The organism is Nocardioides panaciterrulae (assembly GCF_013409645.1).
GTDB classification, from domain to species: Bacteria; Actinomycetota; Actinomycetes; order Propionibacteriales; family Nocardioidaceae; genus Nocardioides; species Nocardioides panaciterrulae.
The window spans coordinates 1,894,114-1,950,528 of record NZ_JACCBG010000001.1 but is presented as its reverse complement, the minus strand read 5'-3'; the positions used below and the strand labels follow the sequence as shown (position 1 = coordinate 1,950,528).

General features: G+C 72.6%; 55 protein-coding genes (2 of these 55 cut by a window edge). 27 read left to right on the top strand and 28 right to left on the bottom strand.

All coding sequences use genetic code 11. The annotated features are described in order from the left end of the window. The 5 genes from BJZ21_RS09100 to BJZ21_RS09080 all read left to right on the top strand — a co-directional run. A protein-coding gene (locus BJZ21_RS09100) for a glycerophosphodiester phosphodiesterase (RefSeq protein WP_179663439.1) crosses the window boundary here: on the top strand, positions 1-367 show its 3' portion. Its footprint begins 287 nt before the window's first position; only the last 367 of its 654 coding nucleotides appear in the window; its start codon lies off the left edge, out of view; the stop codon is at positions 365-367. Positions 368-450: 83 nt separating this feature from the next. Then, entirely contained in the window at positions 451-2,811 is a 2,361-nt protein-coding gene (locus BJZ21_RS09095; RefSeq protein WP_179663438.1) for a xanthine dehydrogenase family protein molybdopterin-binding subunit, read from the top strand. A gap of 88 nt (positions 2,812-2,899) precedes the next feature. Further along, positions 2,900-3,856 carry an ABC transporter ATP-binding protein gene (locus BJZ21_RS09090; RefSeq protein ID WP_343052062.1) on the top strand — a complete coding sequence of 319 codons (957 nt, stop codon included), beginning with the start codon at positions 2,900-2,902 and terminating at the stop codon, positions 3,854-3,856. Then, positions 3,853-4,641: an ABC transporter permease gene (locus BJZ21_RS09085; RefSeq protein ID WP_343052061.1), complete on the top strand. Its 789-nt coding sequence runs from the start codon at positions 3,853-3,855 to the stop codon at positions 4,639-4,641. The genes BJZ21_RS09090 and BJZ21_RS09085 overlap by 4 nt, the downstream gene beginning before the upstream one ends. Then, positions 4,638-5,540 carry a COX15/CtaA family protein gene (locus tag BJZ21_RS09080; protein ID WP_179663437.1) on the top strand — a complete coding sequence of 301 codons (903 nt, stop codon included), beginning with the start codon at positions 4,638-4,640 and terminating at the stop codon, positions 5,538-5,540. The genes BJZ21_RS09085 and BJZ21_RS09080 overlap by 4 nt, the downstream gene beginning before the upstream one ends. A gap of 171 nt (positions 5,541-5,711) precedes the next feature. Here BJZ21_RS09080 and BJZ21_RS09075 read toward each other — a convergent pair whose 3' ends face one another. Then, a complete protein-coding gene (locus BJZ21_RS09075) occupies positions 5,712-6,656 on the bottom strand; it encodes a heme o synthase (protein WP_179663436.1) in 945 nt (314 codons plus the stop codon). Between the two features lie 154 nt (positions 6,657-6,810). Between BJZ21_RS09075 and tkt the strand changes: the two genes are divergently transcribed. The 6 genes from tkt to pgl all read left to right on the top strand — a co-directional run bounded on the left by tkt (position 6,811) and on the right by pgl (position 14,963). Further along, entirely contained in the window at positions 6,811-8,922 is a 2,112-nt protein-coding gene (gene tkt, locus BJZ21_RS09070) for a transketolase (RefSeq protein WP_343052060.1), read from the top strand. A 69-nt stretch (positions 8,923-8,991) separates the two neighbouring features. Beyond that, on the top strand, positions 8,992-10,107 hold the full coding sequence (gene tal / locus BJZ21_RS09065; RefSeq protein ID WP_179663435.1) for a transaldolase: 1,116 nt from the start codon (positions 8,992-8,994) through the stop codon (positions 10,105-10,107). Next, entirely contained in the window at positions 10,104-11,765 is a 1,662-nt protein-coding gene (locus BJZ21_RS09060) for a glucose-6-phosphate isomerase (RefSeq protein WP_179663434.1), read from the top strand. Before tal ends, BJZ21_RS09060 begins: the two co-directional genes overlap by 4 nt. Continuing rightward, the gene (zwf, locus tag BJZ21_RS09055; protein WP_179663433.1) at positions 11,762-13,285 is read left to right on the top strand and encodes a glucose-6-phosphate dehydrogenase; all 1,524 of its coding nucleotides are present in this window, start codon (positions 11,762-11,764) and stop codon (positions 13,283-13,285) included. Before BJZ21_RS09060 ends, zwf begins: the two co-directional genes overlap by 4 nt. Then, entirely contained in the window at positions 13,282-14,193 is a 912-nt protein-coding gene (locus BJZ21_RS09050; RefSeq protein WP_218851402.1) for a glucose-6-phosphate dehydrogenase assembly protein OpcA, read from the top strand. The genes zwf and BJZ21_RS09050 overlap by 4 nt, the downstream gene beginning before the upstream one ends. Then, complete coding sequence (gene pgl, locus BJZ21_RS09045) at positions 14,190-14,963, top strand: 6-phosphogluconolactonase (protein WP_179663432.1); 774 nt, start codon at positions 14,190-14,192, stop codon at positions 14,961-14,963. Before BJZ21_RS09050 ends, pgl begins: the two co-directional genes overlap by 4 nt. Positions 14,964-15,045: 82 nt before the next feature. On the opposite strand, the gene BJZ21_RS09040 is transcribed toward pgl, so the two are convergent. The 12 genes from BJZ21_RS09040 to uvrA form a co-directional block, all read right to left on the bottom strand. Then, complete coding sequence (locus BJZ21_RS09040; RefSeq protein ID WP_179663431.1) at positions 15,046-16,044, bottom strand: type IV toxin-antitoxin system AbiEi family antitoxin domain-containing protein; 999 nt, start codon at positions 16,042-16,044, stop codon at positions 15,046-15,048. 179 nt (positions 16,045-16,223) lie between these two features. Further along, on the bottom strand, positions 16,224-16,583 hold the full coding sequence (locus BJZ21_RS09035) for an RNA polymerase-binding protein RbpA (protein ID WP_179663430.1): 360 nt from the start codon (positions 16,581-16,583) through the stop codon (positions 16,224-16,226). 15 nt (positions 16,584-16,598) lie between these two features. Then, positions 16,599-16,835 carry a preprotein translocase subunit SecG gene (gene secG, locus BJZ21_RS09030; protein WP_179663429.1) on the bottom strand — a complete coding sequence of 79 codons (237 nt, stop codon included), beginning with the start codon at positions 16,833-16,835 and terminating at the stop codon, positions 16,599-16,601. 30 nt (positions 16,836-16,865) lie between these two features. Next, complete coding sequence (gene tpiA / locus BJZ21_RS09025) at positions 16,866-17,660, bottom strand: triose-phosphate isomerase (protein WP_179663428.1); 795 nt, start codon at positions 17,658-17,660, stop codon at positions 16,866-16,868. A 2-nt stretch (positions 17,661-17,662) separates the two neighbouring features. Continuing rightward, on the bottom strand, positions 17,663-18,877 hold the full coding sequence (locus tag BJZ21_RS09020) for a phosphoglycerate kinase (protein ID WP_179663427.1): 1,215 nt from the start codon (positions 18,875-18,877) through the stop codon (positions 17,663-17,665). Between the two features lie 4 nt (positions 18,878-18,881). Next, on the bottom strand, positions 18,882-19,880 hold the full coding sequence (gene gap / locus BJZ21_RS09015; RefSeq protein ID WP_179663426.1) for a type I glyceraldehyde-3-phosphate dehydrogenase: 999 nt from the start codon (positions 19,878-19,880) through the stop codon (positions 18,882-18,884). Between the two features lie 166 nt (positions 19,881-20,046). Beyond that, complete coding sequence (gene whiA / locus BJZ21_RS09010; protein ID WP_179663425.1) at positions 20,047-21,033, bottom strand: DNA-binding protein WhiA; 987 nt, start codon at positions 21,031-21,033, stop codon at positions 20,047-20,049. Between the two features lie 64 nt (positions 21,034-21,097). Then, positions 21,098-22,060: a gluconeogenesis factor YvcK family protein gene (locus tag BJZ21_RS09005; protein ID WP_179663424.1), complete on the bottom strand. Its 963-nt coding sequence runs from the start codon at positions 22,058-22,060 to the stop codon at positions 21,098-21,100. After that, complete coding sequence (gene rapZ / locus BJZ21_RS09000) at positions 22,060-22,935, bottom strand: RNase adapter RapZ (RefSeq protein ID WP_179663423.1); 876 nt, start codon at positions 22,933-22,935, stop codon at positions 22,060-22,062. Before rapZ ends, BJZ21_RS09005 begins: the two co-directional genes overlap by 1 nt. Next, positions 22,935-24,920, bottom strand: a complete 1,986-nt coding sequence (uvrC, locus tag BJZ21_RS08995; RefSeq protein WP_179665607.1) for an excinuclease ABC subunit UvrC — start codon at positions 24,918-24,920, stop codon at positions 22,935-22,937. The genes rapZ and uvrC overlap by 1 nt, the downstream gene beginning before the upstream one ends. Before the next feature lie 65 nt (positions 24,921-24,985). Further along, positions 24,986-25,456, bottom strand: coding sequence for a Rieske (2Fe-2S) protein (locus tag BJZ21_RS08990; protein ID WP_179663422.1), 471 nt, complete (start codon positions 25,454-25,456; stop codon positions 24,986-24,988). Next, positions 25,453-28,458: an excinuclease ABC subunit UvrA gene (gene uvrA / locus BJZ21_RS08985; RefSeq protein ID WP_179663421.1), complete on the bottom strand. Its 3,006-nt coding sequence runs from the start codon at positions 28,456-28,458 to the stop codon at positions 25,453-25,455. The genes BJZ21_RS08990 and uvrA overlap by 4 nt, the downstream gene beginning before the upstream one ends. A gap of 119 nt (positions 28,459-28,577) precedes the next feature. On the opposite strand from uvrA, the gene BJZ21_RS08980 reads away from it, so the two are divergent. The 3 genes from BJZ21_RS08980 to BJZ21_RS08970 all read left to right on the top strand — a co-directional run bounded on the left by BJZ21_RS08980 (position 28,578) and on the right by BJZ21_RS08970 (position 30,627). Continuing rightward, positions 28,578-29,297, top strand: a complete 720-nt coding sequence (locus BJZ21_RS08980) for a maleylpyruvate isomerase family mycothiol-dependent enzyme (RefSeq protein ID WP_179663420.1) — start codon at positions 28,578-28,580, stop codon at positions 29,295-29,297. Continuing rightward, a complete protein-coding gene (locus tag BJZ21_RS08975) occupies positions 29,291-29,962 on the top strand; it encodes an MBL fold metallo-hydrolase (protein WP_425490536.1) in 672 nt (223 codons plus the stop codon). The genes BJZ21_RS08980 and BJZ21_RS08975 overlap by 7 nt, the downstream gene beginning before the upstream one ends. 113 nt (positions 29,963-30,075) lie before the next feature. Then, positions 30,076-30,627 (top strand): hypothetical protein, encoded by a 552-nt coding sequence (locus BJZ21_RS08970; protein WP_179663418.1) that lies wholly within the window; start codon positions 30,076-30,078, stop codon positions 30,625-30,627. A 45-nt stretch (positions 30,628-30,672) separates the two neighbouring features. On the opposite strand, the gene BJZ21_RS08965 is transcribed toward BJZ21_RS08970, so the two are convergent. Further along, entirely contained in the window at positions 30,673-32,826 is a 2,154-nt protein-coding gene (locus BJZ21_RS08965; protein WP_179663417.1) for a DEAD/DEAH box helicase, read from the bottom strand. A gap of 257 nt (positions 32,827-33,083) precedes the next feature. On the opposite strand from BJZ21_RS08965, the gene map reads away from it, so the two are divergent. After that, positions 33,084-33,857, top strand: coding sequence for a type I methionyl aminopeptidase (gene map, locus BJZ21_RS08960; protein WP_179663416.1), 774 nt, complete (start codon positions 33,084-33,086; stop codon positions 33,855-33,857). Positions 33,858-33,896: 39 nt separating this feature from the next. Here map and BJZ21_RS08955 read toward each other — a convergent pair whose 3' ends face one another. Next, entirely contained in the window at positions 33,897-35,969 is a 2,073-nt protein-coding gene (locus tag BJZ21_RS08955; RefSeq protein ID WP_343052058.1) for a M4 family metallopeptidase, read from the bottom strand. 344 nt (positions 35,970-36,313) lie between these two features. On the opposite strand from BJZ21_RS08955, the gene BJZ21_RS08950 reads away from it, so the two are divergent. From BJZ21_RS08950 to BJZ21_RS08940, 3 genes are read left to right on the top strand one after another with little or no spacing between them, the layout of a single operon-like run. Beyond that, entirely contained in the window at positions 36,314-36,886 is a 573-nt protein-coding gene (locus tag BJZ21_RS08950) for a TetR/AcrR family transcriptional regulator (protein ID WP_179663415.1), read from the top strand. A gap of 4 nt (positions 36,887-36,890) precedes the next feature. Then, positions 36,891-37,814, top strand: coding sequence for an AMIN-like domain-containing (lipo)protein (locus BJZ21_RS08945; protein WP_179663414.1), 924 nt, complete (start codon positions 36,891-36,893; stop codon positions 37,812-37,814). A gap of 30 nt (positions 37,815-37,844) precedes the next feature. After that, positions 37,845-38,228 carry a cupin domain-containing protein gene (locus tag BJZ21_RS08940; RefSeq protein ID WP_179663413.1) on the top strand — a complete coding sequence of 128 codons (384 nt, stop codon included), beginning with the start codon at positions 37,845-37,847 and terminating at the stop codon, positions 38,226-38,228. Positions 38,229-38,238: 10 nt separating this feature from the next. Here BJZ21_RS08940 and BJZ21_RS08935 read toward each other — a convergent pair whose 3' ends face one another. The 4 genes from BJZ21_RS08935 to BJZ21_RS08920 are packed head-to-tail and all read right to left on the bottom strand — an operon-like array spanning position 38,239 to position 41,425. Further along, positions 38,239-38,844, bottom strand: a complete 606-nt coding sequence (locus BJZ21_RS08935) for a flavin reductase family protein (RefSeq protein ID WP_179663412.1) — start codon at positions 38,842-38,844, stop codon at positions 38,239-38,241. Between the two features lie 31 nt (positions 38,845-38,875). Next, positions 38,876-39,850, bottom strand: a complete 975-nt coding sequence (locus tag BJZ21_RS08930) for a magnesium transporter CorA family protein (RefSeq protein WP_179663411.1) — start codon at positions 39,848-39,850, stop codon at positions 38,876-38,878. 37 nt (positions 39,851-39,887) lie between these two features. Continuing rightward, positions 39,888-40,874, bottom strand: coding sequence for a hypothetical protein (locus BJZ21_RS08925; RefSeq protein WP_179663410.1), 987 nt, complete (start codon positions 40,872-40,874; stop codon positions 39,888-39,890). Between the two features lie 23 nt (positions 40,875-40,897). Further along, positions 40,898-41,425: a 2'-5' RNA ligase family protein gene (locus BJZ21_RS08920; RefSeq protein ID WP_179663409.1), complete on the bottom strand. Its 528-nt coding sequence runs from the start codon at positions 41,423-41,425 to the stop codon at positions 40,898-40,900. Between the two features lie 26 nt (positions 41,426-41,451). Here BJZ21_RS08920 and BJZ21_RS08915 point away from each other — a divergent pair, with 26 nt between their 5' ends. From BJZ21_RS08915 to BJZ21_RS08905, 3 genes are all read left to right on the top strand, one after another. After that, positions 41,452-42,189, top strand: a complete 738-nt coding sequence (locus BJZ21_RS08915; protein WP_179663408.1) for a dienelactone hydrolase family protein — start codon at positions 41,452-41,454, stop codon at positions 42,187-42,189. A 58-nt stretch (positions 42,190-42,247) separates the two neighbouring features. Then, a complete protein-coding gene (locus tag BJZ21_RS08910; protein ID WP_179663407.1) occupies positions 42,248-43,495 on the top strand; it encodes an alpha/beta hydrolase in 1,248 nt (415 codons plus the stop codon). 90 nt (positions 43,496-43,585) lie between these two features. Continuing rightward, positions 43,586-43,765, top strand: coding sequence for a hypothetical protein (locus tag BJZ21_RS08905; protein WP_179663406.1), 180 nt, complete (start codon positions 43,586-43,588; stop codon positions 43,763-43,765). A gap of 16 nt (positions 43,766-43,781) precedes the next feature. Here BJZ21_RS08905 and BJZ21_RS08900 read toward each other — a convergent pair whose 3' ends face one another. Together BJZ21_RS08900 and BJZ21_RS08895 are read right to left on the bottom strand one after the other, a co-directional pair. Further along, entirely contained in the window at positions 43,782-44,069 is a 288-nt protein-coding gene (locus BJZ21_RS08900; RefSeq protein WP_179663405.1) for a DUF1905 domain-containing protein, read from the bottom strand. Positions 44,070-44,073: 4 nt separating this feature from the next. Continuing rightward, positions 44,074-45,198 (bottom strand): DNA glycosylase AlkZ-like family protein, encoded by a 1,125-nt coding sequence (locus tag BJZ21_RS08895; RefSeq protein WP_179663404.1) that lies wholly within the window; start codon positions 45,196-45,198, stop codon positions 44,074-44,076. 63 nt (positions 45,199-45,261) lie between these two features. Here BJZ21_RS08895 and BJZ21_RS08890 point away from each other — a divergent pair, with 63 nt between their 5' ends. Beyond that, on the top strand, positions 45,262-45,924 hold the full coding sequence (locus BJZ21_RS08890; protein WP_343052057.1) for a class I SAM-dependent methyltransferase: 663 nt from the start codon (positions 45,262-45,264) through the stop codon (positions 45,922-45,924). On the opposite strand, the gene BJZ21_RS08885 is transcribed toward BJZ21_RS08890, so the two are convergent. The 3 genes from BJZ21_RS08885 to BJZ21_RS08875 are packed head-to-tail and all read right to left on the bottom strand — an operon-like array spanning position 45,917 to position 49,056. Further along, positions 45,917-47,038 carry a prenyltransferase/squalene oxidase repeat-containing protein gene (locus BJZ21_RS08885; RefSeq protein ID WP_179663403.1) on the bottom strand — a complete coding sequence of 374 codons (1,122 nt, stop codon included), beginning with the start codon at positions 47,036-47,038 and terminating at the stop codon, positions 45,917-45,919. The two genes, BJZ21_RS08890 and BJZ21_RS08885, sit on opposite strands and share 8 nt — an antisense overlap. Beyond that, complete coding sequence (locus tag BJZ21_RS08880) at positions 47,031-47,801, bottom strand: class I SAM-dependent methyltransferase (protein WP_179663402.1); 771 nt, start codon at positions 47,799-47,801, stop codon at positions 47,031-47,033. The genes BJZ21_RS08885 and BJZ21_RS08880 overlap by 8 nt, the downstream gene beginning before the upstream one ends. Further along, a complete protein-coding gene (locus tag BJZ21_RS08875; RefSeq protein ID WP_179663401.1) occupies positions 47,788-49,056 on the bottom strand; it encodes a glycosyltransferase family 4 protein in 1,269 nt (422 codons plus the stop codon). Before BJZ21_RS08875 ends, BJZ21_RS08880 begins: the two co-directional genes overlap by 14 nt. Positions 49,057-49,183: 127 nt before the next feature. Between BJZ21_RS08875 and BJZ21_RS08870 the strand changes: the two genes are divergently transcribed. After that, the gene (locus tag BJZ21_RS08870; RefSeq protein WP_179663400.1) at positions 49,184-49,801 is read left to right on the top strand and encodes a TetR family transcriptional regulator; all 618 of its coding nucleotides are present in this window, start codon (positions 49,184-49,186) and stop codon (positions 49,799-49,801) included. Positions 49,802-49,841: 40 nt separating this feature from the next. Here BJZ21_RS08870 and BJZ21_RS08865 read toward each other — a convergent pair whose 3' ends face one another. Then, a complete protein-coding gene (locus BJZ21_RS08865; RefSeq protein WP_179663399.1) occupies positions 49,842-51,194 on the bottom strand; it encodes an HNH endonuclease in 1,353 nt (450 codons plus the stop codon). A gap of 385 nt (positions 51,195-51,579) precedes the next feature. Between BJZ21_RS08865 and BJZ21_RS08860 the strand changes: the two genes are divergently transcribed. Beyond that, on the top strand, positions 51,580-51,816 hold the full coding sequence (locus BJZ21_RS08860; protein ID WP_179663398.1) for a hypothetical protein: 237 nt from the start codon (positions 51,580-51,582) through the stop codon (positions 51,814-51,816). A gap of 761 nt (positions 51,817-52,577) precedes the next feature. Here BJZ21_RS08860 and BJZ21_RS08855 read toward each other — a convergent pair. Both BJZ21_RS08855 and BJZ21_RS08850 read right to left on the bottom strand, forming a co-directional pair. Beyond that, a complete protein-coding gene (locus tag BJZ21_RS08855; protein WP_343052056.1) occupies positions 52,578-53,546 on the bottom strand; it encodes an NAD(P)/FAD-dependent oxidoreductase in 969 nt (322 codons plus the stop codon). 32 nt (positions 53,547-53,578) lie between these two features. After that, complete coding sequence (locus tag BJZ21_RS08850) at positions 53,579-53,944, bottom strand: MmcQ/YjbR family DNA-binding protein (RefSeq protein WP_343052055.1); 366 nt, start codon at positions 53,942-53,944, stop codon at positions 53,579-53,581. A gap of 56 nt (positions 53,945-54,000) precedes the next feature. Between BJZ21_RS08850 and BJZ21_RS08845 the strand changes: the two genes are divergently transcribed. Together BJZ21_RS08845 and BJZ21_RS08840 are read left to right on the top strand one after the other, a co-directional pair. Further along, positions 54,001-54,549, top strand: coding sequence for a DUF1707 SHOCT-like domain-containing protein (locus tag BJZ21_RS08845; RefSeq protein WP_343052054.1), 549 nt, complete (start codon positions 54,001-54,003; stop codon positions 54,547-54,549). After that, on the top strand, positions 54,550-55,224 hold the full coding sequence (locus BJZ21_RS08840) for an ion channel (protein ID WP_179663396.1): 675 nt from the start codon (positions 54,550-54,552) through the stop codon (positions 55,222-55,224). A 34-nt stretch (positions 55,225-55,258) separates the two neighbouring features. Here the strand turns inward: BJZ21_RS08840 and BJZ21_RS08835 are convergent, their stop codons facing one another. Beyond that, positions 55,259-55,981 (bottom strand): response regulator transcription factor, encoded by a 723-nt coding sequence (locus BJZ21_RS08835; protein WP_179663395.1) that lies wholly within the window; start codon positions 55,979-55,981, stop codon positions 55,259-55,261. 96 nt (positions 55,982-56,077) lie between these two features. Here BJZ21_RS08835 and BJZ21_RS08830 point away from each other — a divergent pair, with 96 nt between their 5' ends. Continuing rightward, on the top strand, positions 56,078-56,415 hold the 5' end (the start) of the coding sequence (locus tag BJZ21_RS08830) for a PP2C family protein-serine/threonine phosphatase (protein ID WP_179663394.1). The gene runs 868 nt beyond the window's last position; 338 of the gene's 1,206 nt are visible here — the first part of the coding sequence; its start codon is at positions 56,078-56,080; its stop codon lies beyond the right edge, outside the window.

The window sequence follows — 56,415 nt, the reverse complement described above, 5'->3', positions numbered from 1 at the left end:
CGTCGCCCGGCTGCTGCACGAGCTCGGCCACCGGCAGCCGCTGCTCGTCTGCGCCCGCTACTGGCCGGCCGTCGAGGTGCTGGCGACCCGCGACTACGTGCGGCCGGTGCTCTCGGCGCGCAACCGGGCCGAGCTCGGCCGGCTGCGCCAGCGGGTCGCCGCCGGACCTCCCGTCCACGGCGTCTCCGTGCACGCCACGCTGCTCGACGAGCCGCTGGTCGCCTCGCTGCGCGAGCACGTCGAGGTGGTGATGACCTGGCCGGTCAACGACGAGGCGACGCTCGATGCGGTGCTCGCGGTCGGCGCCAACGGGATCATCAGCGACGAGCCCGCCGTGCTCGCGACGCTGCTGGCCCGTCGCGAGTGACCTGTACCACGCGGGGGTAGCCTGCGGGCGGGCCCGGCGGCGTCGACGGGCCACCCGCTCGATGACACCGCGAGGAGTGGCGCATGCCGGGTTCGCTGCTGGGCAACATCGTCCCCCGGGTCGAGGACCCTGACCTGGTCCGGGGCCGGACCACGTTCGTCGACAACCAACGGCTCGAGGGCACCGCGCATGCGGTGTTCGTGCGCAGCCCGTTCGCCCACGCCCGGGTCACCGCCATCGACACCTCCGAGGCTGAGCGCGCCCCGGGGGTCCTCGGCGTCTTCACCGCCGCCTCCTTCGGAGACGACCCGGTGCCGGCGTTCGCCGAGGTCAACCCGAAGGTGCACCGCACCGCGCTGGCCACCGACAAGGTCCGGTTCGTGGGCGACCCGGTGGCCCTGGTGGTCGCCGAGACCCGGGCGCTGGCGGTGGACGCGGCCGAGCTCGTCGACGTCGACTACGACGACCTCCCGGCGGTCGCCGACATGGAGGCGGCGTTGGCCCCGGACGCCCCGCTGCAGTTCGAGGAGCTCGGCAGCAACATCGCGGCCAGCCGGGTCGACCAGAGCGGTGCCGACCCGCTGGCCGGCGCGGCCCACGTCGTACGCCTGCGGATCGAGAACCAGCGGATCGCCACCGCGCCGATGGAGGGGCACGCGGTGCTCGCCCGGCCGACGGCCGGGCCGGACGGCGAGGGCCTCACCGTCTGGCTGGCGACCCAGCAGCCCCACCTGTCCCGCGACCTGATCGCGCGCTTCACCGGGCTCGCGAAGGAGCAGGTCCGGGTGATCGCCCCGCACGTCGGCGGCGCGTTCGGCGGCAAGGCCGGCATCATCCCCGATCACGCCGCGGTGATCGCGGCGGCCCGCGCGCTCGGCCGTCCGGTGGCCTGGACCGAGACCCGCAGCGAGGCGATGCTGTCGATGCACGGCCGCGGCCAGGTGCAGTACGCCGAGCTGGGGCTGGACGCCGAGGGCCGGTTCACCGGGCTGCGGGCCCGGGTCGTCGGCGACTGCGGCGCCTACGCCGGGTTCGGCGGCGCGCTGGCACTCGGGCCGACGTACCTGATGAGCCAGGGTCCGTACGTCATCCCGGCGATCTCCTACGACGGCATCGCCGCACTGACCAACACCGCGCCCGTCGGCGCCTTCCGCGGCGCCGGCCGGCCCGAGGCCGCGGCGCTGCTGGAGCGGCTCGTGGACCTCGCCGCCGACGAGCTCGGTCTCGCGCCGGAGGAGATCCGGCGCCGCAACCTGATCCCGCCGGACGCGTTCCCCTACCGCACCCTGACCGGCGCGACCTACGACGTCGCCGACTTCGACCTGCCGCTGCGCGAGGCGCTGCGGATCGCCGACGTCGAGGCGGCCCGCGCCGAGCAGCGGCGGCGCCGGGACGCCGGCGAGGTGCGCCAGCTCGGCATCGGGATCGCGGTCTACGTCGAGATCACCGGCTTCGGGGGCTCGGAGTTCGGCTCCCTGCACGTCCACCAGGACGGCACGGCCACGCTGATGGCCGGCACCTCCGGGCACGGCCAGGGCCACGCGACGTCGTTCTCGATGATCGTGGCCGACAAGCTCGGGATCCCCATGGAGGACCTCACCTACATCCAGTCCGACACCGGGCTGGTCCGGTCCGGCGGCGGCACCGGCGGGTCGCGCTCGCTCCAGCTGGGCGGCAGCGCGGTCGGCCAGGCCGCCGACGAGGTGCTGGTCAAGGCCCTCGACGTGGCGGCCCGGATGCTCGAGGCCGACCCCGCCGACATCGAGCTGGTCGACGGCACGTTCGGCGTCCGCGGCGTGGTCGGCACCGGCGTCGGCTGGCGCGAGCTCGCCGCCTGGGCGCACGAGCACGACGGCGGCCTGGGCTCCGACACCGACTTCACCCAGCAGGGCGCGACGTTCCCGTTCGGCGCCCACGTCTCGATCGTCGAGGTCGACACCGACACCGGCCTGGTGACGCCGCTGCGGCACATCGCGGTGGACGACTGCGGCCGGGTGCTCAACCCGCTCGTGGTCGCCGGCCAGCAGCACGGCGGCGCCGTCCAGGGCATCTCCCAGGCGTTGTGGGAGCAGTTCGTCTACGACGCCGAGGGCACCCCGCTGACCTCGACGTTCGCCGACTACGCCATGCCGACCGCGGCGGACACGATCTCGCTGGAGGCCTCCAGCACCGAGACGCCGACGGACCTGAATCCGCTGGGCGCCAAGGGCATCGGCGAGTCCGCCACGATCGGCTCCACCCCGGCGGTGCAGAACGCGGTCGTCGACGCGCTGAGCCACCTCGGCGTGCGCCACGTCGACATGCCCTGCACCCCCGAACGGGTCTGGCGGGCGATCGCCGACGCGGCCGACGGCGGTCAGCAGCTGTGGCGCGAGCCGCCGGAGGCGTTCGGCCGGCTGCCCCGCGGCGGGGACGGCGAGCCGCCTGCGGCCGCCGAGATCTGACCCCGCGAGCTGAGACCCGCGCCACACCGCCCGTCCGCGCCACCGCCGCGGGCGGGGGCCGCAGACCCGGCGTCCCTAGACTTGCGGCGTGTCCACCGATGTGCCCGCCGTCGAGGTCGACGGCCTGGTGATGAGGTACGGCGACAAGGTCGCCGTGGACGGCCTCTCCCTCACGGTGGGACGGCAGACCATCACCGCGGTCCTCGGCCCCAACGGCGCCGGCAAGACCACCACGCTGGAGACCTGCGAGGGCTACCGCTCGCCGCAGGGCGGCAGCGTCCGGGTGCTCGGGCTGGACCCCAGGCGCCAGCGTCGCGACCTGCTCCCCCGCATCGGGGTGATGCTGCAGGGCGGCGGCGCGTGGAGCGGCGTGCGCGCGATGGAGATGCTGCGCCACGTGTCCCGCCTGCACGCGGACCCGCTCGACATCGACATGCTCGCCGAGCGGCTCGGGCTGGGTGACTGCGGGCGGACGCCGTACCGCCGCCTCTCCGGCGGTCAGCAGCAGCGCCTCGGCCTGGCGATGGCCGTGGTGGGCCGCCCCGAGATCATCTTCGTCGACGAGCCCACCGCGGGCATGGACCCGCAGGCGCGGCGGGCGACCTGGGAGCTGCTGGAGGAGGTGCGCGCCGACGGGGTGACCGTCGTGCTCACCACCCACTACATGGACGAGGCCGAGCGGCTCGCCGACCACATCCACATCATCGACCACGGGCGGCTGATCGCCTCCGGCACGCCGCTGGAGCTCACCCGTGGCGCGCGGGCCGGCGAGGACGGGCGGGCCGCGACGATCCGGCTCGTGGTCACCAGGCCGTTCCCGCCCGGCGCGCCGCAGTCACTGCGGCACACGCTCGGCCAGCACACCGAGGTGACCCAGCTCGACGAGCTCAGCCTGGTCGTCACCGGCCCGGCCGACGCCTCGACACTGGCCCGGGTCTCCGGCTGGTGCGAGGAGAACGACGTGCTGCCGGAGTCCCTGGCCCTCGGCCAGCGCAACCTCGAGGACGTCTTCCTCGAGCTGACCGGACGGGAGCTGGCGCCGTGAACGCCGACCGGACCACCCGCCCCACGGGCACCTTCGCGCCGCGCCCCGGGGCCGCGTCGTTCCCGCGCATGGTGCGCGCACAGGCCGCGATGGAGTCGCGGCTGATGCTGCGCAACGGCGAGCAGCTGCTACTGGCCGTGGTGATCCCGGTGATCGTGCTGATCGGCGGGGTCGAGGGCGCGCACCGGATCGGCTTCCACTTCTCCCACTCCGCCGTGGACGTGTTCACGCCCGGCGTGCTGGCGCTGGCGGTGATGTCGACCGCGTTCACCTCGTTGGCGATCGCCACCGGCTTCGAGCGCCGCTACGGCGTGATCAAGCGGCTCGGCTCCTCACCGCTGCCCCGCTCCGGCCTGCTCGCAGGCAAGGTCGGCGGGCTGCTGCTCGTGGAGGTGCTGCAGATCGTGGTCATCTCGGTCGTCGCGCTCGGTCTCGGGTGGGACCCCGACCCGTGGCTGCCGGGCGCGCTGCTGGCGATCGTGCTGGGCACGGCGGCGTTCGCCGCGCTGGGCCTCTTCGTCGCCGGCGTGCTGCGCGCCGAGGCCACGCTGGCCGCGGCCAACCTCATCTACCTGCTGCTGATGGCCGGGGGCGCGGTCGTGCTGCCGGCCTCGGCGTACGGCGCCTTCGGCGCGGTGGTCAGCTGGCTGCCCTCCGGGGCGCTCGGCGACGCGATGCGCGTCGCCCTCATCGACGGCACCACCGACTGGCACGCCATGCTCGTGCTGCTGGGCTGGGCCGTCGCCGGAACCGTGCTGACCGCGAGGACGTTCACGTGGGAATGACCACCACCGAGTCCGACCGCGCCACCGCGCCGACCCGCACCGGGCGCTGGCTGCGCCCGCTGGGCTGGGCCAGCCTGGTCGCCAACATCGTGCTGGTGGTCACCGGCGGCGCGGTGCGCCTCACCGGCTCCGGCCTCGGCTGCCCGACCTGGCCGCACTGCAACGGCGGCTCGTTCACGCCGCACGGTGCGTACAACGTGCACGCGGCGATCGAGTTCGGAAACCGGATGTTGACGTTCGTGCTCACCGCGGTCGCGATCGCGACGTTCCTGGCCGCCTGGCGCAGCGGTCGCCGCGACCTGCGGCGCCTGGCCCTGGTCATGGGGTTGGGCATCCCGGCCCAGGCGGTGATCGGGGGCATCACCGTGCTCACCGACCTCAACCCCTGGATCGTCTCGTTCCACCTGCTGTGCTCGATGGCAATCATCGGGGTCGCCGTGCTGTTCCTCCAGCGCCTCGACCGGCCGGCGCCCCTGGGTGGCGCCACCGGTGGTCCGGTCACCGGGCTCGCGTGGGCGACCTTCGCCGCGGCCTGGCTGGTGCTCTACGTCGGCACCGTGGTCACCGGCTCCGGGCCGCACGCCGGCGACGCCAGCTCCCCGCGCAACGGGCTCGACCCGCTCGAGCTCAGCCAGCTGCACGCCGACGTGGTCTTCCTGTTCGTCGGCCTGACCCTGGGCCTGCTCTTCGCCCTGCTGGCCACCCGGGCCCCCGCCGTCGCCGTACGCGCCGTCGTCGTTCTGCTCGTGATCGAGGTGGCCCAGGGCGCGGTCGGCTTCGTGCAGTACTTCACCGGCCTGCCGATCGTCCTGGTCGGCTTCCACATGCTCGGCGCGGCGCTGATCTCCGCGGCGGTCACCTGGGTGCTGCTGCAGGTGCGCGAGCCGGCCTCCTCCTGAGGCGCCGGCCACTGCGGTCCGCCTTCGGGCCGCCCGCCCGTCGTAGGCAGCCCGGGCATGGCGACGGCGGCCGTCTGTACCCCCGTGGACAGAACCGGCCGCCGTCGAAGACTCAGACGCGGTCGGGGACCGGAAGGTTGCCTCGCGGGCGAGCTTTCTTCGCCCGCGGGCTCAGCGGCTGAGCAGCGGGTCGAGCGCGACCGCGACGAACAGCAGCGAGAGGTAGAGGTTGGAGGAGTGGAACAGCCGCATCGGCTGGATCCGGCTCAGGTCCTCGGTGCTGCGCGCCCGGCCCCACATCCGGTGCGCCTCGACGAGGAAGACCGCGCCGAGCACCACCGCGACGACCGGATAGACCAGCCCGGTGCCGGCCACCGGCCACAGCAGGAGCGATATGGCGACCATCACCCAGCTGTAGACGACGATCTGGCGCCCGACCTCGCGCGCCGGCTTCACGACCGGCAGCATCGGGACGTCGACGCCCGCGTAGTCCTCGCGGTAGCGCAGCGCGAGCGCCCAGGTGTGCGGGGGCGTCCAGAAGAACACGACGGCGAACAGCACGATCGGCACCCACGACAGCCGGCCGGTGACCGCGGTCCACCCGATCAGGGCGGGGAAGCAGCCGGCCAGCCCACCCCAGACGATGTTCTGGGTGGTGCGCCGCTTGAGCAGCATCGTGTAGCCGAAGACGTAGAAGGCGTTGGCGGCCACCGACAGCACCGCCGAGAGCGGGTTCACCCACACCGCCAGGATCACCGTGGACAGGATGCCCAGCACGAAGCCGAACACCAGGGCCGCGCCGGGCGACACGATGTGACGGGGCAGCGCGCGGCGGCGGGTGCGCCGCATCTGCTCGTCGATGTCGCGGTCGTAGACGCAGTTGAACACCGACGCCGAGCCGGCCGAGAAGGTGCCTCCGACGACGGTGGCGACCACCAGGCCCAGCGGCGGGATGCCGCGGGCGGCGAAGAACATCACCGGCACGGTGGTCAGCAGCAGCAGCTCGATGACGCGCGGCTTGGTCAGCCCGACGTACGCCGCGACCACGTCACGCGCCGTCGCCCGACCGGTGTCCTGCTCGGAGGCAGCAGCGGTCGACTGGCCGACGAAGGTCACGGAGTTCCTCAGGGGGGACGGGTCACCGTCAGGGGTGCTTGCTGGGTTCGATCGTATCGCGCCGGGTGAGTAGGCTCGGCTCTGCCTGAGCCCCCACGCCTGTGACGTTCGACCCTTCCCCGGATCGGCAGGCGCAGCCATCGAGAGGATCCCCGTGAGCAGAGCCCCTGAGCTGGACTGGACCGACCTGGACGAGAAGGCGGTGGACACCGTCCGCGCCCTGGCCATGGACGCGGTGCAGAAGGTCGGCAACGGCCACCCCGGGACCGCGATGAGCCTCGCGCCCGCGGCGTACCTGCTCTTCCAGAAGGTGATGCGTCACAACCCGGCGGACCCCAACTGGCCCGCCCGGGACCGGTTCGTCCTCTCCGCGGGGCACAGCTCGATCACGCTCTACCTGCAGCTGTTCCTCGGCGGCTGGGGCCTGGAGCTGGAGGACATCAAGTCGCTGCGGACCTGGGGCAGCAAGACCCCCGGCCACCCCGAGTACGGCCACACCGCGGGCGTCGAGACGACCACCGGCCCGCTGGGCCAGGGCGTCGGCAACGCCGTCGGCATGGCGATGGCCGCCCGTCGCGAGCGCGGCCTGCTCGACCCCCAGGCCGGTGACGGCGGGTCCGTCTTCGACCACCACGTCTACGCCATCTGCAGCGACGGCGACCTCGAGGAGGGCGTCAGCGCCGAGGCCTCCTCGATCGCCGGGACCCAGCAGCTGGGCAACCTGACCCTCATCTACGACGACAACCGGATCTCGATCGAGGGCGACACCGACGTGGCCTTCACCGAGGACGTCGCGAAGCGCTACGAGGCCTACGGCTGGCACGTCCAGACCGTCGACTGGACCAACGACGGGACCGAGTACACCGAGGACGTCCCCGAGCTGTACGCCGCGGTCCGCGCCGCCGAGGCGGTCACCGACCGGCCGAGCCTGATCGTGCTCAAGACCATCATCGCCTGGCCGGCCCCGGACGCCCAGGGCACCGGCAAGGCGCACGGCTCGGCGCTCGGCGAGGACGAGGTCGCGGCCACCAAGAAGGTGCTCGGCCTCGACCCCGCGAAGCAGTTCGACGTGCCGGCCGACGTCTTCGCCCACACCCGCTCGCTGGTCGAGCGCGGCAAGAAGTGGCAGGCCGAGTGGCAGGAGCGGTTCGAGGCCTGGAAGAAGGGCGCCTCCCCCGAGGTCCTCGCGACCTGGGAGCGGATGCAGACCCGCGCCCTGCCCGAGGGCCTGGAGCGGGCGCTGCCGACCTTCGACGCCGACCCGAAGGGCGTCGCCACCCGCAAGGCCTCCGGCGCGGTCATCAACGCGGTCGCGAAGCTGATGCCCGAGCTGTGGGGCGGCTCGGCCGACCTGGCGGAGTCCAACAACACCACCATCGAGGGCGCGAGCTCGTTCATCCCCCAGGGGCGCTCGACCGATCAGTGGTCGGGCGACCCGTACGCCGGCCGGGTGCTGCACTTCGGCATCCGCGAGCACGGCATGGGCGCGATCCTGAACGGCATCACGTTGCACGGGGGCACCCGCGTCTTCGGCGGGACCTTCCTCACCTTCTCCGACTACATGCGCGGCTCGGTCCGGCTGGCCGCCCTGATGGGCCTGCCGGTCACCTACGTGTGGACCCACGACTCGATCGGCCTCGGTGAGGACGGTCCGACCCACCAGCCGATCGAGCACCTCGCCGCGCTGCGGGCGATCCCGGGCCTCGACGTGGTCCGCCCCGCCGATGCCAACGAGACCGCCGCCGCCTGGCACGCCGTGCTCCGGCGCACCGACCACCCGGCCGGGATCGCCCTGACCCGCCAGAACGTGCCGGTCTTCCCGCGCGGCGAGGTCGACGGCGAGCACTGGTCCGACACCTCCAACGTGCACCGCGGCGGCTACGTGCTGGTCGACGCGGGCGGCGGGCTGCCGGACGTGGTCCTGGTCGCCACGGGCTCGGAGGTCCAGGTCGCGGTCGCGGCCCGCGAGCTCCTCGCGGCCGACGGCGTGCGGGCGCGGGTCGTCTCGATGCCCTGCCGCGAGTGGTTCGACGAGCAGGAGCCGTCCTACCGCGAGACCGTGATCCCGCCCACCGTGAAGGCGCGGGTCTCGGTCGAGGCGGGCGTGGCCCAGGGCTGGCGCGAGATCGTCGGCGACCACGGCCGGATCGTGTCGATCGACACCTACGGCGCGTCGGCCGACTACGCCCGGATCTTCCAGGAGTACGGCATCACCGCCGAGGCGGTGGCCGACGCCGCCCGCGACAGCCTGCGCATCAGCAGCTGAGCCCGTCCCGGTTGGGGCGGACACCACGGGGGTACGACTTGTACGTGAACAGAGCTCAGGGAGGAACTGATGAGTGACCGTCTGAAGGCCCTTGCGGACGCGGGGGTGTCGATCTGGCTCGACGACCTCTCGCGCGAACGGATCGAGACCGGCAACCTGGCCGACCTCGTCAAGGAGAAGTCCGTCGTGGGCGTCACCACGAACCCCACGATCTTCGCCGGCGCGATCGCCGACGGGGAGCGCTACGACGACCAGGTGCGCCGGCTCGTCGAGGAGGGCAAGGACGTCGACCGGGTCGTCTTCGAGCTCACCACCGAGGACGTGCGCAACGCCTGCGACATCATGGCGCCGGTGCACGCCGAGCACCCGGCCGACGGCCGCGTCTCCATCGAGGTCGAGCCCGACCTGGCCAACGACACCGAGGGCACCATGGCCTCGGCGCGGGCGCTGTGGAGCGCGGTGGACCGGCCCAACGTGCTGATCAAGATCCCCGCCACCAAGGAGGGGCTGCCGGCGATCACCGCGGCGGTCGCCGAGGGCATCAGCGTCAACGTCACGTTGATCTTCGGCATCGAGCGCTACCGCGAGGTGATGGACGCCTACCTCGCGGGCCTGGAGCAGGCGCGCGACGCCGGCCTCGACCTCGACCGGATCCACTCGGTCGCCTCGTTCTTCGTCTCCCGGGTCGACACCGAGGTGGACAAGCGCCTGGAGTCGATCGGCGGCGAGGAGGCCGAGGCGCTCAAGGGCATGGCGGCGGTGGCCAACGCCCGGCTCGCCTACGCGGCCTTCGAGGAGGTCATCGCCTCCGACCGCTGGAAGCTCCTCGCGGACGCGGGGGCCAACCCGCAGCGGCCGCTGTGGGCGTCGACCGGCGTGAAGAACCAGGCCTACTCCGACACCCTCTACGTCACCGAGCTGGTCGTGCCGGGCACGGTCAACACGATGCCCGAGAAGACCATGGAGGCCTTCGCCGACCACGGCGAGCTCCGCGGCGACGTCGTCACCGGCACCGGCGGCGAGGCCCAGCAGGTCTTCGACCGGCTCGCCGACATCGGCGTCGACTTCGAGGACGTCCTGCTCGTGCTCGAGCACGAGGGCGTGGACAAGTTCAAGAAGTCCTGGACCGAGCTGGTCGAGACCGTCTCCGGCCAGATGGAGAAGGCAGGACAGGGCGGCGAATGAGCGAGACGGCTTGGAGCACCGTGAAGGAGGAGGGGACCGGAGCGGCGTTCGAGCTGTTCTTCGGCTACCCCGACGAGAAGGCGTTCGCCTCGACGGTGGAGCGGCTGGTGGCCGACCGGGTCGCCGGCCGCATCGCCGCCCAGGACCCCACACTGTGGGGACCGGCCGCCGAGGAGGAGGCGGGCAAGCGACTGTCCTGGGTCGCGCTGCCCGAGGCCTCACGCCCGCTGGTCGACCGGATCGCGGGCCTGCAGGCCGACTGCCGTGACCGCGGCCTGGCCAAGGTCGTGCTCTGCGGGATGGGCGGCTCCTCGCTGGCGCCCGAGGTGATCTGCGAGGCCGCCGGCGTCGAGCTCGACGTGCTCGACTCCTCCGACCCCGACTTCGTGCGCAGGTCCCTGGAGGACCGGCTCGCCGAGACCGTCGTCGTGGTCTCCTCCAAGTCCGGCGGCACCGTCGAGACCGACAGTCAGCGGCGGGCCTTCGAGAAGGCGTTCCGCGACGCCGGCATCGACCCGGCGGAGCGGATCGTGGTCGTCACCGACCCCGGCTCCCCCCTCGAGGAGCTCGCCCGGGACGCCGGCTACCAGGTGTTCCTGGCCGATCCCGAGGTCGGCGGACGCTACTCGGCGCTGACCGCCTTCGGGCTGGTGCCGAGCGGCCTCGCCGGCGCCGACATCGCCGGGCTGCTCGACCAGGCCGCGACGATCCGGCCGGCCCTCGAGGCGGACTCGGTCGACAACCCGGGCCTGCGGCTCGGGGCGCTGCTCGGCGCGGCCGCCCTGGCCGGGGTCGACAAGGTCGCGCTCGCGAGCTCGGGGGCGTCGTACGCCGGGTTCGGCGACTGGGCCGAGCAATTGATCGCGGAGTCCACCGGCAAGGAGGGCAAGGGCATCCTGCCGGTGGGCGTGGAGGCCCTCGACGCGCCCGGCTTCTCCCCCAGCACCGCCGACGAGGTGCTGGCCACCTTCGGCTCCACCTTCGCGTTCGGCCCGGACCTGACGCCCGCGTCGGGGTGGGGCGTCCACGTCGACGCGCCGCTCGGGGCCCAGCTGCTGCTGTGGGAGTACGCCACCGCGGTGGCCGGCCGGGTGATCGGGATCAACCCGTTCGACCAGCCCGACGTGGAGAGCGCGAAGGCCGCCGCCCGCGAGATGCTCGACGGCGGCGGCTCGGAGCCGACCCCGGTGTTCGTCGACGGAGCGGTGACCGTCTACGCCTCCGAGGGCTGGTTGCCCGAGGGCACCAGCACGGTGGCCGACGCGGTGGCGGCGCTGCTCGAGCGGCTCGACCCCGACCACGGCTACCTCGCGGTTCAGGCCTACCTCGACCGGCACCGCGACGCCGACCTCGCGGGCACCCGCGCCACGCTGGCCCGGCGTACCGGCCGACCGGTCACGTTCGGGTGGGGGCCGCGCTTCCTGCACTCCACCGGCCAGTACCACAAGGGCGGCCCCGGCACCGGGGTCTACCTGCAGGTCACCGGCCAGCCCGAGGCGGACCTCGCGGTGCCCGACCGGCCGTTCACGTTCCAGGAGTTCCTGACCGCGCAGGCGGTCGGGGACGGCCAGGTGCTGGCCGGCAAGGGGCGACCCGTGCTCCGTCTCCACGTCAGCGGCCCCGGCGACCTCGCCGGGCTGCGGAAGGTGCTCTCGTGACCTGGACCAACCCGCTGCGCGACCCGGAGGACCGCCGGCTGCCCCGCATCGCCGGGCCCTGCGGCATGGTGCTCTTCGGCGTCACCGGCGACCTGTCGCGCAAGAAGGTGATGCCGGCGATCTACGACCTGGCCAACCGGGGGCTCCTGCCCCCCGGCTTCAGTCTGGTCGGGTTCGCCCGGCGCGACTGGGCCCACCAGGACTTCGCGCAGATCGTGCACGACTCGGTGAAGGCCCACGCGCGCACCGAGTTCCGTGAGGAGGTCTGGCAGCAGCTCGCCGAGGGGTTCCGGTTCGTGCCGGGCGACTTCGACGACGACCAGGCCTTCGACCGGCTCCGCCGTACGATCGAGGAGCTCGACGTGGACCGCGGCACCGGCGGCAACCACGCCTTCTACCTCGCGATCCCGCCTGGGTTCTTCGGTGCCGTCGTCGGCCAGCTCAAGGAGCACGGCCTCGCCGAGGAGCGCAACGGCTCGTGGCGGCGGGTGGTGGTCGAGAAGCCGTTCGGCCACGACCTGGAGTCCGCCCGCGAGCTCAACGACGTGCTCGGCCAGGTCTTCCCGTCGGGCTCGGTCTTCCGGATCGATCACTACCTCGGCAAGGAGACGGTCCAGAACATCTTGGCGATGCGGTTCGCCAACGAGCTCTTCGAGCCGATCTGGAACGCCAACTACGTCGACCACGTGCAGATCACGATGGCCGAGGACATCGGCATCGGCGGACGCGCCGGCTACTACGACGGCATCGGCGCCGCCCGCGACGTCATCCAGAACCACCTGCTGCAGCTGATGTCGCTGGTGGCGATGGAGGAGCCGACGTCGTTCGACGCCGAGAGCCTGCGCATCGAGAAGCAGAAGGTGCTCTCCAGCGTGGTGCTCCCCCGCCGGCTGGACCTGACCACCGCGCGCGGCCAGTACGCCCCCGGCTGGGCCGGCGGCGAGAAGGTGCCCGGCTTCCTCGAGGAGGAGGGCATCCGCAAGACCTCGACCACCGAGACGTACGCCGCGGTGACGCTCGGCGTGGACACCCGCCGGTGGGCCGGGGTGCCGTTCTACCTGCGCACCGGCAAGCGACTCGGCCGCCGGGTCACCGAGGTGGCGGTGGTCTTCAAGCGCGCGCCGCACCTGCCGTTCTCGTCGACCTCGACCGAGGAGCTGACCCAGAACGCCCTGGTGATCCGGGTGCAGCCCGACGAGGGCATGACGATCCGCTTCGGGTCGAAGGTGCCCGGCACCGCGATGGAGATCCGCGACGTCAACATGGACTTCGTCTACGGCGGCTCGTTCGTGGAGTCCAGCCCGGAGGCCTACGAGCGGCTGATCCTCGACGTGCTGCTCGGGGATCCGCCGCTGTTCCCCCGCCACGAGGAGGTCGAGCTGTCCTGGAAGATCCTGGACCCGATCCTCGAGCACTGGGCCAAGAAGGGGAAGCCGGAGCAGTATCCCTCCGGCACGTGGGGCCCGGAGTCCGCGGACAAGATGCTGGCCCGTGACGGACGGGTCTGGAGGCGACCTTGATAGAGCTCACCGACACCAACTCCTCGGCGATCGCGGCGGAGTTCGTCCGCGCCCGCACCCGCGCGGGCAGCCCCGCGATGGGCATGGTGATGACGCTGATCATCGTCGTCGAGGAGGACGAGTCCGACTCCGCGATGAAGGCCGCCCAGCGGGCCTCGCACGAGCACCCGGCGCGGGTGCTGGGCGTGATCCTCGGCGACGGCCGCGGCGCCCCGGAGGTCAACGCCCAGGTGGGCACCGGCAACGGCTGGAGCGGCGAGACCGCACTGATCCGGTTGCGCGGCGAGGTCGTCAAGCACCCGGAGTCCGTGGTGCTCCCGCTGCTGCTGCCGGACTCCCCCGTGGCGATCTGGTGGCCCTGCCATCCGCCGGAGGACCCGGCCACCGACCCGCTCGGTGCCCTGGCGAAGCGGCGGATCACCGATGCCGCGGCCGCCCGCCGCAACAAGGCGCGGGCCATCCACCAGCAGTGCGCGGCCTACGCCCCCGGCAACACCGACCTGGCCTGGACCCGGCTGACGCCCTGGCGCGCGCTGCTGGCGGCGGCGCTGGACCAGCACCCGCTCAAGGTCTCCGGAGCGTCGATCTCGGCGGAGCGGATCAGCCCGAGCGCCGACCTCCTCGAGGCCTGGCTGCGCGACCGGCTCCGCGTCGAGGTGACCCGGGTCGTCACCGACGGACCCGGCCTCACCGAGGTGGTGCTGGAGACCAAGGAGGGCCCGATCCGGATCGCCCGGCCCGACGGCCGGCTGGCCACCTTCACCTCGCCGGGCCGGCCGGACCGCCCGATCGCGCTCAAGCGCCGGGAGCTCCCCGAGCTGCTCGCCGAGGAGCTGCGCCGGCTGGACGAGGACGACGTCTACGCCGCCACGGCGAAGCGACTGGCGAAGATGCAGGTGCAGCTATGACCCCGCCCCCCACCGCCACCGTCCCGGGCGGCCGTCCCGAGCCCCGGCCCGAACCACGGGTCGAGGTCCACGAGGACGCCCGGGCGCTGGCCACGTCGGTGGCCGGCGAGCTGCTGAGCCGGCTCGCGGACGCCCAGTCGGCCGGCCGGGTCCCGCAGATCGCGCTGACCGGCGGCTCGATCGCCGACGCCGTGCACGCCGAGGTGGCCCGGCTCTCCCCCGCCAGCGGCGTGGACTGGGCCCGGGTCGTGGTCTGGTGGGGCGACGAACGGTTCGTCGCGCCGGACGACGAGGACCGCAACGCGCTGCAGGCCCGCCGGGCGTTCCTCGACGCGGTCGGCGTCGAGGCGGCCCACGTGCACGAGATGGCCTCCACGGCCGACGCGGACGACGTGCACGCGGCGGCCGCGGCGTACTCCGCCGACCTGCGCGAGCACGGCAGCGGTGAGTTCGACGTGATGATGCTCGGCGTCGGGCCGGACGGTCACGTGGCCTCGCTGTTCCCGCACCACGCCGAGCTCGACGTCGACGACCGGATCGTGCTCGGCGTGCTCGACTCCCCCAAGCCCCCGCCGCTGCGGGTCAGCCTGACCCTCCCCGCCCTGAACCGCGCTCGCTCGGTGTGGTTCCTGGTCAGTGGCGACGCCAAGGCCGACGCCGTCGCCCGCGCCCTCGGCACCAGCGACGTCCACGAGACCCCCGCCGCCGGCGTCCACGGCTCCGAGGAGACCCTCTGGTTCCTCGACCGCGCCGCCGCCTCCGCCCTCTGACGCGAGACGGCGATCGGGGGCACTCTCAACCCCGCGAGACGGCGATCGGGGGCACTCTCAACCCCGCGAGACGGCAGTCAGGTCAATCCTCGGTCGAGCGCCGGACGGACTCGGGGACCCACAGGCCGCAGCGAGTCCTCGCCATCTTCGCGCCCTCTCGAAGGCGCGGGGTCGGGTCGGCGTCCCGCGGGTAGACGTGCTCCTGTTCGAAGACCTCGACGACCCAGCGACCCTTCTCGTCCAGCCACGTACGACGCTCCGCGTCATGCAACCGATGCTCGTCGGTCGAGTGGAACTGCTTCCCGTCGTACTCCGCCGCGAACCGGCACTCGGGAAGGGCGATGTCGAGCCGGTAGAGCGCCACCCCGTGCTCGTCGTAGACCCAGAACTGGAGCTCGGGGCGGGGCAGCCCGGCGTCGTACCAGTGCAGGCGCAGCCACGACTCCCCCGGTGACTCGGCGCGCCCGTCCACCAGCGGAACCAGCCAGCGGAGCTGGACGACCCCCCGCTCTCCCCGGAACCTCTCGACCGACAGGCGGATGGAGTCGTGCGGCACGCCGATGCGGACGAACCCGTCGAGCGCAGCCAGCGCGGCGAAGCGTCGCAGCCCGCGGCCCAGGTCGAGGGCGGTGCGAAGCGCCGTGGTGACACGGACGCCCTGCACCTCGGTGATGTCGTCCTTCAGGAGCTGACGGGTGCCGCTGGCCACTTCCGGTCGCCGCAGACGCGAGCCGCCCGTGCTGAAGACGCGGACCGGAGGAGGCATGTGCACCGCGGACGGGGGCAACACGTCGACCCCGTGCAGCCAGGCCGCGGTCTCGTCGGTGACCACGGCGGTCGCCGGCACGAGCAGGCGCAGCGCGGCCGCGCGCACGTCGACGGTGTCGAGCACCTGGGCGGCCACGTAGGCGCCCCGGAGCACGGGGCGGACCAGGCCGCGGTCGACCAGAATGCGCAAGTACCACCGGGAGACACCGAGTTGAGCCGCCTGGTCGGCGGTGAACGGCACATCGAGCGGAAGCGGGCACCGGTCGTCCAGGAAGACGAGGTCATCCGGCAGCCAGGAAGGTGGTTTCCTCATGCCCGGCAGCATGCCTAGATCGCGGCCGACGTGCGCGCGCTCATCCACAGGCGCTCGTCCACCGGCGCTGGAGAGTTCCCCGGATCGCCCGCTCGGCACCCTGACAGTTGCCACAAGTGCCGTCTCAGCGCGCTGAGAGTTGACGCGAGTGCCCTCTCGCGCCTCAGAGGATCCGAGGATCAGAAGATGAGGTCGCCCGACTTGCGGCGGGAGCGGAGCAGCTGGAGCGCCTCCTCCAGGATGTCGGCGGCCTCCTTGTCCGAGCGACGCTCCTTCACATAGGCGAGGTGCGTCTTGTAGGGCTCGTTCTTCGGCGCCGGCGGTGCGTTCTCGGCGTCCCGACCGGCCGGCAGGCCGCACTTCGGGCAGTCCCAGGAGTCCGGGACCTGCGCCTCGACGGACAGCGGCACCACCGAGCGGTGCTCGTTGGAGCAGAAGTAGGTGACGGCCTGCCGCGGGGCAGCCTCGCCCCGCTCGGCCTCACCCATCGGGCCGGCCCCCACCCGGCTCCCGCGAATAGCGTTTCCTCCACCAGCCACGGAAGGTTCCCTTTCTCAGTTCTGGTAGGCCAGGAGCAGGCCCAGGGCAATCACACATGCGAACCAGATGACCCCGATCCCGATCGTGAGCCGATCGAGATTCCGCTCGGCCACCGAGGACCCGCCGAGCGAACTGGACACGCCACCGCCGAACATGTCGGAGAGCCCGCCGCCCCGGCCCTTGTGCAGCAGGACCAGCAGCACCACGAGCGCGCTCGAGATGATCAGCAGAATGGTGAAGAGGAGAGTCACGGTCGTAAAGCCTACGTCACACCGGAGCCGTCAGAGGACCGGCATGTCGTAGTAGCGGCAGATTCCGCCGAACTCGTCGGCCTGCAGGCTCGCGCCGCCGACCAGGCAGCCGTCGACGTCGCCCTGCGCCATGATCCCGGCGACGTTGGCGGCCTTCACCGAGCCGCCGTAGAGGATGCGTACGCCGTCGGCCGCGACGTCACCGTGGACCTCGCGGACCCGGCCACGGATCGCGGCGCAGACCTCCTGCGCGTCCTCGGGCGTCGCCACCTCGCCGGTGCCGATCGCCCACACCGGCTCGTAGGCCACCACGAGCCCGGCGACCTGCTCGGCCGAGAAGCCGGCGAGCGACCCGTCCAGCTGCCCGAGCGTGTGGGCCACGTGCTCGCCGGCCTGCCGCACGCTGAGGCCCTCGCCGACACACACGATCGGCGTCATCGCGGCCGCCAGCGCCCGGTGCGCCTTGGCGTTGACGACGTCGTCGCCCTCGCCGTGGTGCTCCCGACGCTCGGAGTGCCCGACCACGACGTAGGAGCAGCCCAGCTTGGCGAGCATGCCGGCCGAGATCTCCCCGGTGTAGGCGCCCGCCTCGTGCATGGAGACGTCCTGCGCGCCGTAGCGCACCGCGAGCCGGTCCCCGTCGACCAGGGACTGCACCGAACGCAGGTCCGTGAACGGCGGCACCACGACCACCTCGGCGCGGCTGTAGTCGTGCTTCTTGTCGGCGAGCGTGACCGCCAGCTTCTGCACCAGGACGATCGCCTCCTGGTGGTTGAGGTTCATCTTCCAGTTCCCCGCCATCAGCGGGGTTCGCTTGCTCGCCATGCTCAGTCCTCCAGGACCTGGATGCCGGGCAGCTCCTTGCCCTCGAGGTACTCGAGGCTGGCGCCGCCACCGGTGGAGATGTGCCCGAAGGCGGACTCGTCGAAGCCGAGCGTGCGTACGGCGGCGGCGGAGTCGCCCCCGCCGACGACCGAGAGCCCGTCGATCTTCGTGAGCGCCGCCGCGACCGCGCGGGTCCCCTCGGCGAACGCGCTCACCTCGAAGACCCCCATCGGGCCGTTCCAGAACACCGTGCGTGCGTCCGCCAGGGCCGAGGCGAACGTCGCCGCCGACTCGGGGCCGATGTCCAGGCCGAGGCTGTCGGCCGGGATCTGCGAGGCGGGGACGACCCGGGGTTCCGGCGAGCGGTCGCCGGACGGGAAGGCGGTGTCCACCACGATGTCGGTGGGCAGCAGGATCTCGACGCCGGACTCCTCGGCGCGGCGCAGGTGCGCGCGGCAGGTCTCGAGCTGGTCCTCCTCGAGGAGGCTCTTCCCGACCTCGTGGCCCTGGGCGGCCAGGAAGGTGAAGACCATCCCGCCGCCGATGAGCAGCTTGTCGGCCTTGCCGAGGAGGTTGTCGATGACCCCGAGCTTGTCGGACACCTTCGAGCCGCCGAGCACCACGGCGTAGGGCCGCTCGGGGTCCTCGGTGAGCCGGCGCAGCACGTCGATCTCGGTCGCGACCAGGGCCCCCATGGCGTGCGGCAGCCGCTGCGCCACGTCGTACACCGACGCCTGCTTGCGGTGCACGACCCCGAACCCGTCGGACACGAACCCGTCGGCCAGCTCGGCCAGGCGATCGGCGAACGCACCGCGCTCGGCGTCGTCCTTGCTGGTCTCCCCGGCGTTGAACCGGACGTTCTCCAGCAGGGCGACCTGCCCGTCCTGGAGCCGCTCGACCGTGTCCCGGGCGCTGTCCCCCACCGTGTCGGTGGCGAACGCGACCGGGCTCCCGAGCAGCTCGCCGAGCCGGTCGGCCACCGGCGCGAGGGAGTACGACGGGTCCGGGCGGCCCTGGGGCCGGCCGAGGTGAGCGGTGACGACCACCCGGGCCCCGGCCTCGGCCAGCGCCCGGAGGGTCGGGACGCTCGCCCGGATCCGTCCGTCGTCGGTGATGGTGCCGGCGCTGTCCAGCGGCACGTTCAGGTCCGACCGCACGAGGATGCGCCTGCCGCGCAGTCCCCCCAGCTGGCGGTCGAGCGAGTCGAGGCTGCTCATCCGGTCAGAGGGTCTTGCCGACGTAGTCGATCAGGTCGGCGAGGCGGTTGGAGTAGCCCCACTCGTTGTCGTACCAGCCGACGACCTTGACCTGGTTGCCGATCACCTTGGTCAGCGGCGCGTCGAAGATGCACGACGCGGGGTCGGTCACGATGTCGGTGGAGACCAGCGGGTCCGTGGAGTAGCGGAGGAACTTGCCGTCCGCGGCCTTCTCCACCGCGGCGTTGACCTCCTCGACCGAGGTCTCGCGACCGGCCTCGAAGGTCAGGTCGGTGGCCGAGCCGGTCGGGACCGGCACGCGCAGCGCGTAGCCGTCCAGCTTGCCCTTCAGCTCCGGCAGCACCAGGCCGATGGCCTTGGCGGCGCCGGTCGAGGTCGGCACCACGTTCAGCGCGGCGGCCCGGGCCCGGCGCAGGTCCTTGTGGATGTTGTCCTGCAGGTTCTGGTCGGCGGTGTAGGCGTGCACCGTCGTCATCAGGCCCTTGACGATCCCGAACTCGTCGTTGAGCGCCTTGGCCATCGGGGCCAGGCAGTTGGTGGTGCACGACGCGTTGGAGATCACCGTGTGCGCCGCCGGGTCGTAGGTCTCGTGGTTGACGCCCATGACGACGGTGACGTCCTCGTTCTTCGCGGGCGCCGAGATGATGACCTTCTTCGCGCCGCCCTTGTCGACGTGGGCGCGCGCCAGGGTGGCATCGGTGAAGAAGCCGGTGGACTCCACGACCACGTCGACACCCAGGTCGCCCCACTTGAGGTTGGCCGGGTCGCGCTCGGCGAAGGTCTTCACGACCTGGTCGCCCACGCGGATCTCGTCCGCGGTCGCGGTCACGTCCGCGTCGAGCTTGCCGAGGATCGAGTCGAACTTCAGCAGCGGGGCGAGCGACGTGTTGTCGGTCAGGTCGTTGACGGCGACGATCTCGATGTCGAGGCCGGAGGCCCGGACGGCACGGAAGAAGTTGCGGCCGATCCGGCCGAATCCGTTGATACCTACGCGTACGGTCACTGATGGCTCCTGCTTCTCGGTCGGACAGTTGCGTTGAGCTGATGAGCACGGCGACGCGGCGGGTGGTGCCCCGCGTCGTTCTCGACCCTATCGCTCGCGCGGCGGGCGCCCTCGGGTCGTCCCGGGGTACGTGCGGGTAACCGGGCTGGACCCGGCGGCGTGGGCCTCACGCCTCGTCGGCGAGCATCTCCGCGGTCAGCGAGGACTCGGTGTCGGGGATCCCGAGCTCCTCGGCCCGCTTGTCGGCCATCGCCAGCAGCCGGCGGATCCGGCCGGCGATCGCGTCCTTGGTCAGCACCGGCTCGTGCAGCTGGCCGAGTTCCTCCAGCGAGGCCTGCTTGTGCTCCAGGCGCAGCTCACCGGCGAGGCGCAGGTGGTCGGGGACGTCCTCACCCAGGATCTCCATGGCCCGCTCGACCCGGGCCCCGGCGGCCACCGCGGCCCGCGCGGAGCGGCGCAGGTTGGCGTCGTCGAAGTTCGCGAGCCGGTTCGCGGTCGCCCGGACCTCGCGCCGCATCCGGCGCTCCTCCCAGGCCATCAGCGACTCGTGCGCGCCGAGCCGGGTCAGCAGCTGACCGATCGCGTCCCCGTCGCGAAGCACCACCCGGTCGATCCCGCGGACCTCCCGGGCCTTGGCCTGGATCCCCAGCCGTCGGGCCACGCCCACCAGCGCCAGCGCGGCCTCGGGCCCGGGACAGGTGACCTCCAGGGCGGAGGAGCGGCCGGGCTCGGTCAGCGAGCCGTGCGCCAGGAACGCACCGCGCCAGGCGGCGACCGAGTCGCACGCGCCACCGGAGACGACCGCCGGCGGCAGCCCCCGGACGGGCCGGCCGCGCTGGTCCAGCAGGCCGGTCTGGCGGGCCAGCGCCTCGCCGTCGCGCACGATCCGGACCAGGTAGCGGCTGCCCTTGCGGATGCCGTTGCCCTGGACCATGACCACGTCGGACTGGTGCCCGTAGACCTCGGCGATGTCCCTGCGCAGCCGGCGCGCGGCGGCACCGGTGTCGAGCTCGGCCTCCACGACGATCCGGCCGCTGACGATGTGCAGTCCGCCGGCGAACCGGAGCATCGAGGCCACCTCGGCCTTGCGGCAGCAGGTCTTCGAGACCTGGGTGCTCGACAGCTCCGCCTTCACCTGTGCCGTCATCGCCATGGCGGAATCCTCACACACGCGTCAACCAACCCCCGACCTGCCTCCGGACGCATCGGCGGGGGCCTCAGTCGCGCGCGAGGATCCGCTCGTAGGCCGCCGCGAGCCGGGCCACGTCGTGCCGCGCGGAGCCGTCGTCCATCGCCACGGGAGCCGCCACCAGGTCCGCGCCGTACGACGCCGCCGCGGCGGCGAGCCGGTCCGGGTCGCCGACGATGCTGGGGTCGGCGAGCACGGTGTGGATCTTCAGCCCGGGCGCGTGCTCGGCCAGCACCGCGAGGTGGTCCTCCGGGGCGAGCCCGTGGGTCTCCCCCGCCTGCTCGCCGAGGTTGAGCACCACGAGGATCCGTGCGTCGGTCTGCACCAGCGCCTCGCGCAGCTCGGGCACCACCAGGTGCGGCAGCACCGAGGTGAACCACGAGCCCGGCCCCAGCACCACCCAGTCGGCCTCGCGGATCGCGGCGACCGCCTCGGGGCAGGCGACCGGCTCCGGCTCGAGCCGGATCGAGACGATGTCGCCCTCGGTGGTCGCCACCTCGACCTGGCCGCGGACGGTGGTCGTCGCCCGGGGGTCGGCGGGCACCAGGCCGCGCACCTCGGCGGCGATGTCGAGCGCGTTGAGCGCCATCGGCAGCACCCGGCCCGAGGCGCCGAGCAGCCGGCCCACCCAGTCGAGCGCCTGGACGTGGTCGCCCAGCAGCTCCCACAGGCTGACGATCAGCAGGTTGCCGACCACGTGCCCGCGCATCTCGCCGTCCCCGGCGAAGCGGTGCTGGAGCACCTTGGCCCAGGTGACGCCCCAGTCGTCGTCACCGCACAGCGCGGCCAGCGCCATCCGCAGGTCGCCGGGCGGCAGCACGCCGAACTCGCCCCGGAGCCGGCCGGACGAGCCGCCGTTGTCGGCGACGGTCACGACCGCGCTCAGCTCGTCGACCACGAGGTCGTCGACGAGGCCCCGCAGCGCGCGCAGCGAGGCGTGCAGCCCGTGGCCGCCGCCGAGCGCCACTACCGACTGGGCCCGCTCCGCCATCACTCGCGTCCGAGGTCGCGGTGGGTGGCGCGGACGACGAACCCGTCCTCCCGCATCCGCCTGGCGATCTCCTCGGCGACGGCGACGCTGCGGTGCTTGCCGCCGGTGCAGCCGATCGCGACGGTCATGAAGCGCTTGCCCTCGCGGAGGTAGCCCGCGGCGACGCCCGTGAGCACCGGCACGTAGCGCTCGAGGAACTCCGCGGCGCCGGGACGGCTCATGACGTAGTCGGAGACCTCGGCGTCCCGACCCGTGCCGGCGCGCAGCTCGGGCACCCAGAACGGGTTGGGCAGGAACCGCATGTCGGCGACGAAGTCGGCGTCCACCGGGATGCCGTACTTGAACCCGAAGCTGGTCACGGTGACGTTGAGCCGGGTCGAGTCGGGCGTGCCGAACGCCTCGGCGACCCGGTCGGTGAGCTCGTGGACGTTCAGCTTGGAGGTGTCGATGACCAGGTCGGCCTCGCTGCGCAGGTCGGCCAGCACCCGCCGCTCGCGCTGCAGGCCGTCCAGCAGGCGGCCGCTGCCCTGCAGCGGGTGCGGCCGCCGGGCCGCCTCCTGCCGGCGCACGAGCACGTCGTCGGTGGCCTCGAGGAACACCAGCGTGGTGTGCCGGCCGGTGGCGCCGAGGGCGAGGTTCGCCTGCAGGGACTGGAAGAACGAGCCGGAGCGTACGTCGACCACGACCGCGATCGGCTGCTCGGTGCCGCGGCTCTCGTCGACCAGCCGGACCACCTCGCGGAGCAGGCTGGGTGGCATGTTGTCGACCACGTAGTAGCCGAGGTCCTCCAGCTCCTTGGCGGCCGTGCTGCGGCCGGCGCCGGTCATGCCGGTGACCACCACGAGCTCGCCGCGGTGCGCCTCCCCTGTCGCCATCAGTCCTCCTCGATCTCGCCGGTCGCGGTGTTCACCCGGACCAGGCCCTGTCCGGCGTCGGTCCGCCCGCCGTCCGCGCTCGTCACGAGGGCGTCCTTGATCGCCGTCGCGGTGCGCGCGCCGATGCCGGGCACCGTGGCGATCTCCTCCACGCTGGCGGCCTTGAGCTTCTTCAGCGAGCCGAAGTGCTTGAGCAGGGTCTTGCGGCGCACCTCGCCGAGCCCGGGCACGTCGTCGAGCAGGCTCTCGACCATGGTCTTGGACCGCCGGGAGCGGTGGTGGGTGATCGCGAACCGGTGCGCCTCGTCGCGGACCCGCTGCAGGAGGTAGAGCCCCTCCGAGGAGCGCGCCAGGATCACCGGGTCCTCCTGGCGGGGCAGCCAGACCTCCTCGAGCCGCTTGGCCAACCCGCAGACGGGGATGTCGTCGATGCCGAGCTCGTCGAGCGCCCGCTGGGCCGCCGCGACCTGCGGCGGGCCGCCGTCGACGACCACCAGCCCCGGCGCGTAGGCGAACTTGCGCGGCCGTCCGGTCTCCGGGTCGACCAGCATCGGGCCGTCGTCGCCCTCGACGGCCTGGGAGCGGGCCTGCTCGTCGAGCAGCCGCCGGAAGCGGCGGGTGATCACCTCGTGCATGGAGGCGACGTCGTTCTGGCCGTCCACGCCCTTGATGACGAAGCGGCGGTACTCGCTCTTGCGGGCGAGCCCGTCCTCGAAGACGACCATCGAGGCGACCACCTCGGTGCCCTGCAGGTTGGAGATGTCGTAGCACTCGATGCGCAGCGGCACCTCGTCGAGCTCGAGCGCGTTCTGGATCTCCTCCAGCGCTCGGTTGCGGGTGGTCAGGTCGCTGGCCCGCTTGGTCTTGTGCAGCCCGAGCGCCTGGAGCGCGTTGCGGGCCACGGTCTCCTGCAGGGTCTTCTTGTCCCCGCGCTGCGGCACCCGGATCCGGACCCGGCTGCCGCGCAGGTCGCTGAGCAGCTGCTCGAAGGTGTCGACGTCCGGGGGCAGGGCCGGCACCAGGATCTCGCGGGGGATGCTGTCGGCGTCGGCGCCGGCGTAGAGCTGGAGGAGGAAGTTCTCGACCAGCTCCGCGGTCCCGCCCTCCTCCACCCGGTCGGCGACCCAGCCGCGCTGGCCGCGGATCCGGCCCCCGCGGACGTAGAAGATCTGCACCGCGACCTCGAGCGGGTCCTCGGCGAGCGCGACCACGTCGGCGTCCGCGCCGTCGCCGAGCACCACGGCCTGCTTCTCGAGCGCCCGCTGCATCGCCCCCAGGTCGTCGCGCAGCCGCGCGGCCCTCTCGAAGTCCAGCTCCTCGGAGGCGGCGAACATCTCCTGCTCGATGCGGCGCATGAACGGCCGGGTGTGCCCGCCCATGAACTCGCAGAAGTCCTCGACGATCCGGCGGTGCTCCTCGGCGCTGACCTTGCCGACGCAGGGCGCGGAGCACTTGTCGATGTAGCCCAGCAGGCAGGGCCGGCCGATCTGCGCGGAGCGCTTGAAGACGCCGTTGCTGCACGAGCGCATCGGGAAGACCCGCAGCAGCACGTCGACGGTCTCGCGGATGGCCCACGCGTGGCTGTACGGCCCGAAGTAGCGCGTGCCCTTGCGCTTCGCGCCCCGCCCCACCATCACCCGGGGGAACTCCTCCCCGACGGTCACCGCCAGCCAGGGGTAGGACTTGTCGTCGCGGTACTTGACGTTGAACCGCGGGTCGTACTCCTTGATCCAGGAGTACTCCAGCTGGAGCGCCTCGACCTCGGTGTTGACCACGGTCCACTCGACGCTGGCCGCGGTCGTCACCATGGTGGCGGTGCGCTGGTGCAGGTTCCCGATGTCCTGGAAGTACGACGAGAGCCGGGACCGGAGGTTCTTCGCCTTCCCGACGTAGATCACCCGGCGGTTCGCGTCGCGGAACCGGTAGACGCCCGGCTGGGTGGGGATCGACCCGGGCTCGGGGCGGTACGACAGGGGCCCGCGCAGGGAACGGGACGAACGGGCAGGCACGCCCCAACCCTACGGTCCGCCGCCGACGACCCCGGAGCCTGTCAGGCCACGCTCGCCTGGCCGCCCTTGACGTCGACCTTCACCTCGGGCAGCGGCCGGGGCGCGGGGCCGCCCTGCACCGATCCGTCGGCGACGGAGAACCTGCTCAGGTGGCAGGGGCAGATGATGCTGCCGTCCGCGACGCGGTTCACCACGCAACCGGCGTGGGTGCACACCGCCGAGAACGCCTTGTAGACGCCCTGGGTCGGCTGGGTGACCACGACCTCCTCGTCGGCGAAGACCTTCCCGCCGCCGACGGGGACGTCGGCCACCGACCCGAGCTTCGTGCCCGCCTGCGCCGGGGCGGCTCCTCCGGCCGAGCCCCCGCCCCCGCTGCCGTTGCTGTCACTGGCGCCGTTGCTGGCGCTGCACGAGGCCAGCAGCGGCAGCACACCGACCACGGCGATGCCGCCGACGGCACCGCTGACGGCGTGGCGGCGGGTGAGCCCGCCCGATCCGGATCCTTCGGTCATGCGCGGACTCCCTTGACTGACTTCTTGGCCGGTGCGGCCTTCTTCGCCCTCGCGGCCTTCTTCGGCGGCGCGGCCTTCTTCCCCGTGGCGGCGGGCGGTGCCGGCCGTCTGCCGGTCGGCTGCTTGGCCTCGCGGCCCTCGAGGAGAGGCGCGAGGAACTGGCCGGTGAAGCTCTCCGGGTGGGCCGCGACCGCCTCGGGCGTGCCCTCGGCGACCACCAGGCCGCCGCGGGAACCGCCCTCGGGGCCCATGTCGACCAGCCAGTCGGCGGTCTTGATCACGTCGAGGTTGTGCTCGATGACCAGCACGGTGTTGCCGGCGTCGACGAGCCGGCCGAGCACCAGCAGGAGCTTGCGGATGTCCTCGAAGTGCAGACCGGTCGTGGGTTCGTCGAGCACGTAGACCGTGCGGCCGGTGGACCGCTTCTGCAGCTCGGCCGACAGCTTGACCCGCTGCGCCTCGCCGCCCGACAGGGTGGTCGCCGGCTGCCCCAGGCGGACGTACCCGAGGCCCACCTCCACCAGCGTCTTCAGGTGCCGGGCGATCGCCGGGACCGCGGCGAAGAACTCCACGGCCTCCTCGATCGGCATGTCGAGGACCTCCGCGATGGTCTTGCCCTTGTAGTGCACCTCGAGCGTCTCGCGGTTGTAGCGCGCGCCGTGGCAGACCTCGCACGGCACGTAGACGTCGGGCAGGAAGTTCATCTCGATCTTGATCGTGCCGTCGCCCGCGCACGCCTCGCAGCGCCCGCCCTTGACGTTGAACGAGAAGCGGCCCTGCAGGTAGCCGCGCATCTTCGCCTCGGGAGTGGCGGCGAACAGCTTGCGGATGTGGTCGAAGACCCCGGTGTACGTCGCGGGGTTGGACCGCGGGGTGCGCCCGATCGGCGACTGGTCGACGTGGATCACCTTGTCCACGTGCTCCAGCCCGCTGATCTTCTGGTGCCGCCCCGGCACCGCGCGGGCGTTGTAGAGCTGCTTGGCCAGCGAGGTGTAGAGGATGTCGTTGACCAGGGTGGACTTGCCGGACCCGGAGACCCCGGTGACGGCCACGAACAGGCCGAGCGGGAAGGTCACGTCGACGTTGCACAGGTTGTGCTCACGCGCCCCGTGCACCACGAGCTCGCGACCCTTCGTGCGCGGGCGGCGCACCTCCGGCACCGGGATCTCGCGCCGGCCCGAGAGGTACTGCCCGGTCAGGGAGTCGGGGTGGGTCAGCAGGTCGGCGACCTGACCGCTGTGCACGACCTGGCCACCGTGCTCCCCGGCGCCCGGGCCGATGTCGACGATCCAGTCGGCGACCCGGATGGTGTCCTCGTCGTGCTCGACGACGATGAGCGTGTTGCCGAGCTCCTTGAGCCGGACCAGCGTCTCGATCAGGCGGTGGTTGTCCCGCTGGTGCAGGCCGATCGAGGGCTCGTCGAGGACGTAGAGGACGCCCACGAGCCCGGCGCCGATCTGGGTCGCCAGCCGGATCCGCTGCGCCTCGCCACCGCTCAGGGAGCCCGAGGGCCGGTCCAGCGAGAGGTAGTCCAGGCCCACGTCGAGCAGGAAGTTCAGGCGCTCCTGGATCTCCTTGAGCACCCGCTCGCCGATCTGCCGCTCGCGGGCGGAGAGGTCGAGGTGGCGCAGGTACTCCGCGGTCTCGTTGATCGGCAGCGCGCAGAGCTCGGCGATGTTCAGGCCGCCGGCCTCCCGCGACCCCAGCGTGACCGCGACCGAGACCGGCTTGAGACGGCCGCCGCCGCAGGCCGGGCACGGCACCTCGCGCATGAAGCCCTCGAACCGCTCCCGGCTGGTGTCGGACTCCGCCTCCCGGTGCCGGCGCTCGATGTAGCCCCGGACGCCCTCGAACTCCGCGTAGTAGGCGCGCTGCCGGCCGTAGCGGTTGCGGGTCACCACGTGCACCTTGGTGGCGTGGCCGTCGAGCAGCGACTTCTGCTGCTTGGTGGTCAGCTCCGCCCAGGGCGTGTTCAGGTCGAAGCCGAGCTCCTCGCCGAGGGCGCCCATCAGCCGCAGGAAGTAGTCGGCGACGTGCGCCTGGCTCCACGGCTGGATCGCCCCCTCGCCGAGGGTGGCCTGCGGGTCCGGCACGACCAGCTCGGGGTCGACCTCCATCCGGGTGCCGAGGCCGTGGCACTCGGGGCAGGCGCCGAACGGCGAGTTGAAGGAGAACGACCGGGGCTCGAGCTCATCGGTGTCGATCGGGTGGTCGTTGGGGCAGGACATCTTCTCGCTGAACCGCAGCTCGCGGCCGGGGTCCTTGGCCTCGAGGTCGACGAAGTCGAACACCACCAGGCCGCCGGCGAGGGTCAGGGCGGTCTCGACCGAGTCGGTCAGCCGCCGCTTCGAGGACTCCTTGACCGCGAGCCGGTCCACGACGACCTCGATCGTGTGCTTCCGCTGCTTCTCCAGCTTCGGCTCGCCGGCCGCCAGCGAGTCGAGCGGGTGCGTCTCGCCGTCCACCCGGGCCCGGGAGAAGCCCTGGGTCTGCAGCTGGCGGAACAGCTCGACGTACTCCCCCTTGCGACCGCGGATCACCGGGGCCAGCACCTGGAACCTGCGGCCCTCCTCGAGCGCGAGCACGCGGTCGACGATCTGCTGCGGGGTCTGACGCTCGATCGGGGCGCCGCAGGTCGGGCAGTGCGGCCGGCCGGCGCGCGCGTAGAGCAGGCGGAGGTAGTCGTAGACCTCGGTGATGGTGCCGACGGTCGAGCGCGGGTTCTTCGAGGTCGACTTCTGGTCGATCGAGACCGCCGGTGAGAGCCCCTCGATGAAGTCGACGTCGGGCTTGTCCATCTGGCCGAGGAACTGCCGGGCGTAGGCCGACAGCGACTCGACGTACCGTCGCTGGCCCTCGGCGAAGATCGTGTCGAACGCCAGCGAGGACTTGCCGGAGCCGGAGAGTCCGGTGAAGACGATGAGGGAGTCCCGGGGCAGGTCGAGGGAGACGTCCTTCAGGTTGTGCTCCCGGGCACCCCGGATGGTCAGCTGCTCCGCCACTGGCAGTCCTTCGGCAAGTCTCGGCGTGGAACGAACAGTCCCAACAATGGCACGCGCCACCGACGGTGCGACCATCGTGCACCCGAGCGGGTGAGCCCGGTGAGTGACAAGATGGGGTCATGGTGCCCTCCCACCCGGCGACCGAGCCGGCCCCCGATCTCCTCGCCGAGGCCTCGCAGCGGCTGATCCGCACCGTCGACGGTCTCGAGGACGAGGCCTGGGCTCGGCCGAGCGGGCTCCCCGGCTGGTCGCGGGCGCACGTGATCGCGCACCTGGTCCTGAACGCCGAGGGCCTCACGGGCGCGCTGCGCGGTCTCGTCGCCGGGGAGCCGACGCCGATGTACCGCTCCCAGGAGGCCCGGAACAGCGACATCGACGAGCTGGCCTCGGCCGACCCGGCGGAGCTGCGCGACCGGCTGCTGGGAGCGACCACGGAGCTCGCCGACGCGATCGGCGCCGTCCCCGAGGACCTCGGCGGGGCCGTCCTGGAACGGGTCCCGGGAGGCGCCCGGACGTTCCGGGCCGCCACCGCCCCCGGGATGCGGCTGTCCGAGGTGGAGATCCACCACGCCGACCTCGACGTCGGCTACACCGCGGCCGACTGGCCGCCGGTGTTCGCGGCCTCCGTCGTCGACTCGATGCGCAAGCGGGACTCCTGGAGCACCCCCTTCACCGGGCGGGCCACCGACCTGGACCGGTCGTGGACCTTCGGCGCGGGCGCCGAGGCGGGGCCGACGGTCTCGGGCACGGCCGCGGACCTGGCCTGGTGGCTCACCGGGCGCGGGAGTGGCGAGGGACTGACGAGCGACGGCGAGCTGCCGGGGATCGAGGGCTGGTGACCTACACGGGCGAGGTGACGCCGGGCGGTGAGCCGGACGTCCGGGAGCTGGACGCGCTGCGGATCACCAAGCTCGCGGTGGACCCGGAGATGTCCAACAACTGCTACCTGCTGGCCTGCCGCCGGACCGGCGAGCAGGTGCTCATCGACGCGGCCGCGGAGTCCGACCGGCTGCTCCCCCTCGTCGGCGACGCGGGGCTGGCGGCGGTCGTGACGACCCACCGGCACTGGGACCACCACCGGGCGCTCGCCGACGTCGTCGGCGCGACCGGCGCGGCGGTCGTGGTGGGTGCTCCCGACGCGGTGTCGGTCACCGAGCAGACCGGGGTGCCGGTCACCCGCGAGGTCCGCCAGGGCGACACCGTCGCGGTCGGCGACTGCACGCTCGAGGTGATCGCGCTCGCCGGGCACACCCCCGGCTCGATCGCGCTGCTGTACGACGACCCGAGCGGCCACCCGCACCTGTTCACCGGCGACTCGCTCTTCCCCGGTGGTCCGGGCCGGACGACGAACGAGGCCGACTTCACGAGGCTGATGGACGACCTCGAGGCGCGCATCTTCCAGCGGCTCCCCGACAGCACGTGGTTCTACCCCGGGCACGGCAACGACTCGATCCTCGGCCAGGAGCGGCCTCGACTCGGGGAGTGGCGCGCCCGCGGCTGGTGACGACCGTGCATGCAACCGAGCCGGCACCCCGGGCGTAACACCACCGAGTCCCCGACCCGGGGACTCGCCCGACAGGGCCACCAGCCGCTCCACGCACGAAGGACCAGATCGCCATGCGCAAGACCCTCCCGGCCGTCGCCCTGTCGACCGCCGCACTCACCATCGGCCTCGCCGGCCCGGCCAGCGCCGAGCTCTACGGGATCGACGACCCGCGCGACACCGGGCACGGCTCGGACATCCTGGCCGTCCAGGTCCGGTACGCGAAGCCGACCCTCCACGTCACGACCTACCACGAGAACCTGCGCCGCGACCCGGCCACGGGTTCCAGCGAGACGATCTTCATCGACACCGACAGGTCCAACCGCGGCCCCGAGTACGTGTTCTCGGCCGGGCTCTACGAGGGCACCGACTACGTGCTCCGTGAGACCGAGGGATTCGCCCGCGACACGTGGGGAGACCCGGTGGAGAACGGCGACTACATCCTGCGGATCCGCTACCGCGCCGACCAGGCGCGGGTGCGCATCTCCAGCGCCGCGCTCGGGACCCCCGACGCGGTCCGTCTCGCCGTACGCGCCTCGGGCACCCGGACCGATGGCACCAGCCACGGGCTGGTGGACTGGCTCGGCCAGAGGCGCAGCTTCACGCCGTGGATCGCCCGGGGCTGACCGCCGGTCGGCCCGGTTCGCCCGGTTCGGTTCGCTCGGTTGACCTCAGGCGACCGCGGCGGCCCGCTCGCTCTCCAGCGCCTCGGTGAGCAGCGCCACCAGCGCCTCGAGCTGGACGTCGGCCGACGACGACACCTCCTCGTCGGAGCCGTCGAGCGCGCGGGCGGCCAGGCCGGCCTTGCTGTCGATCAGCTCGGCGATCTTGGAGTCGATCGTCTGGGCGGCGATGATCCGCCACGCGGTGACCGGCATCTCCTGGCCGATCCGGTGGATCCGGTCGATCGCCTGGGTCTGCTCGGCGTCGGTCCACGACAGCTCGGCGAGCACCAGGTTCGACGCGACCTGGAGGTTCAGGCCGACGCCCGCCGCCATCAGCGAGCAGACCACGACCTGCACGTCCGGGTCCTCGGTGAACGCGTCGATGGCGGCTTGGCGGGCCTTCGGCGTCTGGTCGCCGCGGATCGAGGCGTACTTGATGCCGCGGCGGGCGAAGGTCTCCTCGGCGACGTCCATCACGTCGACGTGCTTGGCGAAGAAGACGACCTTCCCGACGCTGCGGGCCAGCTGGGCGGCGTAGTCGGCGGCGAGGCCGGCCTTGGCCTGGCCGATGTGCCGCATCATCGTGAAGACGTTCTCACCGGTCGGCGAGCTGTCGGTGTCCTCGCGCTCCCAGGTCGCGACCCGGCGTACCAGCTCGTGGTCGATGCCGTCGACGACGGCGCCGGACGTGCGGGTCTCCAGCGCCTGGTGGTAGCGGGCCACGAGACGCCTGGCGAGCTCGCGCTCCGCCTGGCGGATCGAGCGGCCCATCTCGTCGTCGAGCTCGACCGGCAGGTCCGCCACGCGGCGGGCCGGGATGTCGGCAGCCACGTCGACCTTGCGCCGACGGACGATGCCGCGGTCGATCACGCAGCGGCGTGCGTTCGGATAGAAGCCGGGGTCGGCGGGGGTCAGCCCGATCTCCTCCAGCGCGTCCATCAGCTCCCCGAGCGGCACCTTGTCGTCGGTCCAGCCGAGGAACTGCCAGATCGCGCGGAAGTCGTCGATGTCGTTGATCAGCGGGGTGCCGGTCAGGGCCATCAGCAGCGGCCGCACCATGCGCGCCCGGATCCGCTCGGAGAGCTGCAGGACGTTGCGGGAGCGCTGGGAGGTCTTGTTCTTGATGAAGTGTGCCTCGTCCACGACCATCCCGCGGAACCCGAACTCCCCGAGCCAGCCGACGTGCCGGTCGAGGACCTCGTAGTTGACGACGACGATGTCGGCGAAGCCGTCCACGTCCTGGCCGTCGCCGTGGATCACGGTCGCCGGGTGGGCGGGGGTCCACAGGCCGGCCTCGCGCGCCCAGTTGGTCTTGACCACGTTGGGGACCACCACGAGCAGCGGGTAGGCGTCCGCGGCCTGCGCGGCCAGCAGCGCCTGGGCGGTCTTGCCCAGGCCGGGCTCGTCGGCGAGGAGGAACGTCCGGTGGCCGGCCTCGGCGGCGGCGACCACCTCACCCTGGTGCCTCATCAGCTCCCGGCCGTGCGGCAGGAACAACGGCGTCGGCTCGGGCAGCGGCATGCTGGCCGTGCCACCACCGGTGGCGTACTCGAAGGAGCGCAGCAGCGGCCCGATCAGCTCCCAGCCGGCGAGGCGGCGCGCGCGGCCCGACCCGGGCTTGAGGCCGGTGAAGTCGGGGACCAGGAAGGGGTTGGCCAGCTGCCGCGAGACCACCGACTGCGGGACCACCTGGCGAGGCGTGGCGACGCCGTCGGCCGTCTCGGTGGCCGCGGCCGGCACCAGCTCCTCGGCCGGCTGCTCGACGCCGCCGGCCTCGAGCATCTCCCGCCGCAGCGACCTGGCGTCGTCGGAGAGGACGACGTCCTCGGCCAGCAGCGCGAGCAGCGACGGCTCGCGGGCCGCGGTCTTGGCGAGGATCGTGGCGACGCCGTCCAGGCGCTTGAGCTGCTCGGCGCGGTGCGCCTCGGTGTTCTCGGTGTCCGCCTTGACGTGGGCGCGCTCCTCGCGCACCAGCAGCGCCACCACCTGGAACTTCGTCCGCAGCGACGGGCCGACCCGTCCCCGCTGGACGCCGTTCTCGACGTCGCGGACGGCACGGGCGAGCACCGGGATGATGCCCTCGTTGTCGAGGTCACGACCGCGCTGCTGGCGCGGCGCGGTCCGGGTCGCGCCGGAACGGCGCTGGCCTCGTCGAGGCAATGGCTCCTCCTTCGGAGTGCCTGGCCCGAGGGCCACGGCAGTACGGCGGCACCGTTGCCGGTCCTCGACGGACCGGCGACGAGAGTGGAGGCCGCGAGACCTCCGGCCACACCCGGTGCGACCGGCTGCGACCCGGTGAGCACCGGGGACGGCCGCATGGTCAGCAGGGGTGGCTGCTGTCCTCCACTCTACCGCGCCGGGACGCGGGGACCGAGCCGACCCGCTGAGACTGCCGGCCAGGCTCTAGGGTCGGGGTCGTGATCGAGCTCCGCACCGCCGCCCAGATCGAGGAGATGCGCCCCGCCGGGCGCTTCGTCGCCGACGTCCTCACCCGGCTCGCCGGAGCCGCCGACGTGGGGGTGAACCTGCTCGACCTCGACGCGCTGGCGCACGAGATGATCCGCGAGCGGGGCGCGGAGTCCTGCTACATCGACTACCACCCGTCGTTCGGCGCCTCGCCGTTCGGCAAGGTGCTGTGCACGTCCGTCAACGACGCGGTGCTGCACGGGCTCCCCCACGACTACACGCTGCGGGACGGCGACCTGCTCAGCGTCGACTTCGCCGCCAGCGTCGACGGCTGGGTCTCGGACTCGGCGTACAGCCTGGTCGTCGGCACCCCGCGCGAGGAGGACCTGCGGCTGATCGAGGTCACCGACCGCGCCCTCGCGGCCGGCATCGAGGCGGCCCGGGTGGGCAACCGGGTCGGGGACATCGGCCACGCGATCGCCGGCGTGGCCCGGGCCGCCGGGCTGCGCATCAACACCCAGTTCGGCGGCCACGGGGTGGGGCGCACCATGCACGGTGACCCGCACGTGCCGAACGACGGCCGGCCGGGACGCGGGTTCCCCCTGCGCCCCGGCCTGGTCATCGCCATCGAGCCGTGGTTCCTGCACACGACCGACGAGATCGTCACCGACCCGGACGGCTGGACGCTGCGCAGCGCGGACGGCTCCCGGGGCGCGCACATGGAGCACACGGTCGCGATCACCGAGGGCGACCCGGTCGTGCTCACCGCGCGCGACGCCGGCTGACCCCGGTCAGGCCCAGGGTCAGCCAGCGTCAGCCCAGGGTCAGCCCAGGGTCAGCGCGGTGTCGTCGATGACGAACCCGGTGGCCAGCGAGCTGTCCTCCTTCCCGGTGAAGCCGATCGTCACGGTCTGGCCGGCCAGCGAGGAGACGTCGAACGAGCGCAACGTGTAGCCGGAGGCCGCGTTGAGGTTCGAGTAGGTCGCCAGCGTGGTCGAGCCTGCCTTGAGGGTGAGCTTGTCGTACGCCGTGGAGCCGGTGGACTCGGCGGTGTCGATGTGGAGGTAGAACGACAGCGTCGCCCGGCACCCGCTCGGGATCGACACCGACTGGCTCAGCGTGTCGGTGTGCGTGGTGCCGTAGCCGTCCAGCCAGGCCTTCCAGCTGCCGCTGTGCGCGGGCTGGTTGGTGGAGCTGTCGACGACGCCGCTGGAGGTGCTCCACGGGGCGGCCGAGCCGGTCTCGAAGCCGGGGTTGCCGAACAGCTGGCCGGAGCAGCTGGTGCCACCGCCCCCGCCGCCACCGCCGGTGGTGCAGGTCGGGTCGCCGCTCTGGGCCGGCACGTTGACCGCGTCCCACGCCGCCTTGACCGCGTTGAACTCGGTGCAGCCCGACGCGCCGTACAGGTTCTTGGCGGCCGTCAGCGTCCAGGTCCGGTACTTCAGGTAGGACGAGGACGAGGTCTTCATCAGCATCGCGTTGTACATGATCTTCATGGCCTTCGAGACGCCGATGCCGCTCACCGAGCTGCCGTTGCAGGTCGGGCTGGTGGGCTGGCCGTTGGTCGGGCTGCTGCCCTCGGCGAGCAGGTAGAACCAGTGGTTGCCGGGCCCGGCCGCGGCGTGCACCTCCTCGTTCGGGATCGAGGAGGAGTAGCAGTTGTCGTCACCGGCCAGCGACGGGTCGTACATGTAGCGGATCGGCCCGTTGCCGACGAGGTTCACCCGCTCACCGACGGTGAAGTCCGGCCTGTCGACGCCGTTGTTCGCATACCACTCGGTCGACGCACCGAAGGTGTCCGCGACGAACTCCTGGGTGTTGCCCCCGGAGATCCCGCCCGGGGTGTGGTCGTCCACGCCGTGGCCGAGCTCGTGGCCGACGACGTCCATGGCGCCGATCCACCTGCCGCCGGACTGGGTGTGCCCGACCTGCACCTGGGTGCCGTCGTAGTAGGCGTTGACGTCGTTGAGTCCGACCCGGATCGGCACCCAGCCGCCGGAGCCGTCCATGCCGTTGCGGCCGAGCCACGAGGACAGCATCTGCCGCTCCTCCTCGGCGCTGTAGAAGGCGTCGACGCAGCCGGTCTCGCGGCTCGTGGCGTCGCCGTTGCCCCAGCTGTCGTCGCTGCCGGTGAAGGTGGTGTCGGTGGCCGCGTCCTGGCAGACCAGGCTGGAGGCGTTGTTGTCCCTCATCGAGTACGACGAGCCGGACCCGCTGGTCGGGATCGAGACCGTCCCGGCGTACGCCGAGCCGCCGGTGCCCTCCAGGACGTGCTCGGTGGTCGTGAGGACCTTCCCGTCGCGGGCGTCGACGTAGACCGAGAGCCGCGACGGCTCCCCGTGCCGCGTGCCGGTGACCAGGGTCTCCCAGGCCAGCCGGGAGGAGCCCTGCTGGAGCACCACCAGGCGAGTGTCGCCGACCGCGGCGTGCCGCACCTGGCCGGCCGAGGTGCGCCGGGCGGCGGCCTCCGCGACCGCGGGCTCGATCGTGCGCAGGTGGACCGCGCGGGACTGGGCGACGGTGGTGCCCAGGACGTTGCCGGACCGGTCGGTCGCGACCACGAAGTCGCCGCCGACGACGGGCAGGCCGCGGTAGGTCCGCTCGTAGGGCACGTACTGCAGGCCGCCCGAGGAGACGACGACGGGCTGGGCGCGGAAGCCGTCGTACGGGCTGGCGTGCAGCAGGGCGGGCCGGGTCCGGACCAGCTGCTGCGCCGATCGGGCCGCCTCGGCCCGCGCCGAGCCGGGCTCGGTGCGGGTCGGCGGATGGTGCGCCGTGGCCGCCGTGCTGGCCGCCGTGCTGGCGGCGGGGACCGCGGCCAGGACGGACGCGGTGACGAGGGCGGTCGTGCTGGCCAGGACCAGCTTGCGCGACGCCCCTGCGACGAGTCTTCTCACTCGACACTCCTTGGGTCGGGGCCCGGATCGCGGGCCCACCGAGAGGGGGTTGTGGTGCCGGCTCCAGCCCCGCGAGTCACGCAAGGAGTTCCACCCGAGAACGGGAACCGCGGGAACTCTCGCGGCCGGGACGCCGGGCGGTCAACGGATCCGACGTGCGGAACTGTGCAGTGCACGAAGGTGCAGGTCTGGCGAGCGGTGCGGCCCGCCGGCTCGACCGGACCGATAGGGCGCTCCGGGGTGTACGCACGTACGTACACCCCGGAGCGAGCCCCGCTCCGGCGAGGGCCGAGGCCTGTGGATGGCCGGCCGCAGGGCGCGCGGGACCGTGCTGTGATCGGAACATGCCCAAGCTCATCGACTACGACAGCCACCGCGGAGCAGTCGTCGGCGCCCTCGTGGAGCTCGTCGCCGAGGGTGGGCTCGCAGCGGCGACCCTGCGTGGAGTGGCCCGCCGATCGAGGGTGAGCTCCGCGGCCCTCGTGGAGGGCTGGGGCGGTCGGGACCGGATGCTGGGCATCGCCGCCCATCACTTCGGCCGCAGGTGGCACGACGCGATGTGGGTGCGGTTCGACTCACGCGGGCTGGCGGGCCTGCTGCCCCGCGACGACGACGAGCGCGGCGAGACCCGGTTCTGGCTCGCGATGTGCGAGCTCGCCAGGAGCAACGAGTACGTCCGTTCCGCGATCGAGGACCGGCGAGCGGAGGAGCCGAGGATGCTCGACGTGATGACGGGCCAGACCTGGTCCCGGCCCGACCTGGAGCTGCTCCGGACGGTGCTCGACGGCCTCCGTCACTCACTGTGCACACCGGGCCCGGACATGTCGACCGAGCAGGCGGTCCACCTCATGGAGACCTTCCTCGGCGGCCCGAGGACCTTGGCCCCTGACCGCCCGGGGACGCCGGACGGAACGTGAGTGCGTGAAGAACACCGCGCTCCTCGCCGCCGCCACCCTGGCCCTCTCCTCGGTCCTGACCGCCGCCCCCGCGGCCCAGTCAGCCGCCCAACCAGCGGCCCAGTCAGCGGCCCAGCCGAACCCCAACCCCGTCCTCGTCGGCATCCGTGCCGCGCACCACGACCCGGCCGGGCGGCCCGCCTTCGACCGCGTGGTCTTCGACTTCACCGGCGGACTGCCGGGGAACGTCCGGGTCCACTACGCCCGCGAGCTGATCCAGGACGGCTCCGGCCGGCGGCTGTGGATCCCGGGCCGGGCGATCCTCGGGGTCAGGTTCTTCCGCGCCGACGCCCACGACACCAGCGGACCGACCGTCGCGGGGCGGACGGCGTTCGCGCTGCCCAACGTGATGACCGCGGTCCGGGCCGGCGACTTCGAGGCGGTGACCACCTTCGGGCTGGGTCTGGCCAAGCGCACGCCGTTCCACGTGACCCGGCGACACCACCCCGACCGGATCGTCGTGGACGTCCGCGCCGCGTTCCGGACCGTGCCCCGCCGGGTCTTCTTCTTCGACCACGACGCGTTCGTCGCCAACCAGGAGCCCTTCTTCCGGTCGGTCACGCGCCCGGTGATCCCGACCTCTCCGGCGCGCGGCGTGCTCGACCGGCTGTTCGCGGGCCCGTTGGGCAGCGAGCGCGCCGCCGGCCTCCGGCTGCTCCGGTCGCGGGCCACCGGGCTGACCGGGCCGTCCATCCGCGACCGCGTGGCACGCACCCGGATGACCGGCGGCTGCAACAGCGGCGGCTCCACGGTGACGCTCGCGGGTGAGGTGCTGCCGACGCTGCGGCAGTTCCCGACCGTGCGCTGGGTGAAGCTCCTCGACCCGCAGGGACACACCGAACGACCGCGCGGCCACAGCGACTCCATCCCCGCCTGCCTGGAGCCGTGAGGCGTTGACAGGACACGGAAGACTGACCCCATGAGCGAACCCCTGCGCGTCGTCCGGTCCACCGACCTGCAGCCGGCCGACCCGACCCCGGGCATGCACCGCACGCTCGCCTTCCTGGCGCCCGGCCTGTGGGCCGGCCGGCTCGAGACCGACCCGGGCACCACCTCCGGCTGGCACCACCACGACGTGAACGAGTCCAGCCTGTACGTCGTCTCCGGGCTGCTGCGCCTGGAGTTCGAGGGACGCGAGGGCTACGTCGAGGCCGGTCCCGGGGACTTCGTGCACGTCCCGGCGCACACCGTGCACCGTGAGTCCAACCCCGGCCAGGAGCCCTCGGTCGTGGTGATCGCCCGCGCCGGCGACGGCATCCCGACCGTCAACGTAGACGCCCCGCCGCCCCCGCACCACGGCTGAGCCGCCCGGCTCAGCCCTCCGTCGTGGTGTAGCGGCCCCGGTAGTACAACAGCGGCTCCGTGGCCTCGGCGCTGCCCAGGTCGAGCACCCGGCCGACCACGATGTGGTGGTCGCCGGCCTCGTGCACGGCGTGGATCGTGCAGTCGACGTAGCCCAGGACCCCGTCGAGCACCGGCGACCCGGTGGCCGGCGAGGGCGCCCACCCGACGGCGGCGAACTTGTCCACGCCACGGCTGGCCATCACGTTGGAGACCCGCGCCTGGTCGGCCCCGAGGAAGTTCACGCAGAAGTGGCCCGAGCGCTGGATCAGCGGCCAGGCGCGCGAGGTCTTCGCCGCGACGAAGAGCACCAGCGGCGGGTCGAGGGAGACGCTCGAGAACGACTGGCAGGTCAGCCCCACCGGCCGCCCGTCGCTGCTCCCGGTCACCACGGTGACCCCGGAGGCGAAACGTCCGAGCACGTCGCGGAAGCGGCGGGCGGCGGTGAGCCCGGCCTGGTCGCCGGCGTGCACCTCGGCCGTCTCGCCGGGCCACAGCTCGAAGTCGACGCCGGGGTCACCCATCCAGTCGGTGATCTGGTCCCAGGTGGGCCCGCTCCGACCGGTCTCCGACGCCATGCCCCTACCGTAGTCATCCCCCGGCTGGTGCTCAGAGCCAGTCGCGGCGCCGGAACATCCAGAAGAGGCCGCCCGAGATCAGCACGATCAGCAGCGTGGAGGTGACGAAGCCCGACTCCCGGGCGAAGCCGGGGTAGGGCAGGTTCTGGCCGTAGAACCCGGTGATCGCGGTCGGCACCGCGATGATCGCCGCCCAGCTCGTCACCTTCTTGGTGATCACGTTGAGCCGGTTGCCCTGGATGGTCAGGTTGGTCTCGACGATCGTCGCGACCAGGTCCCGCAGGCTCTCGGTCCACTCCGCGGCCCGCAGCACATGGTCGTAGACGTCCTGGAAGTACGGCGCCAGCTCCGGGGGCACCAGCCCGATGTCGCGGCGCATCGCGGTGTTGACGACCTCGCGCATCGGCAGCACCACGCGCCGGAGCCGCACCAGGCTCTTGCGCAGCTCGAAGCTGCGTCGCTGCACGTCCCGGTCGCGCGGCCGGTCGTCGAAGAGCAGGTCCTCCAGCGCCTCGATGTCGTCGTCGAGCACTCCGACCGCCTCGAAGTGTCCGTCGACGATGACGTCGAGCAGGCCGTGCAGCAGCGCCCCCACGCCCAGCCGCGTCAGTTCGGAGTTCTCGTCCCACCGCGCCAGCAGCGTCTCGAGCGGGAAACCGTCGTCGGTGCGCACGGTCACGAGCGCGGTCGGCGTCACGAAGGCGGAGACCTGGCGGGTCGTCAGGGTGCCGGTGCGGTTGTCGAGGCTGACGGCGTACGCCGTGAGGAAGTCGTGGCCCTCGAACCGGCTGAACTTCGGCCGCTGCCGCCCGCTCGTCGCGTCCTCGACCGCGAGCGAGTGCAGCCCGAGCTCCGAGGCCACCTGCACCAGCCCGGCGGCCGCCTCGGGGCCGCACAGGTCCACCCACACCAGGGATCCCGGCTCCCCCACGAGGTCGGACACCCGCGCCAGCGCGAAGTCCTCGTCGACGAGGACCCCGCCCCGGTAGCACCGCGTGCGCACCATGCGGTCGAGTATGCGCCGCCGGCCCCGACCCGGCGGCTCAGACCACGGGCTGCACCTCGGGCAGCGGCTCGGCGCGGAGGAACTCCAACGCGCCGCCGTGCTCGCTCTCCAGCGTGTACGCCGGGCCGCGGCGGGGCCGGACCTCGAGCCGGACCCGGGCGGTCTTGGAGTTCAGGCAGTAGCTGCGCGCCCGCGCGGGGTTGTCGTAGCCGAGGCAGACCGTCGCCGCCGGGTCGGCCCGCACCTCCAGGCGGGCCTCCCCCGCTCGGCCGCGCATCGTCAGCGACCACCGCGGGAAGTCGATCCGGGTCCGCTGCCGCCACAGGTCGAGCAGCCGGTCGAAGCGCAGCTCCTCCCCGTCGCGGCGCAGCACCAGCATCGAGACCAGCGGCGAGGCCCGGCGACCGAGCTCGATCCGTCCCGAGACCGCCTCCACGACCGCGTCGTCGTCCGGGAACACGCACTGGGCCCACGCGTACTCCGGGCTGTGCGCGGCGCCCCAGTTGTGTCCCTGCATCCCGGTCCAGCCGGTCAGGTCCCACTCGTCCTCGCCCCACGCCAGCCGGCCGGAGAACGTCGCCACGGGGAACGGGGTCAGCAGCGTGTTGCGCGGGAACGGCGCGTCGACGAGCCGCTCGTGGGGCAGCAGGCACATCGGCGCCCCGAGCGGGGCCGGAACGCGTCGGAAGGCGAGGTCCCACCGGACCGGTCCCGAGACCGAGGTGAGCTCGCCGCTGCTGCTGCCCCCGTCGCCGGCCAGTCCGAGCCGCAGGGGGCCCACGCGACTGGACCCGTCGGCGCCGTACGACGCGTCCGCCAGCGGGACCTGCTGCCGGAACGCCAGGGTGCGGGTGTCGTCGAACACGCTGCACCACGCCTCGGCCACGGCGTCGCCGTCCCGCCGGGTCAGCACGGTCGACCTCAGCCAGAGCGCCCGTGCCCGCTGCGGGTCGTTGGCGCGCACGAACCACGACTCGACGTGGTCGGTTCCTCTCCGGAAGCGCGGCGCGTTCGCGGGCCTCATGGGCTGATCGTGCCGCACTCCGCTCAGCCGCGGGCCAGTTCGGTCACGGTCCGCGCGGTGGGGTCCCAGTGCCGCAGGCAGGTGAGCGTGAGCACCACGTCCTCGTGGCCCAGCAGGTCGACCGCGCGCTGCACGTCCCCGCGCTCCAGCCGGCGCGCGAGCGTCACGTGCGGCAGCCAGCCCTGCCGCGGCAGGTCGGGCACCGCGGCCCGCACCCGCACGACCGCCTCGAGCAGCGGCTCCTCGACGTCGACGACGCGGGCGACGGTGACCCGCCGGGCGCCCAGGAGCACCAGCCCGGCGGCGCGCACCCGCAGCGGCAGCAGCGGCCCGAGCACCTCGACGGCGACCGCCTCGGCCCGGGCGTCGATCGCCGGCGCGGCCAGCACCGTCAGGTGCGGCGCGTTCGTCGGGCCCCGGTGGTCGAGCTGGGAGGGGAGGCCCGCGTCCCGCAGCGCCTGCCAGTCCCGTCGTACGACGGCCCGGCCCTCCTCGTCGGGCAGCAGCTCGAGGGAGTGCATCGGGCCGCTCACGTGCACCCCTTCCACCATGCGCTGAAACTACCCATACTCACCCCATGGCCCTGCTCGACAGCTGGAGCCGCGGCTCGCACACCGCCGGCGACGTGACCCATCCGACCTGGCGCCGGGGATCCGGACCGGGAGTGGTGCTCGTCCACGAGATCCCCGGCATCACCCCGAAGGTGGTCGCGTTCGCCGAGGAGGTGGTCGACGCCGGCTTCACGGTCGTGATGCCGCAGCTCTTCGGCGAGGCAGGTGCGGACATCACCGCCGCGGCCATGCTGCGGACGATCCCGCGGGTGTGCGTGAGCAGGGAGTTCACGACCATGGCGGCCGGGCGCACCTCGCCGATCGCCACCTGGCTGCGCAGCCTCGCCCGTGAGCTGCACGACGAGCTCGGCGGCCCCGGGGTCGGCGCCCTCGGCATGTGCTTCACCGGCGGCTTCGCGCTGGCGATGATGGTCGACCCCTCGGTGGTCGCGCCCGTCGTCGCGCAGCCCAGCCTGCCGTTCCCGATCGGGCGCGCCCGCCGGGCCGACCTCAACCTCTCCCCCGGCGACCTCGCGACGGTGAGACAGCGGGCGGCCGACGGCTGCGCCGTGCTCGGGCTGCGCTACCGCGAGGACGCCGCGACCGGCACCCGGTTCGACACGCTCTCCCACGAGCTCGGCGAGCAGTTCATCCGGGTGGAGTTCCCGGGCAAGGGTCACTCCACGCTGACCGAGCACCGCCAGCAGGAGGGCGTCGACCGGGTGCTGGCCTTCTTCACCGAGCGGCTGAGGGGCGGCGTCTGACAGGCTGCCGGCATGCGCCTGCCGGGCGCGGTCGAGAACGTGTTCTAGAGTCGGGGTCATGTCGTTCCTGCGCCGCCAGATCGTCACCGCAGCCCTGACCGCGAACGCGATCCGCCCGGTGCCCGGCTTCCGGGTGGCCATCCCGGCGTTCCTGGCCGGCTGGCTGACCGGCGAGCTGGCGCCGCAGCTGCTGGCGCTGACCGCGGCCGACACCGCCACCCACCTCGCGCTGGACCGGCGCCGCGGACGCCGCGGGCCCGCCGGTCTCGTCCTGGCGGCCGCGAACGTCGCGGGCATGGCGTTCCTCATCGACCAGAGCCGCCGGGTCCAGAAGAACGCCGAGGACGCGCTGGTCGAGGCCCTCGGCGCCGACTACGTCGACCACCTCGACACCCGCCCCACCCCGGCGGATCTGGCGACCCCGTGGCGGCAGCTGGTCAACCCGTTCCGCGTCCGCAACGACGCGGTGCTCGTCGAGCGTGACGTCGTCTACGACCCCCGTCATGGCAAGCGGGGCCTGCTCAACGTCTACCGTCCCGCCGGGCGACAGCTGGCCGACGCGCCGGTCCTGCTCCAGATCCACGGGGGCGGCTGGACGCTCGGGAGCAAGGACCAGCAGGGCATCCCGCTGATGCAGCACCTCGCGGCCAAGGGCTGGGTCTGCGTCGCGATCAACTACCGACTCGCCCCGCGGGACGCCTTCCCGGCCCAGATCGTCGACGTCAAGCGTGCGATCGCCTGGATCCGCCAGCACATCGCCGACTACGGCGGGGACCCGTCGTACCTCGCGATCACCGGCGGCTCCGCGGGCGGCCACCTCGCTGCGCTCGCCGCACTCACGCCCAACGACCCCACCTGGCAGCCGGGCTTCGAGAGCGCCGACACCAGCGTCTCGGTGGCGGTGCCGCACTACGGCGTCTACGACTTCGCCGGCTCCACCGGGGTGCGCACCATGGAGCTGATGCGCGACACCTACCTCGCACCCCGGATCGTGCAGCGCCGCTGGACCGAGGACGCGGAGATCTTCGAGGCCGCCTCGCCCATCCTGCGGATCACCCCCGACGCGCCCGACTTCTTCGTGCTGCACGGCACCCGCGACACCCTCGTCCCGCTGGCCCAGGCCCGGCTGTTCGTCGATCGGCTGCGCGCGGTGTCCAAGCGCTCGGTCGTGTACGCCGAGCTGCCGGGGGCCCAGCACGCCTTCGACGTCTTCCCGTCGATCCGCTCGGCCCACATCGTGCGCGCGGTCGACCGCTACCTGCACTGGCACTGGAACCTCTACCGCCACGAGCGCGACCGCGCCTGACCCTCCCTCGAGGCGCCGTCCGGCGAGCCGTGGTCCGGAACCCTCAATTCACATGACGCCCGGGCCACCCGCCGAGGCGACCATGGAGGCATGGCGAACTCCAACGCGGGCGCGGCCGGCGGCGGCGCGCTCTACGGCCTGGGCATCTTCGGCGCGTGGGTGTGGTTCTGGCAGCAGGCCGACGGCTTCTGGGCCCACGGCCTGGCGGTGCTCGAGGGCATCGTCTGGCCGGCGTTCATGGTCTACGACGCGTTCAAGGCGTTGCACTGACCGGCCCCCTGAGGGCTCACGCGCCGACGGTCAGCCGCACCGTCACCCGGTCGCCCACCTCGAGCCCCTCGGCGCGCCGCACGTCGCTGCGCACCGGCACGACGTAGCCGCCGTCCTTGGGCCACAGCGAGGTCGTCCAGCGGGTCGCGCCGATCCGGACTCCCACCGGGATCATCCCCCAGCCGTAGGTGACGAGGGCCGAGGTCGCCTGCAGCTCCTCGCAGTCCTCCTCGGGCACGCTGACGAAGTGCCAGGGCGCCGGCCCGCGCCAGAACCACAGCTCCCCGGTGAACTCCAGCTCCATCTGCTCAGCCCCCCGACGTCCCGGGCGGCATCACCAGGTCGAGGTCGAGCCACCGCGCGAGCTCCTCGATCTCGGCGCGCACCGCTGCGGTCGTCGCGGCGTCGAAGGGTTCGTCCTCGTGCACCGCGTGCACCACGAACGCCCCCTCGGGCCGGTCGGCACTCGCGTCCAGCTTCCCGACCAGCCGGTCGCCGTGGAGGATCGGCATCGCCCAGTAGCCCCAGCGTCGCTTCTCCACCGGCTTGTACATCTCCAGCTGGTAGTCGAACGCGAAGATCTCCGTCATCCGCTTGCGGTCGAAGACCAGCCGGTCCAGCGGGGACAGCAGCGCCGTGCGCCCCGCGAACGGGGCGGTGTCGAGGTAGGCCGGGTCCACCCGCCACTTCCCGGGCAGCCCCTCGACCACCGCGGGCTCCCCCGCCTCGCCCACGTCGTTGGGCTCTCCGGGCGTCACCGCCGCCCGTGCACGGGCGATCCCCAGGGACCGCAGCCGCCGCGCGGCCCGCTGCCGCGCGGCCTCCTCGAGCGGCACCACCGGGTCGTCGGGGTAGATCCGGTCGGCGAGGTCCCAGAGCCGGTCCCGCCCCTCCCGGCCGGCCGCCGCCACCTCGCCTCGCTGCACCATCATAGCGAGCAGTCGCTGGACGTTCTTGTGGTCGTTCCACCCGCTCGAGCGCCAGGGCCGCACGCAGGTGTCGGGCAGAGCCCTGGCGGGGAGCGGCCCGTCGGCCCGCAGCGCCTCGAGGATGTCGCGGCGGCACTCGTCGTTGTCGCGGACCCACTGCGCGACGTGGTGCTCCCACTCCTTGGGCTCCCCGACCCCGGGCCAGGCCGCCATCTCCGCACGGAACAGCGCGATGTCACCCGCCGGTCGGGCCCTCCCGTCCAGCTCGACCAGGCGCCCCTCGGCGAGCGCGTCCTCGAGGTCGGCCGGCCGGAACGCCGACCCGAGCCGGCTCCACGCGACCAGGTCGGCGCTCGGGGCGACCGCGTTGGTCTGGTCGAGCTGCAGGATGGTCAGGTGCTCGACCAGCTCGAGCAGGTCGGTGGGCCGGTCGGCGGTGAGCAGCTGCGCGCGCACGGCCACCCGCCGCGCCTCGGTGCGGGAGAGCTCGTGGGCGACGGCCATGCCGGCAGGCTAGGGCACCGCGCCGACGGTCGGCAGCCGTTCATCCCTGGCTAGGCTGCCGAGGTGCCGGAGACCAGCCCGATGCCCGCCGACCTCCTCGACCACGCCCGCCGCGCCAAGGGCTTCATGCCCGAGGACGAGGGTCTGCTGCTGCACCGGGCGGCCCGCGAGCGGCTGCCGCACGGGCCGGTGCTCGAGGTCGGCAGCTACTGCGGGAAGTCGGCGATCTACCTCGGCGCCGCGGCCCGCGAGGTCGGCGGCACGGTGTTCACCGTCGACCACCACCGGGGCTCGGAGGAGAACCAGGCGGGCTGGGAGCACCACGACCCGACGCTGGTGGTGGCGGAGCTCGGCCTGATGGACACGCTGCCGACCTTCCGCACCACGCTCGCGCACGCGGGACTGGAGGACCAGGTGGTGGCCGTCGTCGGCCGGTCCACGACCGTGGCTCGCTGGTGGCGGACCCCGCTGTCGATGCTGTTCATCGACGGCGGGCACGCCGAGGTCCACGCCCACAACGACTACACCGGCTGGGCCCGCTGGATCATGGCCGGTGGGCTGCTGGTGATCCACGACGTCTTTCCCGACCCGGCCGACGGCGGGCGGCCGCCGTACGACGTGTTCGTGCGCGCGCTGGACAGCGGCGACTTCGCCGAGGTCGAGGCGCTGGGGTCGGTGCGGGTGCTGCGGCGGGTGCGGGGAGAGGCCGGGGACCCCGTCACCTGAGCGAGGGGTCGGCCGACGGGCAGCCACACTCCAGCGCGATCTCGGCGAAGTGGGGCGCCAGGGAGGTGCCCCGCATGATCCCGGACCCCTCGGTGGCGTGCCCGTGGGTCTCCCCCAGCGCGTCGACAGCGAGGACGACGGCCGCGGCGGTGTAGGTCGTCCACTCCGGCGGCCAGTGCACCTCGTCGGGGTAGACGTAACCGGTCCAGTAGCGGCCGGCGGCGTCGGGGTCGCGCAGGTGCTGCATCTCCGCGAGCAGGCGGACGCCGGCCGCGGGGTCGCCGAGCGCGTCGAGAGCCATCGCGAGCTCGCAGGTCTCGGCGCCCGTCACCCACGGGTTGCTGTCGACGCAGCGGATGCCGAGCCCGTCGACCACGAACTCCTCCCAGCGGCTGCGAACCAGCGCCCGGCCGGCGTCGCCGCGCACGGCGCCGCCCAGGACGGGGTAGTACCAGTCCATCGAGTAGGTCGACTTGTCCAGGAACAGGTCGCGGTGCTCGCGCACCGCGTGGCCGAGGCGGCCGCCGGCGATCTCCCACTCCGGCTGCGGCTCGCCCATCAGGTCGGCGATCGCGACCCCGGCGCGCAACGACTGGTAGATGCTCGACGACCCGGCGAGCAGCGCCTCCTCGAGGCGACCCCCCGGCCGGCCGTCCACCCGGTCCTGCAGCCAGGAGATCCCGCCGAACGGCAGCTGCATCGAGACCACCCAGTCCAGGGCGGCGCGCACCGCGGGCCAGGAGCGGCGCACGAAGTCGAGGTCGCGGCGCACCAGCCAGTGGTGCCAGACGCCGACCGCGAGGTAGGCGGACATGTTGGTCTCACCGCACGCGTTCTCCACCCGGCCGTCGACGATCTTCATCGGGAACGAGCCGTCGGCACGCTGCAGCGTGAGCACCCATGCGTAGGCCCGCTCGGCGGCCTCGACCTGGCCACCGACGAGCATCGCCATCGCCGCCTCGACGTGGTTCCAGACGTCGGTGTGCTCACCGGTCGTCCACGGCACCGCACCGCAGGGCTCCTGCATGGCCGCGATGGACGCAGCGGTCTCGGCGACCTGCTCCGGGCCGAGGACGCCTGCCACGTGCGGGATCCGTGCCAGCGCGTCAGACATCGGCGGTCGTCACTTCTCCGGGCTTGTCTTCGGGCTTGTCTTCGGGCCCGTCTTCGGGCTTGCGCAGGTAGAGCACGAGGCTCTTGCCGATCAACGGGTCGAGCACCTTGCCGGCGAGCCGCAGCACCCGCGGCTGCTTCATGATCTCCCACACCAGCAGCCGGTGGTAGGCCTTCGCGAGCGGGTGCTCGTCGTTCTGCACGCCGACGGCGCACTTGATCCACCAGTAGGGCGAATGCAGCCCGTGGGCGTAGTCCTTCCCGGCGTACTCGAGGCCGGCGTTGACCAGCTTGCCGATCAGCTCCTTGTCGGAGTAGATCCGGATGTGCCCGCCGGGCACGTTGTGGTAGTCCTCGGAGAGCTTCCAGTTGACGATCTCGGGGAGCCAGCGGGGCACGGACACCGCCATCGTGCCTCCGGGGCGGAGCACCCGCACGAGCTCCTCGATGGCCTGGATGTCGGCGGGGATGTGCTCGAGCACCTCGGCCGCCACGATCCGGTCGAACTCGCCGGCCGCGAACGGCAGCGCCAGCGCGTCGCCCTCCTTGACGTCGGCCTCTGCGCCGTCGGGCACCTCGCCGGCCTCCTTCATCGCGGCGAACAGCTCGCGCACGCCGGCCAGCTCGTCGGCGTCCTGGTCGAAGGCGATCACGTCGGCGCCGCGGCGGTAGGCCTCGAAGGCGTGCCGGCCGGCCCCGCAACCCATGTCGAGGACCCGGTCGCCCGGCTCCAGGCCGAGGCGGTCGAAGTCAACGGTCAGCATCGGTCTCCTCGTCGGTCGCGCCCCTCGAGGCGTGGTACTCCTCGATCGTCTCCTCGTACGCCGCGGCGGTGGCTGCCGCAACCGCGCGCCAGCTGAACATCTCCTCCACCCGCCTCCGGCCGGCCCGGCCCATCCGCCGGCGCCGCTCGGGGTCGTCCAGCAGGGCCGCCAGCGCCGCCTCCAGCTCGCCGACGTCCCCCGGGGTCACCAGGTCGGCGCACTCGCCGTCCTCGCCCACCACCTCGGGGATCGCGCCGGCCCGGGAGGCCACGAGCGGGGTGGCGCAGGCCATCAGCTCGGCGGTCGGCAGCGAGAAGCCCTCGTAGAGCGACGGCACGCAGGCGACCTCGGCCGAGCCCATCAGCTCGACGAGCTCGGCGTCGCTGACCCCGTGCACGAACCGGACGGCGTCGCCGATCGAGAGCCGGTCGATGAGCTGCTCGGTGCGGCCGCCCGGCTGGGGCTTGGTGACCAGCAACAGCTCGACGTCCCGCTCGGTGCGCAGCTTGGCGAAGGCCTCCAGCAGGGTGGCGATGCCCTTCATCGGCATGTCGGCGCTGGCCATGGCCAGGATCCGGCCGGGGACCCGCGGGCTCGTGGGCGGGACGAAGCCGTCGTCGACACCCAGCAGGATCACCTGCAGGCGGGCCGGGTCGACGCCGAAGTCGGCGACGATGTCGCGCTTGGACGCCTGCGAGGGCGTCAGGATGCGGCGCGCCCGGCGGGCCACCTTGCCCTGCATCCGCAGGAAGCCGTACCACCGCCGCAGCGACAGCTTGCGCCGCCACGGGGCCGCGGCGAGGTCGATGCGGCGGTCGAAGGTGATCGGGTGGTGCAGGGTGGTGACCAGGGGCAGCCCCATCTCCTCGATCTCGAGCATGCCGTAGCCGAGGACCTGGTTGTCGTGCACGACGTCGAAGTCGTCGACGCGCTCCCGCAGGATCCTGGCGACCCGGGTGCTGAACGTCTTGGGCTCCGGGAACCCCCCGGTGCACATGGTGAGGAACTCCTCCACGTCCACGCGGTCGCGGAACTCCCCCAGCCGCGGGACCCGGAACGGGTCCGGCTCGCGGTAGAGGTCGAGGCTGGGCACCTTGGTCAGCTCGACGCCGGGGTCGAGCTCGGGATACGGCTGGCCGGAGAAGACCTCGACCCGGTGGCCGAGGTTCGTCAGCTCGCGGCTGAGATGCCGGACGTAGACGCCCTGTCCCCCGCAGTGCGGCTTGCTGCGGTAGGACAGCAGTGCGATCCGCATCCGCCACGACCTCTCTGGGTGGGAACGTCCGTGCCGGACGAAGTGGAACCTGTTCTTATCATGGTCCCCAGGTTGCTAGCCTAGGTCGTCCGTCCAGGCCGTGGACGGACACCTCAGGAGGGAACAGATGGGCGGTGGCCCCGGCAGTCGCGCCAGCTCGCTGACCGCTGAGGAGCTGGGCTCCCCGGCACAGCGCGACCGGCGCCGCCGGATCCTCGACGCCACGATCGCGCTCGCGTCCGGGGGCGGCTTCGACGCCGTCCAGATGCGCACGGTCGCCGAACGGGCCGACGTCGCGCTCGGCACGCTCTACCGCTACTTCCCCTCCAAGATCCACCTGCTGGTCTCCGCGCTCGCCCGGGAGTTCGAGCGGGCGGAGGCCGTCACCCTGGAGAAGCCGGTGCCGGGTGCCACCGCACAAGAGCGGGTGATGTGCCTGCTCGGCCGGACGAACGCGAATCTCCAGCGCGACCCGCACCTGACCGAGGCGCTCACCCGGGCCTTCATGTTCGCCGACGCCACGGTGCAGGACGAGATCCGCACCGTCGGCGCCCTGCTGACCTCGATGCTGACCCGCGCGATGCGTCCCGACGCCGCCGGGCCGACCGCGGAGGACGCGGCGATCGCGCGCGTGATCATCGACGTCTGGCTCTCCGCGCTGGTCGGCTGGGTGACCGGCCGGTCCTCCGCCGACGAGGTGACCGAGCACATGGACGTCGCCGTCCGGCTGCTGCTGCGCGACTGACGCGAGACATCTGCGCGCGCGCCGGCGCCCTCATGGCGCGTCAGTTGGGCTGGTGCTCGAGGGTGCCGAGGGGGGTGGTGAGGTAGTGGCGGTGGTGGGGGCCGGTCCAGTGGTAGTTGCCGGTGGTGGGGTCGCGTCGGTAGCGCCATCGGCCGCTGGTTTTGGCGCGGTGGTGTCGCCTGCAGAGGGGGGCGAGGTTGTCGGGGTTGGTCTGGCCGGGTGGCCCGCCCTCGTCCATCGGGCGGTAGGGGGTGATGTGGTCCAGGTCGCAGGCCCGGGCGTCGGTGGCGCAGTAGGGGTGCACGCAGTGCTTGTCGCGTTGGACGACCTGCTCGCGCATCGCAGCCGGGATGTCGTGGCCGTCCACGGCCCAGCACCGGTTGAGGTCCAACACCGGGGTGATGACCGCCTCGGAGCCGGCCAACCAGGCCCGGATGGCCTCCTCCAGCACCGGGCCGAGCTTCTCGACCTGTCCGCACACCAGTTCGTCATCGACCGCGAGGCCGAGTGCCTCGAGCAGTGTGAAGTGCATGAACAGGTGGGTCTTCGGCTTCCGCGAGCGCGGCGGCTTCGACTGGGCCGGTGGAGCCTGATCCGGCTGGTCGTCGTTGAGGCCTTGGCGGGCCAGCACCCCGAGGGCTTTGGCCTTCCGGGCCCCGAGGGGGTCGGTGTCCCCGGCGTCGGCGAGGTCGGCGGCGATCTGGCCGACCCGGTCGTAGAACGCGGTCAGGTCCAAGGTGTCCCCGGTCGCCTCGAGCCAGGACGTGCCCGCGAAATCGGCCGGGCCGGGGTGGCCCAGGGTGACGTCCCAGGCGTCCTTGCCCCTCGCCTCCCGCTCGGCGACCAGCTCGGGATGGTGCGCGGCGATCGCGGCCGCGACGGCACGCTCGATCGCCGCGAACGAGCACGAGTGCAGCACCGGGGCCAGGGCGGCGTCGACCTGGGCTGCGGCCGCCTGCGACAGCGGGTGGGTCAGCTGGGCGACCCGGCGGGCCTTGAACGCCTCCACCTCCAGCGCCTCGACCCGCCGCCGGCAGCGGGGCAGCCGGTGGCCCAGGTCCAGGGCGTCGGCGATCAGCTGGCGCACCGCGTGCTTGGAGATCCCCAGGGTGGCGGCCAGGGGTTCGGGGGTGAACGCCGCGACCGGCGGACACCCATCGCCACCCAGGGACTCCTCCTGGCCCAGCACGCCGGGCAGGCCCGAGGGGTCCCAGGTGGCGACCCCGTCCTCGGCGGTGGCGGGGTGCAGTACGCACCAGTGGGCCACGACCCGTAGCTTGTCCCGCTCGACCGCCCGCGCTTGGACCTTCAGGCTCGTGAGCACCGACAGGGTGGCGTCACCGTCGAGCTCGTCGAGCTCCACGGGTTCGCCGGCCGGGTCGGTGATCAACATGCATCCATGCAAGCACCCGGCACCGACACCCCGGGGCCCAGAACCGCACTTGTTGCACAGGACCAGCCAAATCGAAAGTAAAGAAATCTCCGGCCACCTGCGTCATGAGCAGCACCAGGTCACTCGGGCCGGGTGGCGTCTACGGGATCTGCCTCGTTGTGCGCGCCTGGGAGGACCCTCGCTCCTGCCGCGGAGTTCGGCAAGAGGTCGCGAGTTCGGCAAACCACTTGGATGGCTGTGTTTTGTTCGGCGCCTCTGCCGGGCCCAGGGTGGCTGGTGAGCTCCAGCGTGGCAGTTGAGGTCACCCGAGGCGGCGATCTCGACGTGCGGCCTGTCGGCGCCGAAGGCATTGCCAGAACCGGCACCAGTGGGCACGGTAGGTCCCGTGAACGAGTTGACGTCTCCGACCCGCACCGCGCGCTTCGTCTTGGGCGCGGTGGCGTCCCTGGCTCTGCTGGTGGGAGCGTTCGTGCTTGCTCTGGTGGCGTTCTTCGCGCTGTACGTCGGCGTACCCGCTTGGCTCGTGGCTGCCGCAGGCGCAGCCGTCATCATCGGGGTCGTTGCGGCGTTCCAGCACGTGCGCCGCGCAGCTGCTCGCCAGTCGGAGCTCCGTTCGGCCTAGCGCTTGAACCGGTTGGGTCGCACGAGTCATCGGTGTTGCCGGCCGGGCGGGCGCAGGTAGCCGAGGATGGGGTCGATGTCGGTGTGCCGACCGCGGCGGGACATCGTGCGACGTACTTCGGCTTCCGCCCTCGCGCCACGACCGCCCCTTCCACACTCCCAACCTCTACAAGGCCGGTAGCTCGCAGATCGCGAAACCAGGCGAGATAACCCACACAAGATCCAAGTGGTTCCGAACGCGAGAGGTCGTGCCCTTCCCGTTCCTACGCCGGCTACTGACGAGCGAGCGACGTCACGGTAGGAGCGCCTCGATCCCGCCCACTGAACTGAGCCACCGACCCCGCGCCCAAAGCAACGAACGCAGCCAAGCCCGCGAGCACCGACCACTCGTGCTGCTTGTCCTCGCAGGCACGCGTGTATCCGTGGCCGTAATCTGAGCTGATGCCGACCCCGCCCTCGCTAGTGGCGATGATCCCCGGGCACGTGGCTGTCTTCCCGTTGTAGTGCACGGTTGGCCCTGACGCGAGCAGGATCGCGGCGCAGAGACCGGCGGCGACTGCACCAACCAGGCACAGGATGCGAGTCATGACAAGACGATAGTGCGAAGCGCCGCCTGACGCGCACCCATCAAGGGACACGAACGGCGTCCGCTGCGACCGCCTGACTTGTCCCGAACAGGCGGGTGGATCGTCGCCGTAGCAGCCGACGATGACCAGCCGGCCACCCGGCGCGATCACCGCCACGGCCCTCGCCGCAGCCGCCTCAGGTCCCCTCGCTGGAGTGGCCGGGGAAGACGTGGGCGTGCGGGTCGATCGCCACGGCGGCGTTGTTGACAGCGGTGGCGGCCTCGCCGAAGCCGACGGCGATCAGGCGCACCTTCCCGGCGTACTCGGTGACGTCACCGGCCGCGAAGACCCGCGGCAGGCTGGTGCGCATCGCGGAGTCCACGCAGACGTGCCGCTTGGAGACCTCGATCCCCCACTGCTGCAGGGGCCCGAGGTCGGCGATGAATCCGAGCGCGGCGACGACGGCCTGCGCCGGCAGGGTGATGCTCTCCCCCGCGGCCGACAGCTCGACCGCCTCGACGACGCCGTTGCCCCGCAGCTCGGTCACCTCGGCGCTGGTGATGATCCGGACCGGGGTCGCGCGGACCTGCTCGACGGTGCGGGCGTGCGCGCGGAACGCCTCACGGCGGTGCACGAGCGTCACCGACCGGGCGATGGGCTCGAGGTGGAGCGCCCAGTCGAAGGCGCTGTCGCCGCCGCCGACGATGACGACGTCCTTCCCGGCGTACGGCGCGAAGGACGGCACGAAGAACTCCAGCCCCCGCCCCAGCCAGCCCTCGCCGGCGGGCAGCGGCCGCGGGCTGAACTTGCCGATACCGGCCGTGATCAGCACCGCTCCGGCGCGGACCTCGGCGCCGTCGTCCAACCGGACCGTCACCCCCTGGTCGTCGTGGGTGAGCGCGACCGCGGTCCGGTCGAGGAAGTACTCCGGGTGCGCGGAGGCCGCCTGGGCCACCAGCCCCTCCACGAGGTCGCGTCCCTTGACGGAGGGGAAGCCGGCCACGTCGAGGATCTGCTTCTCGGGGTACATCGCCGTGATCTGGCCGCCGAGCTCGGGCAGCGAGTCGACGACCGCCACCCGCAGGCCGCGGAAGCCGGCGTAGTAGGTCGCGAAGAGCCCCGTCGGGCCCGCGCCGATCACGAGGAGGTCGGTCTGGTGCGCCACAGGCGTGATCCTTCCCGGTGCCGGGCTCCGGCTCAAGCGTCCCAGCCGTCCGGTCGGTGCTTGCGGGGCAGCTTCTCGACCACCAGGCGGTAGGACTCGTCGACCGCCTCGAGCAGCTCGTCGTCCGGGATCTCGCCCCCGAACGACAGGTCGTTCCAGCCGGAGCGGCCGATGTAGGCCATCACGCTCGCGGCGCCGGGATAGCGGTGCAGCCACTCGTCGGCGACCTCACGGGTGGCGCCGGCCTTCACCCCGACCCCGTCGGTGCCGAGGAACGCGAAGATCTTCGCGGCGCCCTCCGGCCCGACCTTGATCACCGGATGCTCGTGGTCCCAGGGGTTGTCCGCCCAGGCTCCGGGCTTGGCCAGGCAGTGTTCCTGCATCAGCGCGACATCCACGCGAACCCCGCTCACTCGTCCTCGGCGCGGTGCGCCATGACCCTAGGATGCCCGACGTGGAAGCAGATGTCTGGTCGTCGTTCAGGCACGATCCTCGTCAGCCCGGCAACGCCGGGCTGCGTGCGTCCGACGCCGATCGCGCCGTGGTGCAGGAGGTGTTGACCGAGGCGTACGCCGACGGCCGGCTGGACCGCGAGGAGCTGGACACCCGGTCGGCATCGGCCGATGCCGCCCGCACCCTCGGGGAGCTGCCGGCGCTGGTGCGAGACCTCGTCCCCGAACCGGGCCCGGCCTCGGCCGGCCTCGTGCCGATGCCGCGCGACGAGCTCGAGCGACGCGCGGCCGAGAAGTACCGCTCCGACCGGCGTGAGGCGTTCCTGGAGTTCGTCGGGCCGAGCCTGGTGTGCGTGGTGATCTGGGCCCTGACCGGCGCCGGCTTCTTCTGGCCGGGCTTCGTCCTCGTCTTCACGTTCCTCAACGTGCTGCGCGTCCTGGTCAACCGCCGTGACATGGTCGAGAACAACAAGCGCAAGCTCCTCAAGCAGCAGGAGAAGGAGATCCGCGAGCTCGAGCAGCGCGAGTCCCGGGACCAGCCGGAGGACTGAGTGGTCGAGAGTGTCCGACAGCGGGTACGGGTCGCGGCGCGGCATCCCTCCGCCCTGCTGCTCGTCGCCCAGCTGGTCGCCCTGCTGGCCTACCCGTTCCTCGAGGGCTCCCCCGTCGGGCGGGCCTTCATCGGTGTGGTGGGGACGCTTGTGGTGCTGCTCGCCCTCTGGGCGGTACGTCGGACGCCGGCGTTGTCGTGGGTCGCACTGCTGCTCGGACTCCCGGCCACGGTCACCACCGTGCTCGAGGCGACCCATCCCCAGGACGGCCCGCTGGTGCTGGTGAACGCGCTGCTGCACGCGCCGTTCTACTTCTACGTGTCCTACGGGATGATCCGCTACCTCTTCCACGACCAGCGAGTCACGCGCGACGAGCTGTTCGCCACCGGCGCCGCGTTCACCGTGGTCGCCTGGGGCTTCGCCTACGTGTACGCCGCGGTCCAGGTGGTCTGGCCGGGGTCCTTCGCGGGCGTCGACGGCTCCGGGAACAGGTCGTGGTTCGAGCTGCTGTTCCTCTCCTTCACGACGCTGACGAGCGTGGGCCTCTCCGACGTCACGCCGGTGCTGGCGCACGCCCGCTCGTTCGTGATGGTCGAACAGGTCGCGGGGGTGTTCTACGTGGCCCTGGTCGTCGCCCGCCTGGTGGGGCTGACGGTGACCCGCGCCTCCCGGTGACGGGCAGCGTGCCCCGGACCGGGGCGACGCGCGCTCAGGGCTCCCGCAGCTGGTAGCCGTCTCCCCCGACGGTGCGCACCCAGTCCCGCCCGGGCGCGGCGCGGCGCAGCTTGCGGCGCAGCCCGCCCACGTGCACGTCGACCCCGAAGTCGCTGTCGATCGACTCCCCGGCCCAGACCTCGGCCGCCAGGTCGGCCCGCGCGACGGTGCTGCCCTGCCGGGACGCGAGCACCGCGAGTACGTCGTACTCCGTGGGGCTCAGCGGCACCACGACCCCGTCGTAGCTGACGCTCCGCCCGGCCCGGTCGAGCCGCAGGCCACCGCCGAGGTCATGCGGCGCGGGCGCCGGGGCGGGCTCACCGACGATGCCGCGCCGGGGTCGACGCAGCAGCGCCACGACCCGCGCGCGCAGCTCCAGCGGGTCGAAGGGCTTGACGAGGTACTCGTCCGCGCCGACGTCGAGGCCGGCCAGCCGGTCGACCTGCTCGTCGCGGCCGGTGATCATCACGATGTAGGCGTCGCTGTCCTGGCGGATCGCCCGGCACACCTCCACGCCGTCGGCGTCGGGCAGGGTCAGATCGAGCGTGACCAGGTCCGGGTCGCGCTCGCGGACCGCGGCGAGGGCCTGCGCCCCCGTGGCCGCGGGCGCGACCTCGCGGTCCTCGCCCTCCAGGACGTGGACGATCAGTTCGCGGATGTCGGGGTCGTCCTCGACCACGAGGATGCGATGGACCCGAGCCTCATCGTGCTTGTGCATGGCGTTCCCGTTCTATCAGGTCCCACCTTCGCTAGGTTTGTCCCCACTCCCCCTCAGGCAACAGGAGTCTCGGGAGGGCCGAGGAGGAAGGCTCACATGACGCAGGCAGCCACGGGCGACCTCGGCCGCGGATCGGCGGACGAGGAGCGTCGGCAGCGCACGGTCACGGCGCTGGGGCTGATCGAGGACGGCCCGCAGGAGCGGTTCGACCGGATCGCCCGTCTCGCCACGACGATCTTCGGGGTGCCGATGGCCGCCATCACCGTCTTCGACGGTGACCGGGCCTGGTTCCCCGGCCAGCACGGCTTCGCCAGCGGCCCGGTCCCCCGGGACCGCACCCTGTGCGAGCGCACGGTGGTCGAGGGCCGGCTCATCGTGTGCGACGACACCAGGCTCGACCCCCGGTTCCGGGACAAGGAGGGCGTGCGCGAGGG

Bases quoted from the DNA above. Each gene is read 5' to 3' on its own strand.
- BJZ21_RS09040 (WP_179663431.1), bottom strand. From the start codon at position 16,044: ATGAGGAAACCACCTTCCTGGCTGCCGGATGACCTCGTCTTCCTGGAC.
- BJZ21_RS08875 (WP_179663401.1), bottom strand. From the start codon at position 49,056: ATGCGGATCGCACTGCTGTCCTACCGCAGCAAGCCGCACTGCGGGGGA.
- BJZ21_RS08940 (WP_179663413.1), top strand. From the start codon at position 37,845: ATGAGCGAACCCCTGCGCGTCGTCCGGTCCACCGACCTGCAGCCGGCC.
- BJZ21_RS09095 (WP_179663438.1), top strand. From the start codon at position 451: ATGCCGGGTTCGCTGCTGGGCAACATCGTCCCCCGGGTCGAGGACCCT.
- BJZ21_RS08865 (WP_179663399.1), bottom strand. From the start codon at position 51,194: ATGTTGATCACCGACCCGGCCGGCGAACCCGTGGAGCTCGACGAGCTC.
- BJZ21_RS08905 (WP_179663406.1), top strand. From the start codon at position 43,586: ATGGCGAACTCCAACGCGGGCGCGGCCGGCGGCGGCGCGCTCTACGGC.
- tpiA (WP_179663428.1), bottom strand. From the start codon at position 17,660: ATGGCGAGCAAGCGAACCCCGCTGATGGCGGGGAACTGGAAGATGAAC.
- BJZ21_RS08950 (WP_179663415.1), top strand. From the start codon at position 36,314: ATGCCCAAGCTCATCGACTACGACAGCCACCGCGGAGCAGTCGTCGGC.
- tal (WP_179663435.1), top strand. From the start codon at position 8,992: ATGAGTGACCGTCTGAAGGCCCTTGCGGACGCGGGGGTGTCGATCTGG.
- BJZ21_RS08990 (WP_179663422.1), bottom strand. From the start codon at position 25,456: ATGACCGAAGGATCCGGATCGGGCGGGCTCACCCGCCGCCACGCCGTC.
- BJZ21_RS08970 (WP_179663418.1), top strand. From the start codon at position 30,076: ATGCGCAAGACCCTCCCGGCCGTCGCCCTGTCGACCGCCGCACTCACC.
- pgl (WP_179663432.1), top strand. From the start codon at position 14,190: ATGACCCCGCCCCCCACCGCCACCGTCCCGGGCGGCCGTCCCGAGCCC.
- BJZ21_RS08910 (WP_179663407.1), top strand. From the start codon at position 42,248: ATGTCGTTCCTGCGCCGCCAGATCGTCACCGCAGCCCTGACCGCGAAC.
- BJZ21_RS08900 (WP_179663405.1), bottom strand. From the start codon at position 44,069: ATGGAGCTGGAGTTCACCGGGGAGCTGTGGTTCTGGCGCGGGCCGGCG.
- BJZ21_RS09005 (WP_179663424.1), bottom strand. From the start codon at position 22,060: ATGGCGGAGCGGGCCCAGTCGGTAGTGGCGCTCGGCGGCGGCCACGGG.
- BJZ21_RS08935 (WP_179663412.1), bottom strand. From the start codon at position 38,844: ATGGCGTCGGAGACCGGTCGGAGCGGGCCCACCTGGGACCAGATCACC.
- BJZ21_RS08925 (WP_179663410.1), bottom strand. From the start codon at position 40,874: ATGAGGCCCGCGAACGCGCCGCGCTTCCGGAGAGGAACCGACCACGTC.
- BJZ21_RS09060 (WP_179663434.1), top strand. From the start codon at position 10,104: ATGAGCGAGACGGCTTGGAGCACCGTGAAGGAGGAGGGGACCGGAGCG.
- whiA (WP_179663425.1), bottom strand. From the start codon at position 21,033: ATGGCGATGACGGCACAGGTGAAGGCGGAGCTGTCGAGCACCCAGGTC.
- BJZ21_RS08930 (WP_179663411.1), bottom strand. From the start codon at position 39,850: ATGGTGCGCACGCGGTGCTACCGGGGCGGGGTCCTCGTCGACGAGGAC.
- BJZ21_RS08920 (WP_179663409.1), bottom strand. From the start codon at position 41,425: ATGGTGGAAGGGGTGCACGTGAGCGGCCCGATGCACTCCCTCGAGCTG.
- BJZ21_RS08835 (WP_179663395.1), bottom strand. From the start codon at position 55,981: ATGCACAAGCACGATGAGGCTCGGGTCCATCGCATCCTCGTGGTCGAG.
- BJZ21_RS08980 (WP_179663420.1), top strand. From the start codon at position 28,578: ATGGTGCCCTCCCACCCGGCGACCGAGCCGGCCCCCGATCTCCTCGCC.
- BJZ21_RS08885 (WP_179663403.1), bottom strand. From the start codon at position 47,038: ATGTCTGACGCGCTGGCACGGATCCCGCACGTGGCAGGCGTCCTCGGC.
- BJZ21_RS08870 (WP_179663400.1), top strand. From the start codon at position 49,184: ATGGGCGGTGGCCCCGGCAGTCGCGCCAGCTCGCTGACCGCTGAGGAG.
- rapZ (WP_179663423.1), bottom strand. From the start codon at position 22,935: ATGGCGACAGGGGAGGCGCACCGCGGCGAGCTCGTGGTGGTCACCGGC.
- BJZ21_RS08880 (WP_179663402.1), bottom strand. From the start codon at position 47,801: ATGCTGACCGTTGACTTCGACCGCCTCGGCCTGGAGCCGGGCGACCGG.
- BJZ21_RS08895 (WP_179663404.1), bottom strand. From the start codon at position 45,198: ATGGCCGTCGCCCACGAGCTCTCCCGCACCGAGGCGCGGCGGGTGGCC.
- BJZ21_RS09020 (WP_179663427.1), bottom strand. From the start codon at position 18,877: ATGAGCAGCCTCGACTCGCTCGACCGCCAGCTGGGGGGACTGCGCGGC.
- BJZ21_RS09080 (WP_179663437.1), top strand. From the start codon at position 4,638: ATGACCACCACCGAGTCCGACCGCGCCACCGCGCCGACCCGCACCGGG.
- BJZ21_RS08915 (WP_179663408.1), top strand. From the start codon at position 41,452: ATGGCCCTGCTCGACAGCTGGAGCCGCGGCTCGCACACCGCCGGCGAC.